This window comes from Bradyrhizobium sp. MI1.4 (assembly GCF_055811315.1).
The window spans coordinates 1005-52593 of record NZ_JBVVPP010000054.1 but is presented as its reverse complement, the minus strand read 5'-3'; the positions used below and the strand labels follow the sequence as shown (position 1 = coordinate 52593).

Genomic DNA, 51589 nt, shown 5'->3' with positions numbered 1-51589 from the left:
TAAGCTCGATCTCCTTCAGGCTAGGCTGATTGGCGCGCCATAAAAACAAACACGATCATCGAATATGCGTCAGAGCCAGCGTTCGACGCACGGGGTGAAGTTGCTCTCCGATTCTACAATGTGACGCTTGCCAACACGCTCGACTATCTGGGATCGCTGAGGTCGTAAGAGCGGCAATGTGTGGGTGAGAGATGGGTTATTGTTCGATCTGGCATCGTCAAGCCTCGAGCAGTCCACCGGTGACGACTACAGGCGCCTGGAATGCCGCGAGTGCGGCAGGTACCGGATTACGGGTTCGGTATTGCAGATGCTGGACTCGCGACTGAGTTGAGCCATGCGACGCGTGCGATGTCGAAGGCGGAGTTCGAATCGCCGAGATAAGCTCGTTCAACATGGACGACATGATCAAGGTTTTACAGACGCTGTGCGGTGATCTTCGCCGATCATGATTTGTGCATTCCAAAAAAACCGTAGCTTCGTAAGATTGGCAACAGCTCATGAAGGTTGTTAATCGTGTAGTCTGGATGCGCCGCTTGCAGGCGCGCCTCGGAAACAAATCCCCCGGTAATGGCTATACTTATCAGTCCGAGATTCCGTGCAATATCCGTTTCGATCGGCATATCGCCGATGATGAAAGTTGACGCTGGTTTCAAGTTGTTCTTCTGCATGTATAGACGAAGTCGCTCTCCTTTGCTTGTCGATTTGTATTGCGTGTCGCGGCTTTCGAACGCGAGCACATCGTCGATGCAGTCATTGATTCCAAGTCTTCTCAATTGGTAGCGCAGAGGGTCGACTATATGGTTGCTCACGATGATGGACGAAGCCCCTTCTCGGCGCGCCAACTCCAAGACTCTGCGCGCGCCCTCGCGTAGATCGGCTCTGCCCGCAAGAGCCTCATAGGCGTCGTGAAACATTGCACTCCCATCGCGATCCACCGTCGCAAGCTCGTCTCGCGATAGTCCGAGGCTGCGATAAAGAAGAGACAGCGGAACGTCGCAATGTTCCCGAAGCGTCTTCATGTCGATCGTTGTACGACCAAAGCGATCTAGAATTGCATTGGTGGTTTCGAGCAGTGCGTATGCATCATCGAGCAACGTTCCATTCCAATCGAAGACGAGAACCGGTTTCATGATCTGACCTTAAGCATAGATTCCGTGCGGGTGCCACCGTCGTTCGCCACGTATAGTAGCACCGAACTACTACGGCATGGGCATCGACACACTAGATGAGATGAAATGCTGGCGAGAATGGAGATGATTGACGCCCGCGATCAATCGAGCAAGTTTCATTTGGACTCCTGGGCCGGCGACTGCGAGGCCGTCATGATCGTACGGGCTCTTTTCGGTGTCCCAGCAATCCACGTGCCACCAAAGCCATTTGCGAGCCCCGCTTGAAGAGGGCAAAACCATGTTCTTCGGCTCAGGCGACGGAATACTCGCGCGTTAGTGTCTGGTCTCCGACATTAACGTCTTCAGCCGGATACGGCTGAACACGACAACGCGAAATGTTGAGTATGAAGGAGGCGCCATTCGCAAGTGTTCGCGGGCGGCGCTCCATGGAGACGGGGCCTTTGCGCTGAAGACGCTCCGGTTGGCATGGGGAAGTCGGGCTTCAGCAGGCGACTGCCTGAGCAACACGCGATTTGAGGACCGCGAAGCGATCTTTCGTGGCGAGCACTCGCGGTCCTTGGCAGACTCGAGCTTCGCTGAATGCGCCTCAGGTCCGCTCATCATCCGGCTTGGGGACGCGGCCCTTGGCATCGCACTTATGTCAACGGTTACATCCAACGCACGGGCAGGGCGAAGAGGCTAAAGCCCTCGCACAATTCCCGCCAGAATATCTGCCCGCTTAAGACATTTTCGACCGTAGCAGCGCAGAACCTGCATCGCGTGTCGCGCACGTTACGTCATCCAAAAGCGCACGTTCCTGCGACCTACGGTGATCGCGAATCGCTTCGCAAGACTAGGTGGCCGACAGTTGACGAAAGCAACAGGGGCTCAGACAGAAGAAGTTGAGCTGCTGCAAGAACACGCAAGGCTTAGAAATATGATCTAACCTGGGCATCTCCCTGCCGGGTTAACTTTGTAACTGGCCGCCCGGCAGCGCTCCTGGCAGCCTTATTGTGTTCCGGCTTGTGGACCGTGGAGGATGGTGCGCGTCAAGACTTCGACCCGTTCGGCAATTTGGCGAATTCGCCTCGCCACGTCCTCGACTGCGGTCATGTCCACCGGCTGCGTGCAGGAAATTGAGCTCATCTTCGCGTTAAGGTCCCTCAGCTCAGCCTTGCAGCGATCTAACTCCGCGTTGAGCATCGTAACTTCATTCATCGCCGTTGCCCGTATTGCCGTTGCTTCCGAGAAGATGTTTGTTCGGAGCATGCACCTGATTGCAATCTTTGTCGCGCTCGCGTGGTTCACATGGGTAGGGCATCTCGAAAGGCACAGAACGGCCAACCCAAACACCGACCGGGTCGTTCACGCGCACAGCTGCAAATGGAGTCCCCATAGCCAATTTATATAAAGGAATGAATTTCAATGGCACGCGCATGCGTTCCTCTCAGCAAAGCCCGGGCGACCGGCCGCACTCGCAAGAATCCAAAACGATTTTCGGGCCGCAAAGAGCCAAACGGCTTGGGTCCGTTAGGCGAACCGCCGAAATGCTTAGGCAAACCGCACGAGCGCGAGGCGCGGCGAACGCTGTCTGATGACCTTCGATGGTTCAACCCGGAGCCACCGGACGCTAGTGGCAATGGCAAGTGGGCTGGTTGCGCGGCAAATCGGAGGCGAAGACGTTTGCGAAAGCTCTGAATCTTCTCAGAATGATGCTGAATTCCATTGGCGGCTCGCTGTCCGATGCATCGAAAGTAATGATGCCGGAAGTGGAAGATGCTGAAGACCCGGCCGCGAAATACTTCTAGCTCATTCTCAAGTACTCTCGCCTGAATGGGCATCTCCAAACAAGAGTGTAGAAGCCCGGCTGAACCGGACTTCCGCTGTTGTCGGTCGCTCACTTCGGATTGTGATCTGCCCATACGATCAGACGCCATCGAATGGTGCTTGTGCTGACGTATGCGCATGATTGCTTTGCGGAGGCAATGTGTGGCCTGCTGCAATTCCGATTTCGCGATGACAGCCCGTGCATCGGTAGAGAGCGGCAAAGGGAGCCGCGACTCCCGGCCCCTGATCCTGATCGAAACAGTCGCTGTTAGATTGCGGTAGGTAGTTGGCGTTCTTATAGGTAGCCATTCGACTTCTGTCACTAGAGTAAAGCCGGACTTGACCTCTCGGGGCTTACCGAATGTAATGCTGTTGCTGCTAACATCAGCGTTTGGCCCGCAGTCCGCAGCGTTGCGCGGGCAATCGGGGCCGCCAGTCGCAAGCTGGCGGTTCTCCCCGATTCGTTACGAGCAGTGGAACACGTTTCCCGGCGTGCAACCGCAAATAGCGGAACCTTACGCCGGCTATTCACAGCTTCCTGTGGACAACCTCATTATTCGGAAGAGATTTCGCCGCGCACCGCACGCGCTCGGCGCATGGATTAATTATGACACCCCAACAGAAAGCCGCGCTGGCATCTAGCACTACGATGCCGGGATAAAGCAGGGAGGCGAAGTTGCCCTGTCCATCATAAGGGAGTTTCCAGACGGGTTCAGCGAAACGAAATGACGCAGAACTCGCCTCACAGGCTGGCGCTTCCCTTTCGACCGCCGTGACGGCGACTCATGAGCGCTTCCAGTTTGGAGTGGGCCTTCGCGCTGGTGTCTCGCGATATCGAGAAACCCTTTTAAAGTGCGGCTTCGGTCACTGCCGGCTTTTGCGTTGAGCGCGTCTTCATCGAGCGATCCGTCGGGGAGATGATCCGCCTCCACGGTGCGGACTGGCATTCGGCGGAGAACCGACAGCTCGAGTCATGAACGTCACCCGTCGCAAGCTCGTCGTTTCACCATCCGATCGTCTACCCGAGGTATGCTAAGTTCCATGACGGCGCCCTTGAACACATCATAACAACATCACGAGGACCGGCATGCTTCGAGCGAGGGCAGCTTGTGAAGCCAACCGGGTTGCTGGGGTGATCAGAACCAGGAATCCATCAGGTGAACAAGCTGGGAGCCCGCCGTATAAAACGCCTCCTGCGCTGCACGAAAGCGCTGGGCTTCAACGGCGGTGACCGGCAACGGCAGGTCGTTCTCCGCGATCTGCCCCAATACATACGAAGCCAAAACACTGCCAAACACAGTGCCTGGTGCGATTCCGCGGCCGTTATAGCCACTGAAACCGATGACTTGGCGGTCCAGCTTGTGAAGCCGGGGCAAGTTGTCGGAGGTCATTCCAATCATGCCAAACCAGCCGGTTTCAAACTGGACGCCCCGAAGTCCTGGAAAAAGCTTGTGCAACGATCTTTGGGCCCAAGCGCGGTGAATAGATCGCCCAATCCCCTCAAGCGCACCAACACTGCCAAACACGAGTCGCCCGGAGCGATCGAGACGAAACGAAGAGAGGACTTCTCGAGTGTCCCACACACCCTGCCGCTCAGGCAGGATCGACTTTCTCAGATCATCGGGCAGACATGGCGTGCCAAAGTTGAAATAGGGCAGTTGAATCTGTTCCTGCCGTACCTCAGACCAAAGTCCCTTGCTATAAGCGTCCGTCGCGACGACCACCCAGTCGGCCTCTACAGATCCGCTTTCGGTGCCGACTCTCCAGCGGAAACCATTCTGTTGCGCCATGACGGCCTCACTATGCGTAAATATCCTGGCTCCCATCGCAAGCGCGGCCCGCGCTAACCCTCGCACATAAGCCAATGGCTGTATGGTGCCGGCGCGCTTATCGAGCAGCGCGCCGGTGTAGTCGCCACCGCCTACTTTGCTGCGTGTTGCCTCCGCATTTAGCACCAGGACGGGCGCTCCACGCTTCTGCCACTGTTCGGCACGGGCCTCAACCTCCTCCAAGCCCTTACGTCCGACCGCACAATGCAAGGTGCCGGCACGTTCGACTTCACATTCGATGTGGTGCTTTTCGATGAGCTCGAATACCGTCTGCGGTCCGCGGCCGAGCTGTTCAAGTAACCGTTCTCCAAAAGGCGCGCGGAGCGCGGCCGGAAGCGACTCAGGCATGAGCCACATGCCCGCATTCACGAGTCCGACGTTCCGCCCGGACCCGCCGAATCCTATTTCAGACGCCTCCAAAAGCGCAACACGCGCTCCACCTTCAGCTAGATGAAGGGCCGCCGACAGCCCGGTATATCCACCGCCAATCACGACGATATCCGCTGCAATTTCATCAGTAAGTGGAGCAGTTTGTGGCGCTGGTGGCGCAGTCAGCACCCACAGTCCGTGTGATCGTCGATTGTTTCGCATCCGCCAATCCTCTTACAAGTAGCTTCTTGATCGACCCGAGCTCCAGCAGCCATCGTGAATACCGCTAAGTTCTGGCGGACCTCTCTAGTATCCAAGCGGACCTCCCTAGTATCCAACACTGACGTGCCAGCGCCACACCGGCAGGCAAATCGCAGGCCAAAAGGGCAGTTCGTCATCACCCCGAAGATCAGGCCGAGCTACTAAGTTGTTGATCTGTTGAGGGCACGCGCAGCACCCACGCGGCGGTGCGCCGGAGCTCCGACTGCGCGAACAAAGCCAAAGCCCCTCGGCGCTTGCTCTGGAACGCGCCTTTGTGCGAGACAATGGGTCCCAAAAGGGCAGCAAGGGGACCACACCGTGAGAGCCTCTCTTGATGGCGAAATTCGCGACGGCCGCCATCATATGCAGATCCGGGTCTATTTCGAAGATACCGACTCCGGCCAGATTGTTTATCACGCAAATTTCTTGCGCTTCATGGAACGCGGCAGAACGAACTACTTGCGCCTGCTCGGAACGAATCAGCAAGCATTACTCAAAGAAGCCAAGAACGATGCGCCCGGTGTTGCCTTCGTTGTGCGCTCGATGACGATCGATTTTCTAAAACCGGCGGTCTTGGATGACATTCTTGACGTCGTCACAGTCCCGCAAGAGGTGAGGGGCGCGTCGATTGCCTTGCTGCAGGAATGCAGGCGTGGCGACGATCTCCTGGTCACAGCACGTGTACGGGTAGCGTTTATCTCAGCTGGAAAGGCGCAGCGCATCCCGAAGTCGCTGCGGCTCGCTATGGAAGGGCATAGATAAATCTGCCGCCTCATTCACGCGTTTGCCTTGCAGCGCTCCACCGAAATCAAGTCATCATGGCGGCGTAAGTTAAAGCAAATGGGCTGCGGCAAACCCGGGGCGGCTCAATTGCACAGTCCAGCCGAATGAATCAGAAGCCGGCGAAGAACGAAAATAAATCGGACTTCGTCGGCCGCTTTGGTCACAGCGACCACAGCGAAACCCACGTCAAGGATGACGGGCCGATTGGCGACTGGCGCGGCTATCCCGGCGGCGCTGCCGTGGCGAACTTGCGCGATCGCATTTCGCGGCTCTTCTCAAATGGCGGCACCGTCTCCATTGCCCCATGCTCCATCTGGCTGACGGCAGCGAGGCGGATGGTTTCCGGGCTGCGCGCCAACGCTCGGTGCTCTTGCCACTCCGGATAAAAAATCATGGAAGAGGGCGGAACCGAGCGCGATCATTTTCGACGAGATGGTCAAGACGGTCCAGGAGCCGGCCCAATCGAAGGCGGCCGGCGGCCTCGTCCTTGGGTCTGAAAACATCAAAGGCACGTTTGTCGGATTCATTAGAAGGTACAATCTTTATGTTGTTTTCTGGAATGCGGATCAGCACGATCGAGCGATCGTCATTCACCGTCGCTCAAAGAGGATGGATATCGTCGCGGAAATGCCGCTTACGTTCGAGACCGCGCATCGGCTAGCGCTCTTCATGCCGCGTGCCGTGCCGACAACCACATTGCGCCGGATGCGCCGCCAATCGAATGAAGGGCCGCGCGGCCATTTTCGAAGTTGGTCCGGGCCTCCAATAGGCAAAACTGTTTCGTGGGGCGCCCACTTTATGTCAGCGAGTGCCATGATATCAGAATGGCAACCGGTGGCCTGTGGGCTGCCATACCTTACTTCACCGCTTGAACGCGCGAGGATAGTGCCGTGGCTAATGACGTAGAGCTTCTGATCTCGTATTTCGCGCTTTCGGGGCACGTTTACCCGCTGGGGGCCTGCTGAGGTCACTCCATTCCAATTCAAAGGCAGGGTCGAAGGGGCAGCGCGCGCGGGGTTCAACGGGTTCGGTCTTCACTACGAAGACACGATGGTCGCGCAAAGCAAGATTGGTTTTGCGGAAATGAGACGCATTCTTCAAGACAATGGCATCAAATATCTGAAGATTGAATTTCTGCTCGATTGGTACAGGACTGACGAGAAGCGAATGGAATCCGACAAATTCCGTCAGCAAACTGCTCGATGTCTCCGCCGAACTTGGAATGCGGGATATCAAGGTGGGCCCGGGATTCCAAGAAACGCATGCCGATGTGGCGCTCCGCCCATGGTGGCCTCCGTAAGGGGACACTTGGGAATGATCTGCAACGCAGAACCTAACGCAGCGTCCGGTTCACGCATTTCTTTCGGCACGAATGTTGTGACGCAGCTACAGCAATTCGCGCGCACGTTGTTAAGACGCATGAGGCTCGGGGCACTCAAGACATGAGAGTAGAAATGAAGAACTTCTTGCTTACGACTGTGAGCATTGTGGCGCTTGGCGCAATTGCGTCCGCATCCGGTGCAGACCTGGCTGCGCAGCCCGTCCAACCTCTCTACTCCAAAGCTCCGCCGCCTGTCGCGGCTGCAATTTACGACTGGAGCGGCCTCTACGTCGGTGTGAACGGCGGCTTGGGCTCAAGCTCGAATTGCTGGGACTACAATGGTCGCACCCCTGAGGGCTGTCATGATGCGACCGGCATTACCGTCGGCGGGCAGATCGGCTATCGATGGCAGATCGGCCAGATCGTGCTGGGCGTTGAAGGTCAGGGGAACTGGGCTGATCTGAGCGGATCCAACGTCAGCATTGCGTTCGGCGATGTCGACCAGAGCAAGATTGGTGCGTTCGGTACGATGACTGGGCAGATCGGTTATGCGCTCGACACCGTACTGTTTTACGCCAAGGGCGGCGTCGCAGTGGCGAGCAACACGTATCTAGTCAACTCCGCAGTCACGGGCGCGCAGTTCGCGGGCGCTGATAGCAGCCCTTGGGGTGCTACTGTGGGCGCCGGGATCGAAGTCGGTTTCGCGCCGAACTGGTCGGTAAGCGTCGAGTACGACCACTTGTTCATGCGGGATGCCGACGTGAACTTTGTCGTGGCTGCTGGTTCGCTGGGCGGCGACCGCATCCGCCAGGATTTCGATCTTGTGACTGCGCGGCTCAACTATAAGTTCGGCGGCCCGATTCTGCTCAAATATTGATCTGAAGTCGGACTGGTGAATCGAAGGCCCCGGCTAGACCGGGGCCTTTCAGGCATCGCGCGTGCGACGCGACTGGCGGGTGACCGGAAGTCAGGAACAGTTAGCGAAACCGCGGCGAGTTCATCTTCTGAGCTGAAGTTCTAAGTCGATAAAGGACGGCGAGCATGTTCGTTTCATTCTTCCTTCGACCAAAGTTGTTCTTTGCGTCGTCAATTCTTTGGACGGCGTTGGCGATGGCGTTTTGGTATGTATTTGCCGGCAATCTCTTTCCGGCCCCGGAGAAGCCGGTCGGGCTTGCGACGTTCTGGTCGGCCTCGGCGCTGTGGTTTGATCTCTATTTTGCGCTGACCGTTACGGCGTTCGCGGCGGCATGGATGTTATTTGCCCCGCATCCCTGGGCGACGTGGTCCATTCTTGGTTCGGCGTTGATCCTGTTCACCTCTTACTTTCAGGTCCAGGTCTCGGTCGCGATCAACAGCTGGTATGGACCGTTCTATGACATGATCCAGGCTGCGCTTTCGAAGTCGGCGCCGGTCACGGTCGAGCAGTTCTACAGCGAGTTGTCGACCTTTGCCGGCATAGCGCTCGTGGCCGTCGTGGTCGGCGTGATGACGCGATTCTTCGTCAGCCACTACATCTTCCGCTGGCGTACGGCGATGAACGATTTTTATGTCGCCAACTGGCCGCGGCTGCGCACGATCGAAGGCGCCTCCCAGCGGATTCAGGAAGACACCATGCGCTTTGCCAGCACCATGGAAGGTCTAGGCGTCAATCTCATCAGCGCGGTGCTGACACTGGTGGCCTTCCTGCCGGTTCTGGTGAGGTTGTCCAGTAACGTCACCGAGCTGCCTCTGTTCGGCTCGATTTCCTATCCGCTGGTGTTCGCCGCGGTCATCTGGTCGATCCTGGGCACCGGCGTTCTCGCGCTTATTGGCATCCGCCTGCCCGGAATTGAATTTTTCAACCAACGGGTCGAAGCGGCCTATCGCAAGGAGCTCGTGCTCGGCGAGGATGATACGGCGCGTGCCAATGCGCCGACATTGAGCGTACTGTTTAGAGACATTCGCAGGAATTACTTCCGGCTCTATCTGAACTTCATGTACTTCAATATCGGCCGGATCGTCTATCTGCAGACTGACGTCATCTTTCCTTATCTGCTGCTTGCGCCCACAATCATCGCGGGCAGGATCACCCTCGGCGCGATGAACCAGATCCTCAACGCGTTCAAGCAAGTGCGAACCTCGTTTCAGTATCTCGTCAACTCCTGGAGCACGATCGTCGAACTGATCTCGATTTATCAGCGCCTGCGGAGCTTTGAGGCAAAGATCCACGGTGGGCTACTGCCGTCGATCGAGATAAGGAAGCAAGCCACATGATTCCTATAGCTGTAGGGTGTTGACGGACACCTGACCTTCCGTTCCGCGTCAATCGGTCGCAACGCTGCTGAATTGCTTAAGTTGTGAGAAGGGGCACTCGAGAGAATGGCGCTCGGCGTGGAGGAACTTAGCAGCTGCATATCGGAACCCCCGTGACGTGTTGTTGTGGATGACGGCTAGCGCGCTGTTGCAGCGCGCGGACTGAGGCAAAGGGGCGGCGGATGGCTGTAGGGGCCATTACAGCCGCCGCGGGTAAGCTACAAAGCAGCCGCGTCGCGTTCGACCTCCGGTCGACCCAGCGGGTTCATGACACCGAAGACTTGCTCCGAGAAAACAGCCATGAATCTGATTTTCTCCTGGAAATGGGTTCTCAGAGTCCACACCGCCTAGTTCTACAAATAAGTACCACCGTGTCGTAAGTTCGACAGTGTGAGTCAGACACGCCTCAACGGTGTTGTCCCGCGAGCAATCATAATTGTGTCACACATGGCACCGGACAGTGACTGACTAGCCAGAACGACCATGCGGGATGCTTCAAACTTGATCCGCTCCATGGAATACGGTGCTAAACAGGGGGGTAGGCATTATGTGGGGCGGCGAGCCCTGGTGACCGCCGGATGTGTTGGTGTCCATTCTGGTTCTGGCGGAACGGTAATCGAGCCCAGTGGCACCCAAGCACGTTCTAGCGTCACTGGATCGCGCAGCTGGGCGAAAGTTTCGGTGCGAATATCGAGCCACTCGAACCAGCGATCCTGGACGGCGACAAGCTGGGCTGGCCGGAGCACGCCGAAATTATCTCGAAGAGAAATTCTTATCACCGTAAGCTCAACTGTGAACCGTGCCAGAAGAGTTCAAGATGATGTTGCGTCGTGTTTCAACTACCAGAACCGGGATTTGACAACTCTGAGCCTGCGGACCAATCCGTTTCCGCCGAGCCGGAGCTCTGGCCGTGAACATGACCGCCAGATTGAGCAGCGTGGATTCACAAGCGTGGCTCGCCGACTATAGCAACCGCGCCGCACATCCGGCTCAAAAGGCGCGACGAGCTCCTAAGCCGGAATTGGCGCGATCGGAACAAGCAATCCACTAAGGCTGCCCAATTCACGGCTCGGCGATCCTCACCAAATGCTTTACGAACTTTTGTTGATAGCGTCAGCAAGCGTCGACTTGAAAACCAAAGGACCTATCCGCAGGATGCTTTCTTAAGCCGTCATGCATCCAGAATGAGCGGAGCACGAACTGTCACATTACCGAAACCTAGCTCTTGTACTAAGGCTCGGCCGTCTCCCTTATTCCTCCCGCTCCCTGGAGCGAAGAAGGTTTATTCCGCACGGCTTTCCGGGGGCCACCGGCCAGGCGGGCCGGAGCCGAGGTCGGCCAGATCTCCGTTGTTTTTGGATTAGCGCCATGACACCGAAAACCAAACTATGCGCTTTGTTGCGAGGTGTTCTGGACGATGCGATCGGGATGGTGCCCGAAGCAAACCGGACGTCTTCGTTGAAGGCGTGCCTCGCCGAAAAGGTATTAGCTCTGGCCGCAAAAGGTCACTTGGATCCAACTGTCTTGACGCGTCTCGCGCTACGGAGTCTGCAGGAATCCTGTTGTGGTTGCTACGGGTGCGAACTGCAGAACCCCTTCGAGGTGTGAAGGACCGAGAATGAACTCCAAACCTATTCCCCGCGCTCTGGCGTGGCTGACCGCCTGGGTTTCGGCGGGTTGCAAGGCGACGCGAGATTAGAGGTCTGCCCGGCCATGGAGCTTGCGCCCGGCAGCGATGCCATCTGAGCGCGAGGGTTATGGCGTCCTGGCCGGAGAAACTCGGGTCAGTCCTGCTGTGGATGCCGCCTTGCTTCATCATGAGGTCGCCCGTGTCCGCGGCTTTCACTGACGTCATTGCGCCCCGCCCGCGGCACAGATGGATTTCTCCTCTGTCCGCATCGGCGCTTGGCGCGCGATATCGGCGATGTCGGAGGGCAGGCTGCTCGCCTGCTCGGTTGCCGCTAGTAGCCGAAGCGGGCGAGGCCGAGTGATCCGAAAGATCGGACGGGCCGGTGAGATGTTGGAAAGCCGAGCTGCCTATCGTCCGGGTTCGCGAAGACGCGGATGAGTCGATCTATTATGTCCTCAACGCTTGCAGGCGGACTCTTGCCGTGGCCGCCTCAGCGGAGGCAGCTGTGTTCGACGATCTCGTCTGCCTCGATTGCGACGGCGATGCGCCGCTTACCCTGGCAAGGCGGCAGCCGCAAGCCAAGCAGTATCATTCCCGCGGCATCGACGCAGGTTCCGAGCTCGTCGCCCTTGCGACTACCCCTCTCCACGATTACGGCTGACTTTCGGTGTCGAGTGTGCTCAGCGCTGAGCCGGCGGTTCCCCGCGAAGTGCTGAGCTTGCCGTCCGGAGAAGGAGGGGTCGCAGGCCAGCGAAAGGGGCCGGGATCGCGCAGGCGGCGCTTGAATCTCACGTCGGAATTGCCTGAATGGCCGGGCTCTGAGCGGGCCATGCTTCCCTTCAAATGGCCCCGGCTAGGCCGGGGCCATCGACAGAACTACGGATCAATATTTCAGGAGAATCGGACCGCCAAACTTATAGTTGACCCGTACCGTGATAAGGTCGAGATCCTCGCGGATGCGATCGGCCCCACCAATGTTCCCGCTGAATTTCACCGTGCGGGGCTGGAAGAACAGGTGGTCGTACTCGAAGCCCACCGTCCAGTTCGGTGCGATGCCGTGCTCGAATCCGACCCCCAACACACCGCCCCAAAGAACGTCACTTTTCCTAGCGGCTCCTGCCACGGTCGAGCTGATCTGATGGATGTTGCTCGTGACTGCGGCGCCGCCTTTGCCGTAAAGTACGTTATTCCCAAAGGCATAACCAATCTGCCCCGTCATGAGACCGAACGCGTCAATCTTAGTCTGGTTGGTAGTATCGGAAAACGCGATGCTTTGATTGGACCCGGTCAAATCAGCCCAGTTGCCCTGGCCCTCAACACCCAGCACGATCTGGCCCATCTGCCATCGATAGCCGATCTGGAGGCCCACGCTACCGCCTGTCGGATGATGACAGCCCTCGGGCGTGCTGCCAAGGTACTCCCAACAACTCTCGCCTGAGCTCAGACCACCGTTCACGCCGAAATAGTAAGCACTCCAATCGTAGATTGCAGCCGCGACAGGTCCTGGAGCGGTGGTGTAGAGAGGCCTGATGGGTTGCGCAGGCAGATCAGCACTGAATGCGGGGGCCACCGCAGCAAGCGCCACCGTACTGACTGTCATAAGCAACAAGTTCTTCATTTCTATTCCCATGTCTTGAGTGCCCCCGAGCCGGCTGCGTCTTAACAACGTGCACGCAAATTGCTGTAACTGCATCGCAACATTGGCGCTGGAAGAAATGCGTGAATCAAACGCCGCGTCAGGTTGCGGCGTTGCACATATCTCCAACTCCTTGACATGCCCCTTCGCTTGCGAGCGTAGATCAGCGCGGTGTCCTGCCTCTTGCGCACCCGACAGCTTGACGGCATCGCTCCACGTCGCGACGTAGTAGCGTGGTAGGTCGACGGGGCGCCCGGTAAGTGCGTGTTCCAGCCGTTCGTGATCACGGAGTCCAAGCCATCGTGATCGCCCATTCCAGAGCATCGTGATCACCGTTTCCAGCCGATCGTGATCGCTATTTCAGCGATTGCGATCGGGGGGAACCAGGAGGCGCGCACCGCTGACAGTCTGCAACCCAGCTACCTTGGTCTTTTGCCTAACTCCGACTGCTTCAGCTATGCGAACGCTACAAGCAATGGGCCGGCCCCCTCAAGCCCATCCTGTCCCCAGGTCCATGTCGCCGGCGAGAAGCTGTTCGTCGACTATTCCGGCCAGGCCATGGAGCTGGGTTGACGGAGTACGATACACGCCAGTCCTGCTCCGGCTCCGCGAACGAAACCGTCAAAGCAGGAGCGATCGGTTGGGCTTTCGGTCAGGGGCGGCGCCGACGGAGCAACGAACCCGGAAACTCTCACGCAAATAACCGCACACGTTCTTAATGTGGGTCAGTGGTGTGAGGTCCGCGATAGGATCTCCCGAAATCAGGCTCATAAGTGCCGCGGTTTCGCCCATGGCACAAGTACGGGTCTAATTAGGTTGTGGGCGCGGCCGCGCCGCGGACGGGGCTCTATGAGCCAGCTTGCCGAGCCATGCTGTCTCGGCCCTTCGGATCACGATGCCTCGCGCAAGCCATAAAGTGCTCCTCGCCGGGGGCACTCGGAAAACGGGCTCGCCTGTGGCGAGCGTTATCACGGCCCCGTTCCCGCGTACCGCTCAAACACCGGTGTTGTCGCTGCACTCGTCCCGCATGCCCCTTCGGGCCGCTATGCTCGCGGCCGGGCTGACATTTCTCTCGAGGCGAGCTAGGTGAACACTGAAGCTGATCCCGAAGGCGCTGCGGCTCGCCATGAAAGGGACGTAGAAAAATCTGCGCTTGTTCACGCTATCGCCCTCCAGCGCCCCAACGAAATCAAGAACTTGGCATTCTGTTGCGATATCGTCAAACCAGAGTTTTCCGGCATCGTCTATCACGCCAACTATCTGCGCTTCATGGAGCGCGGGCGGACCAATCATCTGCGGCTGATGGGCGCCGAGCAGCAGGCATTGTTCGAGCAGGCCGAGGCGGAAGACGCAAGCTTCGCCTTCGTGGTGCGCTCGATGCATCTCGATTTCCTCAAGCCTGCCCGGATGGATGACGTGCTCGATGTCGTGACCTGGCCGGTCGCCGTGAAGGGCGCCTCCATCATGCTGGCGCAGGAGGTGCGGCGCGGCGAAGTCGTGCTGGTCAAAGCCGAGGTGCGGGTCGCCTTCATCAGCGGCGGACGTGCCCAGCCGATCCCGAAATCGATCCGCGCCTTGATGAAGGCTGATCCGATTTCGTGATCGGGCGATAGCGGACGGCCCTCTCGACTCCCCCGCGCGCGGCGATAGATTGCACTCCCGCCAACCGATGAGGCCCTCATGTCGCGCCCGCCGCTCCCGCCCTTTACCCGTGAGACCGCAGCGCAAAAGGCCCGCATGGCCGAGGATGCCTGGAATTCGCGCGACCCGGTGCGCGTCTCGCTCGCCTATACCGAGGACAGCCGCTGGCGCAATCGCTCCGAGGTTTTTCAGGGGCGCGAGGCCATCGTCACGTTCCTCACCCGCAAATGGGAGAAGGAGCACGACTACCGCCTGATCAAGGACCTCTGGGCGTTCGACGAAAACCGCATCGCGGTTCGCTTCCAATACGAATGGCACGATGCGAGCGGCCAGTGGTATCGCTCCTACGGCAACGAGCAGTGGGAGTTCGACGAGCACGGCCTGATGCGGCGCCGCGAAGCCTCGATCAACGACATCGCGATTGCGGAGAAGGACCGGCGGTTTCACTGGCCGGCACCGGGGCCGAGGCCTGCGGATGTGGCGGGGCTGGGGACGGATCCGTTCTGAGGCTTGCAAACAACTCTCTCCCCTCATGGTGAGGAGCCGCGAAGCGGCGTCTCGAACCATGCAGGCCCGGTTGCTGCATTTGGGCCTCTATCCTTCGAGACGCGCGCGGGAGCGCGCTCGTCAGGATGAGGAGGTGGACCTGCGCGCTAGAAATCTCGTAATCGCGCCACCAAGCTTGGCGTGATCCATCGGCTGCGCCAGTGATTCCCTCGCGGTGGCAACGACATCCTCCGGCGCCTTGCCGATGCGCAGCTCGCAGCACACTTGCGCAAACTCCACGTCGAACTCCGGATGCGGCTGCAGGGTGAGCGTCGCGCCGTTGGCGTAGAGCAGGCCGGCATGCGGGGTGAAATCGGAGGAGAGGATCGTCAGCGCATCGTTGGGCGGCTCCATCACCTGGTCCTGATGCGAGCAGGCGATGGCGACCGCTTCGTCGTCGATGACGCCGTTGTCCGGCAGCACCTGATAGACGTGCCGGCCGATGCCCCAGCCCTTCTCCGACTTGCGCACAGTGCCGCCGAGCGCCTGCGCGATCAGCTGATGGCCGAAGCAGACGCCGACCATTGGTGTCCTGTTGGCGTAGGCGGTGCGCACGAAATCTTCCAGCGGCGCGATCCAGTCGAGCCCGTCATAGACGCCGGCGGCGGCGCCGGTGATCAGCACCGCCTCCAAATTGCGCGGGTCGGGAAGCGCATCGCCGTTCGGGATGCTGACGATGTCGACCGTAGCTGTCGGGTCCTCGGCGCGGACCATGCGCTCGAACATGTCGGGGAACGAACCGTGGCGCTCGCGATATTTTTGTGGGACCTGTCCGGTCTCGATGATGGTGATGCGTGCCATGTGCCCTCCGGTAAAGGTCAAGCTCAGTCGCTTCCTGCCCCATGTTGTTGGTGTGGCGCTGTGCGCTCCAGCAGCGCACTCTCTTTCCGGACCTCGTTGAGAAACGCCTTGGCCAGGCGCGACAGCGGCTCGGCTTCCGACCATAGCATATAGGCCACGGCGTGCGTCGTCGGCGCGAACGGCCGTACGGCGAGGCCGGTCCAGCCGTTCTGCCGTGGCGAGAAGGGATCGACCACCGCGGCGCCGACGCCAGCGGCGGCGAGCACGCAGGCCGTGTTGCAGTAGCGCACCTCGACGGTCGGCTGGAACGGCGCGCCGGCGCGTGCGAAACTGTCGCGCACGGCCTCGCCAAGCCGCGTGCCGCGCTCGAGCCCGATGAAGGGCAGGCCGGACAGGTCGGCTGCCGAGATCACCGGCCGGTCGGCGAGCGGGTGCTGCGGCGGCAGCACGCAGACCATCTCGCCGGTGTGCACCACCTCATGGGCGATGCCCGGATGATGTGTCAGCCCGAGCGCGAAGCCGAGCTCGGCGACGCGGTTGAGCACGCCTTCGATGATGCCCTCATAGCGCCGCACGTCGAAGAACACCCGCGTCTCCGGGCGGCGGCGCAGGAAGCCTGACAGCGCCGCGGGGATGATGCTGTAGGCGAGCGGCGGCGTCGCGACCAGCGCGAGATGCCCGGAGCGGTTCTCGCGCAGATCGCGCACGCGGTTCTCGAGCTTTGCGTGCAGCGCGAAGATCGCCTCGCTCTCCTTGTAGAGCGCCATCGCTTCCGTGGTCGGAAACAGCCGGTTGTTGACGCGCTCGAACAGCGCAAAACCCGCCTGCGCCTCCATCGTCTTCAGCGCATTGCTGACTGCAGGCTGCGACAGCGCTAGTTCGTCGGCGGCCGCAACCGTGGTGCGGTGGCGGATGACGGCGCGGAGAATCTCGAGCTGGCGCAGGTTCATATCACTGCCGATTATACTCTGGGCCAAAACATCATAGCAGAACGAATTGATTTTGCAGCCCCGCTTCCGCGTAATGGCCGCGGATTTGCACGTCGCATCAAAGGGTTCATCCGCCCATTGAGGCGCCACTGCGCACAGATTGGAGGCAATCTTGGTTCGTGTCCTTCGCGCTGCCGCCGCACAGATGGGGCCGACGCAAAAAGCCGATCCGCGCGAGCATACGCTGTCGCGGATGCTTGCGCTGCTGGAAGAGGCGGCCGGCCGCGGCGCCAGCCTCGTGGTGTTTCCCGAGCTTGCCTTCACCACATTCTTTCCGCGCTGGTTGCTCGAAGGCGACGCGCTCGACCATTATTTCGAACGCGGAATGCCGAACCCGAACGTCGCCGCCTTGTTTGACCGTGCGCGTGCGCTGCGCGTCGGCTTCTATGTTGGCTATGCCGAGCTGACGCCGGATGGACGCCGCTACAATTGCGCCATCCTGGTTGACCGCGACGGCGAGCTGCTCGGCCGCTATCGCAAGGTGCACCTGCCGGGCTCGGTCGAGCCGCGACAAGGTGCGCGCTACCAGCAGCTTGAGAAACGCTATTTCGACTATGGCGACCTCGGCTTTCCGGCCTTCCGCGCCGGCTCGGCCTGGGCCCACGCCATTATGGGCATGATGATCTGCAACGATCGCCGCTGGCCGGAATCCTGGCGCGTGCTTGGCCTGCAGGGCGTCGAGCTTGTCTGCATCGGCTACAATTCGGCGGCCTATGATCCCAATGGCGGTAGCACGGAAGATGCCTCCTTGCGCACCTTCCACTCCACGCTGGTGACGCAGGCCAACGCCTATATGAACGCGACCTGGGCGATCTCGGTGGCGAAGGCGGGCGAGGAGGACGGCTCCGGGCTGATCGGCGGCTCCTGCATCGTCGATCCCAATGGCCGCATCGTCGCGCAGGCCGCAACGCTGACCGACGAGGTGATCGTCGCCGATATCGATCTGGACCTCTGCCGCCAGGGCAAGGACAAGATGTTCAACTTCGCCGCGCACCGGCGGCCGGAGCAATACAGGGTGATCACCGAACGCGCCGGCGTCATCGAACCCGCGGTTCTCGACGCGGACTGACAGGACGTTCCAACAACGTTGGCAAAGGAGCCGATATGACGCGCCTCTCGTATTTCCTCGGCATCGCAGCGCTGACGGCCGCCACGTCCGCGCAGGCGGCGGAGCTTCCGGCCGAGATCAAGCAAGCGGGCGCGTTGAAGCTCACGGTCAACTCGACATACGCGCCGATGGAACATCGCGATCCCGCAACGAATGAGCTCGTCGGGCTCGACGTCGATCTGGCGAACGAGCTCGCCAAGCGCCTCGGCGTGAAGATCGTCTGGAGCGAGACGCCGTTCGCCGAATTGATCCCGTCGCTCCAGACCAGGCGCGCCGACTTCATCATCTCCGGCATCTCCGATCGCGCCTCGCGGCGCGAGACCGCAGATTTCGTCGATTATCTCGGGACCGGCCCGCAGTTCTTCGTGATGGCGGAGAACGAAGCCAAGGCTGCGACCGATCTCTGCGGCAAGAAGGTCGGGACCACCCGCAGCACCAGCTTCCCGGTCGAGATCGAGAAGTGGAGCAAGCAGAATTGCGAGGCGGCCGGCAAGCCGGCGATCCAGTACGTGCCGGGCGAGAACTCGATCGACGTCCGCAACCAGCTCAAGCAGGGCCGCATCGACGCCGCCGTACAGGGCAGCGAGACGCTGCCTTATGCGCAGACGCAGGAACCCGGCAAATACCGCGTGATCGGCGAGCCCTTTGCCAAAGGCTATCAGGGCATCATGTTCCGCAAGGACGATGCGGCGCTTCGTGAAGTGGTGACCGAGAAGCTCATCGCGATGATCGCCGACGGTTCCTACAAGGCTGTCCTCGACAAATGGAGCCTTGGCGGCAACGCGGTCGCCCAGCCCATGCTGAACGCGGCGCCGCAATGAAGCCGGCACCGGCACTCGCGGAGGGTTTTCCCGATCTGTCGGGAATGCGGGTCGCGCGCGAGCCGCACTGGTTTCGCTGGCTCAGCGCGGCGCTGATCGTCCTCGTGCTTGCATTGATCGGGCGCGCTTTTGCGGGCGGCCAGATCGAATGGTCTTATGTCGGCCGCTTCCTGACCGCAAAGGTGATCATAGAGGGCATCGTCAACACCATGGTGATGGCGGTGCTGGCGATGGCGCTCGGTATCTTCCTTGGCGTCATCGTCGCGATCATGCGGCTGTCGCCCAACCCGGTACTGAAGACCGTTGCCGCCGGCTACACTTGGTTGTTCCGCGGTACGCCGCTGATCCTGCAACTGCTGCTGTGGTTCAATCTCGCGCTGGTGTTTCCGACCATCGGCATTCCCGGCCTGTGGAGTGCGCGCGCCGTCGACGTCATGACGCCGTTCCTTGCCGCGCTGCTCGGGCTCGGCATCAACCAGGGTGCCTATACCTCGGAAGTGATGCGCGCCGGCATGCTGTCAGTCGATATCGGGCAATATGAGGCCGCGCAGGCGATTGGCATGGGACGCCTGCGTGCGCTGCGCCGGATCGTGCTGCCGCAGGCGATGCGGGTGGTGATCCCGCCGCTTGGCAACGAGTTCATCGGCATGGTGAAGGCGACCTCGCTCGCCAGCGTCATCCAGTATCCGGAACTGCTGCACAACGCCGAAAACATCTACTACGCCAATTCGCGCGTGATCGAGCTCCTGATCGTGGCCGGGCTCTGGTACCTGCTCGTCGTCTCAATCCTGACGCCGCTCCAGATGCTGCTCGAACGCCGTTTTGCGCGCGGCACATTGCGGCTCGCGCGATGACAAGACCCCTCGTCGCGATTCGCTCCGTCGCCAAGAATTTCGGCGAGTTCCAGGCTCTCAAGAGCGTCACGCTCGACGTCTGGCCCGGCGAGGTGATGTGTCTGATCGGCGCCTCCGGCTCGGGCAAGACCACACTGCTCCGCTGCATCAACCAGCTCGCGGCGATCGACAGCGGCGGCATCTGGCTCGACGGCGAGCTCCTGGGCGTGCGCGAGCAGGGCGGACGACTGCATCGGCTCAGCGAGCGCGAAATCGGGCGGCAACGGCTGAAAACCGGCATGGTGTTCCAGCGCTTCAACCTGTTTCCGCACAAGACCGCGCTCGAAAACATCACCGAGGGTCCGCTCCAGGTTCAAGGCCGAAAATCCGACGAGGTGCGCGCTGAGGCGATCGAGCTGCTGCGGCGCGTCGGATTGTCGGCCAAAGCGGACGCGTATCCCGCCCAGCTCTCCGGCGGCCAGCAGCAGCGGGTCGCGATTGCCCGCGCGCTTGCCATGAAGCCGATGCTGATGCTGTTCGACGAGCCGACCAGCGCGCTCGATCCCGAGCTCGTCGGCGAGGTCTTGGCGGTCATGAAGGAGCTGGCGCGGAGCGGCATGAGCATGATGGTCGTGACGCACGAACTCGGCTTCGCGCGCGAGGTCGCCGACCGCGTCGTCTACATGGACCAGGGCGCGATCATCGAGCACGGGCGCGCATCCGATGTCTTGGGCGCGCCGCGCGAGGAGCGTACCAAGGCATTTCTTTCGGCAGTGATCTGAATGGGGGCGTATCGATGAAGAGACTTCTGGTTACGGCGGCACTCGTTGGCGCCATGAGCGCTCCGGTCATGGCAGTCGAGCTGCCGGCGGAGATCGCCAAGCGCGGCAGCATCAAGGTCGCGCTGGTGCCGAACTATCCGCCGATGGAGTTCCGCGATCCCGCCACCAACGCGTTGTCCGGCTTCGACATCGATCTCGGCGGGGCCATCGGCCGCAAGCTCGGCGTCAAGATCGAGTGGCAGGAGACCAGCTTTGCCGAGTTCATGCCGTCGATCTCGACCGGGCGGGTGGACGCCATCCTGTCCGGCTTCACGGACTATGCCAGCCGGCACGAGATCGCGTCCTTCGTCGATTATTTGCGCAGCGGCCCGCAGTTCTTCGTGCAGCAGTCGCGCAAGGCGGAGTTCAAGGACGCAGCCGCGCTCTGTGGCAAGAAGGTCGGCGCCAGCCGCCGCACCATGTTCCCGGCGCAGATCGCGGCCTGGAGCGAGAAGAATTGCGGCACCAATCCGATCCAGTTCGTCGGCACCGACGGCTCGGCCGACGCCCGCACCCAGCTCAGGCAGGGCCGCATCGATGCCGCCGCCCAGGGCAACGAGACGCTGCCCTACATCATGGACCTCGAGCCCGGCACCTATGCGACCGTGGGCGAGCCCATCGCGCAGCAATTCACCGGCATCGCTCTGCCGGTCAAGGAAAAGGCGCTGCAGCAAGCCATGCTGGAGGCGGTCGATGCGCTGATCACGGACGGCACCTATCGCACGCTGCTTGCCAAGTGGAAACTGACCGACAACGCACTCGAAAAGGCGACCCTCAATGCTGGACAGTAAGGCACTCCAGAGCATTCCGCTCACCCCAGCCAACACCGCGGATCCTGCGCCGGAATACCCCTGGCCGAAGCCGTACAATTCGGCGATGTTCCTGTCGTTCGACGTGGACGCGGAGAGCGCCTGGACCAGCAAGGACGCGGTGCATGCGCAGCGGCTCATCACCATGAGCTATGGCGGCTATGAGGCACGCGTCGGCACGCCGAAGCTCCTGGAGCTGCTCGAACAGCTCGATCTCAAGGCGACCTTCTTCGTCACGGGATGGTCGGTCGACGCGCATCCGGCGATGGCCGAGGCCATTCTCAAGGCCGGTCACGAGATCGGCCACCACGGCTATCACCATCTGTTGCCCGATCCCGGCGATCCCTGGATCGAGGAGGAGCTCGAGCGCGGGTTCGAGGCGCTCAAGCGCCGGCTTGGCGTCAGGCCGACCGGCTACCGCGCGCCCTACGGCGAGTTCACCGAGGAGCTGCGGGTGGCCTTGGTGCGCCACGGCATCGTCTACACCTCCTCGTTCCGCGACGACGTGCGGCCCTATCGGCATCGTCTCGCCGACGGCAAGCCGGGCACGATCGAGCTGCCGGTGACCGCCAGCTATGACGACTGGATGCACGGCCTGTCCGCGCGCTTCAGCCCCCGCTCGATCTTCCCCAAGGAGCATGTGCTCTCGATCTGGAAGGACGAGCTCGACGAAACCAGAGACTGGGGCGCGATGGTGACGACCGTGCTGCATCCACAATGCAGCGGTCGACCGATGCGGCTGCGCCTGCTGCGCGAATTCCTGACCTACGCAAAGTCGTGCCCGGATGTCTGGATCACGACCGGTGAGAAGATCGCGGCCAACTTCCTGCGCCACGAGGCCGGAAAAAGTTGAGCCACGCCATGACCCGTATCCTCGTCATCAACCCCAACTCCTCCGCATCGGTGACGGCGGCGATCGACGACGCCGTCGCGCCGCTACGCATCGCCGGCGGACCCGCAATCGAGGTCGTCGGCCTTGCCGGGGGGCCGCCGGGCATCAGCTCGCAACGCGACGCCGACAGCATGGTGATGCCGCTGGTCAACCGTGTGTCGCGCGCCGATGCGGATGCCTTCGTGCTCGCCTGCTTCAGTGATCCCGGCCTGCATGCGGTGCGCGAGGCGGCCGGCGGGCGCCCGGTGATGGGCATCGCCGAGTGCGGCATCTTTCGCGCAATGATGCTGGGCGAGCGATTTGGCGTCATCGCGCTGTCGCCGTCGAGCATTCGCCGCCAGCAGCGGATGGTGCGGCTGATGGGCATCGACAGCCGCTATGCCGGAAGCTGGTCGGTCGGCGCGAGCGCGGCGGAGACGGCAGGCGCGGACATCCGGGGACGGTTGATTGAAGCCGGCCGCGCGCTGGTCTCGCAATGCCTTGCCGATGTCGTGGTGATGGGCTGCGCCGGCATGGCCTCGCACCGCGCGGCGATTGCGGATGCCATCGGTGTGCCCGTGGTCGAGCCGGCGCAGCAGGCGGTGGCCGCTGCGATCGGCGCGGTCTTGTTGAACACGTAAGATCCTTCAGGAGCCTCTTGCAATGCCCGTCTCCCGCCGTTCGCTCCTCAAGGCCGTAGCCGCGGTGCCGGCGCTGTCATTTCCGGGCATCCTGCGCGCCGAATCCCAGACCACGCTACGCTTCATTCCGGTGATCGACCTCGCCTTCGTCGATCCCATCTATTCGACGGCACAAGTGTCGCGAAACCACGGCTTCATGGTCTACGACACGCTCTACGGCATGAGCTCTTCGCTCCAGGTCTCGCCTCAGATGCTGTCGGGCCATGTCGTCTCCGGCGACCGGCTGCAATGGGACCTCAGCTTGCGTGACGGTCTGTTCTGGCACGATGGCGAGCGCGTGCTCGCCCGCGACTGCGTCGCGAGCATCCGCCGCTGGGCCGCGCGCGACGGCTTTGGCGGCGAGCTGATGGAGGCGACTGACAAGCTGTCGGCCACTGACGACCGCACCATCCGCTTCCGCCTCAAACGTCCATTCCCGCTGTTGCCGCAAGCGCTGGGCAAGGCCGCGATCAACGCGTGCTTCATGATGCCGGAGCGGCTGGCGGGCCAGGATCCGTTCAAGCCGCTCACCGAAGTGATCGGCAGCGGCCCGTTCCGCTATCTCGCCGACGAGCGCGTGCAGGGTGCGCGCAACGCGTATGCCAGGTTCGAGCGCTATCAGCCGCGCACGGACGGCAAGCCGGATTGGACAGCGGGCCCGAAGATCGTGCACTACGATCGGGTGGTCTGGACCACCACGCCCGATGCCGGCACCGGCGTCGCCGCGCTGCAGACCGGGGAGCAGGACTGGCAAGAGACCACGCCACACGACCTGCTGCCGATCATCAAGGCGGCCGGCGACATCGAGACGCGGATCCTCGATCCCCGCGGTTACGCCTGCATGCTGCGCCTCAATCATCTTCAGTCACCGTTCGACAATCCTGCCGTTCGCCGCGCGCTCCTGGGGGCCATCGATCAATCCGCCTTCATGACCGCGGTGGCCGGTACCGATCCGAACTTCCAGGTCTCACCGATCGGCTATTTCGCGCCGAATACGCCGATGGCCAGCGATGTCGGCCTCGATGTCTTCCGCGGCCCGCGTGACTACGCCAAAGTGAAGGCCGATCTCAAGGCCGCGGGGTATAATGGCGAGAAGGTCGTGGTGCTCGTGCCCACCAACTCACTGGCGCAGAAGCCGCTTGGCGAGATCGCCGTCGACTCCTTGCGCAAGGCCGGCATGAACGTCGAATATGCCGGGCTCGATTTCGCCGTGGTGCTGCAACGCCAACTCAAGAAGGACCCGATCGGGCAGGGCGGCTGGAGCGCGGCGGTCGGCAACTGGCAGGGCATCGACTGGCTCAATCCGGCCGGCAACACCAATATCCGTGGTGAGGGCAAGGTCGCCGGCTGGTATGCGAGCGAGAAGATGGCCGGCCTGCGCAGCCAGTGGCTGGCGGCCTCCGAGCTCGCGGAGCAGCAGCGCATCTGCCGTGAGATCCAGGCGGTGGCTTTCCAGGAAATCCCCTATATTCCGATTGGCCTGTACAAGCAGCCGACTGCCTATCGCAAAGCCATCACCGGCATTCTCGACGGCACCGCCGTTTTCTGGAACGTACGCCCCGCATGAGCACGATCGCAATCTTCGGCAGCTATGTGCTGTCACGCAAGGACGGCGCGCAGGACGTGTTGCGCGACCATTGGGTTCTGGTCGAAGGCAAGAAGATTGCCGCGGTCACGCGCGACAAGCCGCGGGCGGACGAGGTGCATGACCGTCCCGGCCGCTTCGTTCTGCCGGGCCTGTTGAACCTGCACAATCACTGCTTCTCCGAAGCGGTGGCGCGCAGCCACACCGAGGACGGCAACGGCCGCCGCAACAACCAGAGCATCGTTTACACGGTGCTTTTGCCGCTGACCAAGCGCGGTGCAGATATCTTATCGGCGGAAGAGCGCATGGCGGTCGCGCGGCTCGGCATCCTCCAACTCCTGAAGGGCGGCGCCACCACGGTGATGGAGCCGTTCCGCAACTCGATCCCGGAGATGTTCGATGCCGCCGAGGAGATGGGCATCCGCTTCTACGGCGCGCCCTATCTGTTCTCGACGTCGGACGCCAAGGCCGGCCCCGACGGCGTGGTGCACTATTCCGGCGATGACGGCACAGCCGACATGGCGACCTGGGATGCACTCTACCAGCGCTGGAATAATCGCGGCGACGGCCGCATCGGCCTTGCGATGAGTCCGCATGCCACCGACACCTGCGGGCCTGATCTGTTGAGGGCCTGTGCCGCGCGGGCACGCGAGCTCGGCGTGCCCGTCACGACGCATATGGCGCAGAGCCGCGCCGAGGTCGAAACCATCGGCAAGCGCTATGGCGGCCGCACGCCGGCGCAATATCTCGACTGGCTCGGCCTGCTGGCGCCCGACCTGATGGCGGCGCACTGCATGTTCAGCACCGATGACGATCTCAAGCTGATGGCCGCGCGCGGTATGACGGTTCTCAACTGCCCGCGCGTGTTCGCGCGCGCCGGCGTCACCGCGGCCTTCAGCCAGTTCGCGGAGCACGGCGTGCGCACGGTGGTCGGCACCGACGGCTACAACATGGACCTGCTCGGCGAGCTCAATGCGGCGTCGCTGATCTCCAAGATCACCTCGGCGCGTGCCGATGTCGCGAACGCGCCCGAGTTGATCGAGGCGAACACGGCAATCGCGGCCGATGTCATCAAGCGGCCCGATCTCGGCCGTATCGAGCCGGGCGCGACCGCCGACCTCACGATCGTCGATCTCACCCATCCGCATCTTCAGCCGCTGTTCGACCCGCGCCGCGCGCTGATCGCGCTCGCCAATCGCGCCAATATCGATCAGGTCATGGTCGACGGCCGCATGCTGGTCGATGCCGGCCGCTATCTCGGCGCCGACGAGGCCGCGATCACGGCTGCCGGCACCGCTGCGATTGGCAAGATCTGGGACCTGCCGGAGGCACAGGCGGCGTTCAACGGCTGAGGGGTGGCTCGTCGAATTCGGCGAGCGCCTTGCGTATGGTCTCGACCAGATCGAGCGCTACCGGCGAGGGGCTGCGCTGTGCCGGAAAGACCGCCGAGAATTCGAAGTCGATGCGCGGCAGGAAGCGGCGCACGACGACGCCGCGGGTAGAAAATTCCTGGGCGGTGAAGGGATCGCAGATGGCGACGCCAAGTCCTGACGACACCATGCCGCACATGATCTCCGACAGCGTGGTCTCGACCCTGAGCACGCGGCGGACATCGTGGCGATGGAAGACCTGGTCGACGAGGTGGCGGCTCGACGAGCCCGCCGACAGCGAGATGAAAGTCTCGCCCTCGAAGTCGCGGGGCTCCAGCACTTCCTTTTCCGCGAGGCGGTGACCGGTGGGCAGTACAGCCACACGCGCGGGCGCCGGCAGCTTCTGGCTCGGCAAGCCCGAATGCGCGATGGGCACCTCGGCAAAGCCGACGTCGCACTGATTGTTCAGTACCCAGTCGACCACGATCGGCGAGATCACGCCGAAGAAAGCGAGGTTGAGGTTCGGCCGCTCCTTCAGGAAGTGCCCGGTGAGCCGCGGCAAATAGCCATTGGACAATGCTGGAAGTGCCGCGATCCGCAGTGAGCCGGTGCGGCGGCCGCGGATTTCCTCGGCTGCCGCCGTGATCCGTTCAAGGCCGACGAAGGAGCGCTCGACTTCGGTGTAGAGCGCCATTGCCGCAGCGGTCGGCACGAGGCCGGTGCCGCGCCGCTCGAACAGCTCCATCTTCAGCAGCGCCTGGAGGTCGCGCAGCAAGCGGCTGACCGCCGGCTGCGTCACTTTCATCAGCGCCGCCGCCTCAGTCACGCTGCCGGTCAGCATCGTAGCCCGGAAGGCTTCCACCTGCCGCGAATTGATGCGCGCCATCCTGAATTCCATTCATAACATTTAGGCATACAGAGGGTGCCATTATTCATTGGACGACGGAAGCCGGAGTTTGCGATCTTTTTCATCAGAGCTGGAGACGGCCCGCTTTTTCGGCAGATTGGAGGGGTTCGAACCTCCGGATCGCGCCAAACCTGTCGAGCAGGGGCCGGAGCCCTGGTCGGAGAGGGGTTTTGCGCGGAAGGAAATGCGGAAGGTCCAGCCAACGAGACTCGTCGGCACGTCACCTCATCCCGGTATGGAGATCGGACCACATGAAGACTTTTCGCCTTCTGACAGCGGTCAGCATCGCGGCCCTCATCGCCGCCCCGTCGGTTGCCACGGCTCAGCAAAAGACGCTCTATGTCGCCGGCTATGGCGGCTCGTTCGAGAAGACCATCCGCGACGAGGTGATCCCGACTTTCGAGAAGGAGAACGGCGTCAAGGTCGAGTACGTCGCCGGCAACTCCACCGACACGCTGGCCAAGCTGCAGGCGCAGAAGGGCAACCAGCAGATCGACGTCGCCATCGTGGACGACGGCCCGATGTACCAGGCGATCCAACTCGGCTTCTGCGGCAAGCTCGATGGCCTGCCGACCGATCTCTACGACACCGCGCGCTTCAAGGACGATCGTGCGGTCGCGATCGGCATCGTCGCGACCGGCCTGATGTACAACACCAAGGTGTTTGCGGAGAAGGGCTGGGCGCCGCCGACCTCCTGGAACGATCTCAAGGACACGAAATACGCCAAGCAGCTCGTGATCCCGCCGATCAACAACACCTATGGCCTCGAAGCGCTGGTGATGCTGTCGAAGATGAATGGCGGCGGCGAGTCCAATGTCGATTCCGGCTTCAAGATCTTCAAGGAGCAGATCAATCCGAACGTGCTCGCCTATGAGCCGTCGCCGGGCAAGATGACCGAGCTGTTCCAGTCCGGGCAGGCTGTGATCGCGGTGTGGGGCACCGGCCGCGTGCAGAGCTTTGCCAATACCGGCTTCCCCGTCGATTTCGTCTATCCGAAGGAGGGCGCCGCGACGTTGCTGACGACCGCCTGTCCGATCACCAAGCCGAACGCCTCGCCGCTTGCGTCTAGCTTCGTCAAGATGCTGCTCGAACCCAAGATCCAGCTCGTGATGCTGAAGGATTACGGCTACGGCCCGGTGCTGAAATCGCTGGTGATCCCGCCCGAGCTCGGCAAGATGGCGCCGATCGGCGAGCGCGCGGCAAAGCTCTATAATCCGGACTGGACCGTCATCAACGAGAAGCGCGAGGAATGGACCAAGCGCTGGAATCGCGAGGTCGAGCGCTGATCGGTCATCCCGGAGACAGTGCGATGGCCTATCTCGAGCTCGAAGGGGTCGCCAAGCAATTCGGAGCGCAGACTGTCGTCGACGACTTCAGTCTCGCGGTCGGGAAGGGGGAGTTCGTCTCCTTTCTCGGCCCCTCCGGCTGCGGCAAGACCACGACCCTGCAGATGATCGCGGGCTTCCTCGATCCCACCCGCGGCGCGATCCGGCTGCAAGGCAAGGATCTGACCGCGATCCATCCGGCCAAACGCGGGCTCGGGATCGTGTTCCAGAGCTACGCGCTGTTTCCGCACATGACCGCGGCCGAGAATGTCGCCTTCGGGCTCGAGATGCGCAATGTGCCGCGCGGCGAACGGACCGAGCGCGTTCGCGCAGCGCTCGCGATGGTCGGGCTTGCCGGCTACGAGGATCGCCATCCGCGTCGCATGTCCGGCGGCCAGCAGCAGCGCGTGGCGCTGGCGCGCGCGCTGGTGATCAAGCCGAGCGTGCTGTTGCTCGACGAGCCGCTATCGAATCTCGACGCCAAGCTGCGCGAGGAGATGCAGATCGAGCTGCGCCAGATCCAGCGTACCATCGGCACCACCACGATCCTCGTCACCCACGACCAGAACGAGGCGATGTCGTTGTCCGACCGCATCGTGGTGATGAGCCAGGGCCGGATCGAGCAGATCGGCACGCCGCAAGAGGCTTATGAGAAGCCGGCCTCGGCCTTCGTCTCGCAGTTTTTGGGAAAGACCAACGACTTTGCCGCGACGATCGATCGGACCAGTGCGCCTGGGCGATTGATCGCCGGCTCGTGGAGCGCGCCTGCGCCTGCCGGGCGTAGCGGTCCCGTCACCGTCAGCATTCGCCCCGAGCGGATCGACTTTGGCGACGCAGGCCTCAGCGCAAAGATCGTCACCCGCATCTTCCAGGGCAATCACTGGCTGTTCCAGTGCGAGAGCGAATGTGGCCCGGCGACCGTGATCCGCCAGAATGACGGCCGGTCGCAACCGGTCGAAGGCGAGGCAGTTCACCTCACCTGGCGACCGGAAGACATGGGCGTGAGAGGCGTCGCATGAGCGCTTCCGCCGAGGAACGAAACGTACGCACGCCGTGGGCGCTGACCGCGCCCGCTTTGATGCTGTTCGTCGGCGTGCTCCTGATTCCGCTGGCAATGACCGTGATGCTGTCGTTCCACGATTGGGGCCAGTACAAGGGCATCGAGCCGGTCTTCATCCTCAAGAACTGGCACGAGATCGTCACCGATCCCTATTACGCCGAGATGTTCGGGCGGACGTTTCGCATCGCAATCCTGACCACGCTGCTCACCGCGCTGCTCGGTGCGCCCGAAGCCTACATCCTCAACCGCATGGGCGGACGCTGGAAGAGCGTTTTCCTGCTGGTCATCCTGGGGCCGCTGTTGATTTCCGTGGTGGCGCGGACGCTCGGCTGGGCGCTGCTGTTCGGCGGCAATAACGGCCTCGTCAACAAGCTCTTGATGTCGGTCGGGTTGATCCGCGCGCCTATCCCCTTCATGTTCACCGAGACCGGAATGGTTATCGCGCTCGCGCACGTGATGATGCCCTTCATGGTGCTGTCGGTGTGGGCGGCGCTGCAGCGGCTCGATCCGCAGATCGAGAATGCCGCGATGTCGCTCGGCGCCGGCCCTGTGACCATCATCCGCCGCATCATCATGCCGCAGATCATGCCGGGCGTGCTGTCGGGGGCGATCATCGTGTTCTCGCTCTCGGCCAGTGCGTTTGCGACGCCCGCGATCATCGGCGGCCGCCGACTCAAGGTCGCGGCGACGCTGGCCTATGACGAGTTCCTCAACACGCTGAACTGGCCGCTGGGTGCGGCGGTCGCCACGCTGCTGCTGGCCGCGCTGGTCTTGATCGTCGTCGGCAGCAACGCGCTGATCGAGCGTCGTTACGCGGAGGTGTTCCGATGAGCCGGAATGGCCCGCTGGCGTTGATCTTCCACACCATCTTCGTCATCGTCATGGTGGCGCCGATCCTCGTCGTCTGCCTCGTCGCGTTCACGCCTGAAGGCTTCTTGTCGCTGCCGACAAACGGCTTTTCGCTGCGCTGGTTCAGGGCGATCGCCAACTATCCCGAATTCGTCCACGCTTTCTGGGTCAGTCTTGGCCTTGGCGCACTGTCCTCTCTCGTGGCGCTGCTATTCGCGGTGCCTGCGGCGCTGGCGATCGCGCGCTATCGGTTCCGCGGTCGAGACGCACTGGCGGCGCTGTTTCTGTCGCCGCTGATGATCCCGCATGTCGTGCTCGGCATCGCGTTCCTGCGCTTCTTCACTTCGGCTGGCCTCGGCGGCAGCTTCGCCGCGCTGATCATCGCGCATGTCATCATCGTGTTTCCGTTCGCACTGCGGCTGACGCTGGCGGCAGCGACCGGCATGGACCTCTCGGTCGAGATGGCCGCGGTCTCGCTCGGCGCCGGCGGCTGGACGCTGTTCCGCCGCGTCACGCTGCCGTTGATCCTGCCCGGCGTCATCAGCGGCTGGGCGCTCGCCTTCATCCAGTCCTTCGACGATCTCACCATGACCGTCTTCCTCGCGGCACCCGGCACCGAAACATTGCCGGTGCGCATGTTTCTGTACATCCAGGACAACATCGATCCGCTGGTGATTTCAGTCTCGGCCTGCGTGATCGCGATCACCATGACCGCCCTCATTCTGCTCGACCGCTTCTACGGGCTCGACCGCGTGCTCGCCGGCAAGGGCGATACAGGGCGATAGGAGAGTCCATGCGAACAGATTACGACGTCGCCGTCGTCGGTGGCGGATTGCTCGGCTCCGCCATTGCCTGGGGCCTCGGCCGACTCGGCAAGAGCGTCGCCGTGCTCGATGAAGGCGACATCACCAAGCGTGCCTCGCGTGCCAACTTTGCGCTGGTCTGGGTGCAGAGCAAGGGGCTCGGCATGCCGGCCTATACGGTGTGGACCGTGCAAGCGTCACAGGCATGGAGCCGGCTCGCGTCCGAGCTGAAGCAGCAGACCGGCCTCGATGTCTCGCTTCAGCAGAACGGCGGTTTTCATCTGACGCTTGGCGAGGACGAGTTCGGTCAGCGCGCCGAGCTGGTCAAGCGCATGCACAACCAGACGGGTGCCGCCGATTACAAGATGGAGATGCTGCCGGCATCCGAGGTGAAGAAGGCGCTGCCGCTGATCGGGCCCGAGGTCTCCGGCGGCAGTTATTGTCCACTCGACGGTCACGTCAATTCGCTGCGCACGTTTCGTGCGTTCCACACCGGCTTCAAGGCATTCGGCATCGATTATCTTCCGGAGCGCCCGGTCTCGGCGATCAGCAGGAGCAGCGGCGAATTCTGCCTGACCACGCCGCAGGGCGAGCTCCGTGCCGCCAAGATCGTGCTCGCCGCCGGCAATGCTAACCAGACCCTGGCGCCGATGGTCGGTCTCCACGCCCCGATGGGCCCGACCCGCGGCCAGATCGTGGTGACCGAGCGCACCATGCCCTTTCTGCCGCATCCGCTGACCACGATCCGCCAGACCGACGAGGGCACGGTGATGATCGGCGACAGCAAGGAAGACGAGCTCGACGATCGCGCGCTGAAGCACTCGATCAGCGCCGTGATGACGGATCGCGCCCAGCGCATGTTTCCGCATCTCGCGCGGCTCAACGTGGTCCGGAGCTGGGCCGGCATCCGCGTCATGCCGCAGGACGGCTTTCCGATCTACGACCAGTCGGAGACGCATCCCGGTGCCTTCGTCGCCTGCTGCCACTCCGGGGTGACACTCGCCTCCAACCACGCCTTCGAGATCGCGCGGATGGTTGCGCAAGGCGCGCTCGAGCCCGAGCTGGTCGGCGCGTTCTCGGCCAGCCGTTTTGGCGCCGCCGGTGCCGCGAACAACAGCGGCTACTAGGGACATTGAAGGAGCCAGGATGTTCAAACGATCCGAGCAGGACAAGCGGCCAGCGGTGCAAATCTTCGTCGATGGCGTTGCCGTCGCGGCGCGGCAGGGCGACACCGTCTCCGCCGCGCTGCTGGCCTCGAGCTGCGATGCACGCCGTTCGACCGCAGTCAGCGGGGCGCTGCGTTTGCCCTATTGCATGATGGGCGTGTGCTTCGATTGCCTCGTCACCATCGATGGCGTCGGCAACCGACAGGGCTGCCTGGTGCCGGTCACCGACGGCATGCAGATCGAGATTCAGAAGGGCAAGCGGGAGATCGGGAAATGACTGTGGCTCCCAAGCGCGAAGAATATGACGTCGTGGTGATCGGGGCCGGGCCTGCCGGCCTTGCCGCCGCCGCGACGGCCGCCGAAGCCGGCCTGTCCACGCTGCTGCTCGACGAGAATATCGGCCCCGGAGGCCAGGTGTTTCGTGCCATCGCCTCGACGCCGGTGACCGACCGCAGCCAGCTCGGTGAGGACTATTGGGTCGGTACCGATCTCGTGCAGGCGCTACGCGCAGGCAACGCGGAGGTCATTCAGCGCGCGACGGTCTGGAGCCTCGATCGCAATCTCGATATCGCCGTCTCGGTCGGCGGCGCGTCCGCCTTCGTCAAGGCCAGGCGCGTGATCCTCGCGACCGGCGCGCTGGAGCGGCCGTTTCCGATTCCCGGGTGGACGCTTCCGGGCGTGATGACCGCGGGCGCCGCGCAGACCATGTTGAAATCATCGGCCCTGGTGCCGGATGGCCGCACGGTGATCGCGGGGCAGGGGCCGCTGCTCTGGCTGCTCGCCGCGCAGATCTTGCGTCTCGGCGGTCGCATCGATCGCATTCTCGACACCACCGAGCGCGGAAACTATTTCGCCGCACTCCCCCACGCTTTCGCTTTCCTGACCTCGCCGTATTTCGCCAAGGGCTTGTCGATGATGCGCGAGGTGAAGGCGAAGGTGCAGGTCGTCTCAGGTGTCAGCGAGCTTGCTGCCTCTGGTGACGGCCAACTCGCGAACGTCAGCTATGTCGCCGGCGGCAAACGCGAGACCGTCCTTGCGGATCTCTTGCTGCTGCACCAGGGCGTCGTGCCCAACGTCAATCTGGCGATGGCGGCCGGAATCGAGCATCGCTGGGATGATTTGCAATTGTGCTGGTCTCCGGTGCTGGATGCCAGCGGCAATTCGTCGGTCGCCGGCATTGCGATTGCTGGCGACGGCGCCGGCATCGGCGGGGCGAACGCAGCCGTAGTGCGCGGCCGCATCGCGGCACGCGCGGCAGTGGAGGCGTTGGCGCCTGCGGCTGCAAAAAAATTTGCGCCGATGGCGAGCCTCCGCGCCGATCTCGCCAAGGCCGAACGTGGTCGCGTTTTTCTCGACACGCTGTTCCGGCCGGCGCCGCAGTTTCGCATTCCCGCAGGCGACACCATCGTCTGTCGCTGTGAGGAGGTCACCGCAAAGGATATTCTCGACGCCGTCGCGATCGGCGCGACCGGGCCGAACCAGCTCAAGGCCTACCGCCGCACCGGCATGGGGCCGTGCCAGGGCCGGCTCTGCGGCCTCACCGTCACCGAGCTGATGGCGCAGGCGCGGGGCAAGAGCCCGCAGGAGATTGGCTATTACCGGCTGCGCGCGCCGGTCAAGCCGATCACGCTCGCCGAGCTCGCCGCCGTTCCGAAGAGCGCAGACGACATCAAGGCGGTGGTGCGCGGATGACGAAAAACGTGGATGCGATCGTCGTCGGCGGCGGCATCCACGGGTGCTCGACCGCGCTATATCTGTGTCTCGCCGGCCTCAAGCCGGTGCTGATCGAGAAGGACTATGCCGGCCGGCACGCTTCCGGTGTCAACGCCGGCGGCGTGCGCCAGCTTGCGCGGCACATCCCCGAAATCCCGCTTTCGATCCGCTCGATGGGTATCTGGGAGAAGATCACCGATCTCCTCGACGACGATTGCAGCTTTGAGAGCTATGGCCAGGTCCTCGTCGCCGAGAACGAAGAGGAACTCGCGGTCTGCCGCGCACGTGTGGCCGAGCTCAACGCGCTCGGCTTCACCCACGAAGAGCTGATCGATGCCGCAGAGCTGCGGCGCCTCGTGCCGGCGGTGGCCGAGACCTGTCCCGGCGGCGTGGTCTCGCGCCGCGACGGTGCGGCCAATCCCGCGCAGGCGACGACGGCGTTCCGTCGCAAGGCGGAGCAACTAGGTGCGACCGTGCGCGAGGGCATTGCCGCCACGAATATCCGGCACACCGATGGTCTCTGGCATGTCGATGTCGGCGCCGAGAGCTTTGCCGCGCCGGTGCTCGTCAATGCCGCCGGCGCCTGGGCCGGGACCATCGCAGCCGCGCTCGGTGAGCCCGTTCCGGTCGAGACGGTGGCGCCGATGTTGATGATCACCTCGCGCGTGCCGCATTTCATCGATCCGGTCGTGATCCTGCGCGGCCGCAAGCTGTCCTTCAAGCAATTCAAGAACGGCACGGTGCTGATCGGCGGCGGCCATTTGGCTACGCCCCATCAGGATCGCAACGAGACGGTGTTGGACTGGAAAAGCCTCGCGACCAGCGCCCGCACCGTGTTCGAGCTGTTCCCGGTCATGCGCGACGCGACGATCATGCGGGCCTGGGCCGGCATCGAGGCCAAGACCAAGGACGATCTGCCCGTGTTTGGACCGAGCAGCCGGCACAAGGGCCTCTATCACCAATTCGGTTTTTCGCTGCACGGTTTCCAGCTCGGCCCCGGCGCGGGCGCCGTCATGGCGGAGCTGATCGTCAACGGCGGCACCCAGACCCGCATCGGCGATCTCGGCATCGACCGTTTCCACCCCTCCACGCTCTAGCAAAAGAGGACATCATGAGCATTACCCGCAGCATCCGCACGTCCATCATGCACCGCGCCGTCGAAGCCAACGGCTTCGTCTTCATTGGCGGCACCATCGCCGACGACACCTCTGTGTCGATGGGCGAGCAGACCCGCAACATCCTCGGCAAGATCGCCGGCTATCTGAAGGAAGCGGGCACCGACAAGTCGCGCGTCGTGAGCACCTCGATCTTCGTCACGGACCTTTCCAAGAAGAAGGAGATGGACGCGGTCTGGACCGAGTTCTTCGGCGACAATCTGCCGACCCGCGCCACCGTCGGCGTCGCCGATCTCGGCGGCAGCGCGCTGATCGAGGTCGTGGTCACCGCGCTCAAGGGTTGATCGCGCGGGCCTGCGGCGGACGTCGGCGCTCCGCGCGCCGTCGCTCCTCAGAGCCTCGCCTTGATCTCGCCCTTCGATGGGATTAGTTAGAGAGCCCTCAAACAGGATATTCGAGATCCATGGATTTGACCCCGACCGCAAAGCCGACCTGCCTTGCTCACGGGGAATTCCATGCCTGCTTCCATCATCCTGTCCAACCTGTCGCTGTCCTCGCCTGACGGCCGCTCTCTTTTTTCCAATATCGATCTGACGTTCGGCGCCGAGCGGACCGGCCTCGTCGGCCGCAACGGCGTCGGGAAGACGACGCTGCTTGCGTCGATTTCGCGAGAGCACATTCCTCAATCGGGGCGCGTTGCTATCAACGGAACCGTTGGTCTGTTGCGCCAGGACGTCCAGCCCCTTGCGGGCGCGAAGGTGATCGACCTGTTCGGTGCGCGAGCCGCGCTCGATCTGCTTCGCCGTGCCGAGCGCGGGGATGCCTTGGCCGAGGAGGTTTCCGAGGTCGATTGGACCCTCGAAACACGGCTTACGTCCGCCCTTGCGCGTGTCGGGTTCGACGTCGCTCCGGAGATCGAGCTCGACCGCCTGTCGGGCGGGCAGGTCACGCGGGTTCGTCTGGCCGCGCTGATCTTTGCGGAGCCAGACTTCCTGCTGCTCGACGAGCCCACCAACAATCTCGATCGGGAGGGGCGCAAGGCGGTGATCGATTTCCTTGCGTCTTGGCGCGGTGGGGCGATCGTCGTCAGCCACGATCGGAGCCTGCTCGAAACCATGGATGCGATCGTCGAGCTGACGTCGCTCGGAGCTACGCGATACGGCGGCAATTGGAGCAGTTATTGCGAGCAGAAAGCCGTTGCGCTCGCGGCTGTCAGGCACGACCTCGCGCATGCCCAGAGGCGCCTGTCCGAGATCGACGGGAAAGCGCAGGAGGCCGCGGAGAGGAAAGCGCGCAAGGACGGCGGGGGCAAGAAGAAGCGCGCCAAGGGCGACATGCCGCGCATCCTGGCCGGCGCACGCAAGGACCGTAGCGAAGACACCGGCGGCAAGACCGCGCAGATCGCCGAGCGGCGGCGTGCGGATGCGCTTGAGGCCCTTGATACGGCGCGCCGGCGCATCGAGATTCTTCAGCCGCTGTCGGTGAAGCTGCCCTCGACCCGGCTGCCAGCGGGCAGGGAGGTGGTTTGGCTCGATTGCGTCAGCGCCGGCTATCGGCCGGACCGGGAAGTCTTGCGCGATCTATCGCTCGCGATCGTTGGTCCGGAGCGCCTGGCAATTGTCGGACCCAACGGTTCCGGCAAGACGACGCTGCTGAAACTCGTCGCCGGCGAACTACGTCCGCTCTCCGGCACCATGCGGGTCAGGCCGGATCTTGCGCTGTTCGATCAGAAGGCCAGCCTGCTCGATCCCGCGGTCTCCATCCTGGATAACTTCAGGCGCTTCCATCCGAAGGCGGGTGCAAATGAATGCCATGCGGCGCTGGCCCGGTTCATGTTTCGAGCCGATGCCGCCCTGCAGATCGTGGGACATTTGAGCGGCGGGCAGATGTTTCGTGCAGGCCTTGCCTGCGTGCTGGGCGGAGCGATGCCGCCGTCGCTGCTGATCCTCGACGAGCCGACCAATCATCTGGACATCGAATCCATCGAAGCCGTCGAAGCGGGCTTGAGGGCCTATGACGGCGCGCTGCTCGTCGTCAGTCATGATGAGGCGTTTTTGCAGGCGATCGGGATTACCCGACGGCTCGATCTTGCTGCCCCGAGGCAGCGCGCCGGTTGCAGGATCATTTGATCCCGCTTTGCGGTTCGGCACGACGACAATTTTCAAAAACCCGACGCCCTGCCCCCAGCGCGTCGGGTGGAAAAAGATGAGTATCAATCCGTGATCCCAACGCAGCAGTTGTGACTCGCGTCGCTCCAATTTACCACTCCGGGAAACTACCGCGTTGGAACCGGACGCCGCCCAACCTGCGCGCGGCCTAGGAGGCGGCGCTGCCGCCCGGTTCGAGCGCCTCACCCATCTCCAGCGGATGGGCCATGGTCTCGTGCAGCGCATCGCGGTCGAGCTCGCCTTCGGAGATGCTGATGACGACACAGGCGACGCCGTTGCCGATCAGATTGGTCAGCGCGCGGCACTCGCTCATGAACTTGTCGATGCCGACAAGGATCGCAATCGACTGGATCGGGATGTCGGGCACGATCGAGAGCGTCGCCGCCAGCGTGATGAAGCCCGCTCCCGTCACGCCAGAGGCGCCCTTCGAGGTGATCATGGCGATGCCGAGAATGCCGAGCTCCTGCCAGATGGTCAGATGGGTATTGGTCGCCTGCGCCAGGAACAGCGTTGCCAGCGTCATGTAGATGTTGGTGCCGTCGAGGTTGAAGCTGTAACCGGTCGGAATGACGAGGCCGACCACCGAACGCGAGGCGCCGAGATGCTCCATCTTCTGGATCATCTGCGGCAGCACCGTTTCTGATGACGAGGTGCCGAGCACGATCAGCAGCTCGTCCTTGATGTAGGCGATGAAACGCAAGATCGAGAAGCCGGCGAGCCGCGCGATTGCGCCGAGCACGACCACAACGAACAGGATGCTGGTGAGATAGAACGTGCCGATCAGGGCCGCGAGGTTGAGCAGCGAACCGAGGCCGTAGGCACCGACGGTGAACGCCATCGCGCCGAACGCTCCGATCGGGGCGACGCGCACGATGATGCGGATGATGCCGAAGAACATCTTTGCGGCCTTGTCGATCGCCTCCGCAATGGGCTCGCCGGCCTTGCCGAGGAACGCGATGGCGAAGCCCGACAGGATCGAGATCAGTAGCACCTGCAACAGATCGCCGCGTGCGATGGCGCCCAGATAGCTGTCGGGGATGATCGCCATCAGATGGGCGACGATGCCTTCTTCCTTGGCCTTGGTGACGTAGGTCGCCACCGATTTCGGGTCAATCGTGGCGGGATCGATGTTGAAGCCGTGCCCGGGCTGGAGCACCTCGCCGACCAGCAGGCCGACCGCGAGCGCCACGGTCGAGACCGTCTCGAAATAGATCAGCGACTTCAGCCCGACCCGACCGACGCGCTTGAGGTCGCCCATCGAGGAGATGCCGTGCACCACGGTGCAGAAGATCACCGGCGCGATCATCATCTTGATCAGCGCGATGAAACCGTCACCGAGCGGCTTCAGGGCCTTGCCGAGATCGGGATAGAAATAGCCGACGAGCACCCCGAGTGCGATCGCGATCAGCACCTGAATGTAGAGGATCTTGTACCAGGGCTGGTGCCGGCGGTGGACGGCTGGCTGGATCGCAATCTGTGTCATAGAATAGGACCCGGACGTATTGATCTTGTTTGATTTGCATCATGTGATGGCCGCTGCAGAAGCGACAATCACATTTTTGTCTGTTCGCACGAAGATCGGTCGCTGCACCGCAACTGGGGGGAACATGCCGATTGCAACGGGCTCCGATGAGCGAGCGCAAGGCTATTTTCCGCGTTGGATTCTGAAGTCCTCCGGCGTGATCATGCCCGAGCAGCGGCTGCCGCTTGGCCAGACCGTCGTCTCCGGTCTCCAGCATTGCGTCGCAATGTCGGGCTCGACGATCATCGCGCCGCTGCTGATGGGGTTCGATCCCAATGTTGCGGTGCTGTTTTCCGGCATCGGCACGCTGATCTTCTTCGTCATCGTCGCGGGGCGCGTGCCGAGCTATCTCGGCTCGAGCTTCGCGTTCATCGCGGTCGTGATCGCCGCCACAGGCTATGCCGGGCACGGGCCGAACCCGAACCTGTCGGTTGCGCTTGGCGGCATCGTAGGAGCCGGCGTCCTCTATGGCCTGATCGCGCTGGTCGTGATGTGGTCGGGGGTTGGCTGGATCGAGAAGCTGTTGCCGCCGGTCGTCACCGGCGCTGTGGTCGCCGCGATCGGCCTCAACCTCGCGCCGGTGGCGGTCAAGGCAGTGAGCGCCAATGCGTTCGACACAGGAATCGGGCTCGCGACCGTTCTGATCATCGGCGTGGTTGCCGTTGGCGCGCCTGGCCTGTGGCGCCGCCTGCCGATCATTCTCGGCGCGATCGGCGGATATCTTTTGTACCTGCTGTTCGCGAACGGCCTCGGCTTCGGCAGGCCGATCGACTTCACGCAAGTTTCGGCTGCGTCGCGGATCGGCCTGCCGAGTTTTACCACGCCGACCTTCCAGGCCGATGCAATCGTCCTGATCGCGCCGGTCGCGATCATTCTCGTCGCCGAGAACCTCGGTCACATCAAGGCCGTCGGCGCCATGACGGGCCGGAGCCTCGATGACTATCTCGGCCGCGCCTTGCTTGCCGACAGCCTCGCGACCATGGTGGCCGCCTGCGGCGGCGGCACCGGCGTCACCACCTATGCCGAAAACATCGGCGTCATGGCGGCGACGAAGGTCTATTCGACCTTGCTGTTTGCCTTCGCGGCGATGGTGTCGATCGTGCTCGGCTTCTCGCCGAAATTCGGCGCGCTGGTCCTGTCGATCCCGGGTCCCGTCATCGGTGGGCTCTCGATCGTGCTGTTCGGGTTGATCGCCGCAATGGCCGGCCGGATCTGGGTCGAGAACAAGGTCGACTTCTCAAGTCCGGCAAACCTGATCACCGTCGCGGTCGCGCTCACCGCAGGCGCCGGCGACCTCACGCTCAAATTCGGCGCCTTCACGATCGGCGGGATCGGCACCGCAACCTTTGGCGCCATCATCCTGTACCAGATCCTGACTTCGCGACTGGCTCGCCGCTAGGAGTGAATCCCAGCGGTGCGCCGACGGATGGAACAAAACGCCGGTTCCCTCCATGTTGATGTGTCCCCGGAGAAGAACGATGCCACATACCGACCGCTCGACCACCTTTTCTTCGCGCCTCGTCGGCCAATACGCGCTGGTGACGGGCGCCTCGCAAGGCATCGGCCGCGCCGTCGCCATTCGGCTTGCCCAGGAAGGCGCGACCGTTGCCATCAACTATGTCGATCATCCGGAAAAGGCAGAGGAGGTGCTCGCGTACGCGCGTACGGCATCGAGCGATCGCGGCCACGGCAAGCTCGACCATGTCGTCGTCAGGGCCGACGTCAGCAACGAGCAGGACGTAGCCGCGATGTTCGAGACGATCCTGGCGCGCTGGAAGCGTCTCGACTGCCTGGTCAACAATGCGGGCTTCCAGCGGGAATCGCCGAGCGAGGCGCTCGACATCGACACCTATCGCCGCATCATCGACGTCAATCTCAACGGCGCCGTGCTCTGCGCCCAGAAGGCGCTCGCGCATTTCGTTGCGCGCGGCGCAGGCGGCAGCATCATCAATTGCTCCAGCGTCCACCAGATCATCCCGAAACCCGGCTACCTCGCCTATTCCATCAGCAAGGGCGGCATGGCCAATCTGACACGCACGCTGGCACTCGAATTCGCCGGCCGCGGCATTCGCGTCAATGCGGTCGGTCCAGGCGCGATCGACACCCCAATCAACGCGGCCTGGACCGGCGATCCGGAAAAGCGCGGTGTGGTCACCAGCCACATTCCGCTCGGCCGTGTCGGCACGCCGGAGGAGATCGCCGGCGTGTTCGCCTTCCTCGCCTCGGATGAGGCCAGCTACATCACGGGGCAGACCATCTATGCGTGCGGAGGTCTGACGCTGTTTCCCGAATTCCGCGAGAACTGGGCAAGCTAGCGGGCTTCCTCGCCATCTGGCAAAACCGGCCTGCGCAGACTACATCTGCGTCATGGCAAATCATCCGCTCCGCGATTTCGTCGGACGGCACGAAAATCTGTTCGTGCTGACCGGCGCTGGCTGCAGCACCAATTCGGGCATCCCCGATTATCGCGACAGTCACGGCAACTGGAAGCGGACCCAGCCGGTGAACTTCCAGGCTTTCATGTCGGAAGAGCATACGCGTCGGCGCTATTGGGCGCGCAGCCTGATCGGCTGGCGGCGGTTCGGCCAGGCGAGGCCGAACGATGCGCATCACGCGCTCGCCCGGCTCGAGGCGAGCGGGCGTTGCGGAATGCTGCTGACCCAGAACGTCGACCGGCTGCATCAATCCGCCGGCCACCGCCAGGTGATCGACCTGCACGGCCGGCTCGATCTGGTCCGCTGCATGGGCTGCGGTCAAAAGACCCCGCGGAGCGAATTCCAGGAGACGCTCGGCCACGCCAATGCGGAATGGTTGACGCTCGACGCGGCCGATGCGCCCGACGGCGATGCGGACCTGGAGCATGCGGATTTTTCGTCGTTCAAGGTGCCGGCCTGCGAATCCTGCGGCGGCATCCTCAAGCCCGACGTCGTGTTCTTCGGCGAGACCGTCCCGCGCGACGTGGTCGTGACCGCGCAGGATCATCTGGCGCAGGCGGACGCCATGCTCATCGTCGGCTCGTCACTGATGGTCTATTCCGGTTTCCGCTTCGTGCAGGCGGCCGCGCAACGGCAAATCCCGATCGCTGCGGTCAATCTCGGACGCACCCGCGCCGATGATCTCCTCACGCTGAAGGTCGAGGAGCGCTGCGAAGCGGCGCTTGCATTCCTGCTCTGATCGCGCGGCCTGCGAACACGCCTTGCCTATTGCATGGGTGCCAAGCAGAATAGCTGGACGGCAGCATGTTCCTGTCATCCATGGCATGGAAATTGCTCCGCTTTTGTCCTCGGTCTTGACGATCAGCACGGAGAGTTTGGAATGCTTGAGGGAGCCGAGGTGCGGCTTGCCGTCGATATCGGTGGCACGTTCACCGACATCGTGCTGGACGTGGGCGAGGTGCGCAAGACGCGCAAATTGCTGACGACGCCGCAGCGGCCGGAAGAGGCGGTGCTGGACGGCATGCGGCTCATTCTCGCTGATGCGCGCGCCTATATCAGCGACATCGACGTCTTCATTCACGGCACGACGCTCGCGACCAACGCCATCATCGAGCGTCGCGGCGCCAAGACGGCGTTGATCGCGACCGAGGGCTTTCGCGACGTGCTCGATATCGGCACCGAGAGCCGCTACGACCAGTATGACCTCTCCATCGATAAGCCGAAGCCGCTGGCGCCGCGATCCCTGCGCTTCACCGTGCCCGAGCGCATCGACGCGCATGGCGCCGTCCGCCTCCCGTTGGACGAAGCGGCGGTGCGCGCGCTCGCGCCAAGATTGCGCGCGCTGAACGTCGAGAGCGTCGCAATCGCGTTCCTGCACTCCTACGCCAATCCCGAGCACGAGCGCCGCACGGCCGCGATCATCAGTGAGGAGATGCCCGGCATTTCCGTGACCGTATCGTCCGCGGTGTGCCCGGAGATCCGCGAATATGAGCGCACATCGACTGCAGTGGCCAACGCCTATGTGCAGCCGCTAATCGATGGTTATCTCGCTCGCATGTCCGACGCCTTGCAGGTCGAGCAGTACCGCGGCGCGATCTATCTCGTCACCTCCGGCGGCAGTGTCACCTCGATCGAGACGGCGCGGCGCTTTCCGGTGCGCCTCGTCGAATCCGGTCCTGCCGGCGGCGCCATTTTCGCGGCGCAGATCGCGGCGCGTCTCGGCGAGAGCAAGGTGCTGTCCTTCGATATGGGCGGTACCACGGCAAAGATCTGTCTGATCGAAAAATACCAGCCCGAGACCTCGCGCGTGTTCGAGGTCGATCGCGCAGCGCGCTTCCTGAAAGGTTCGGGTCTGCCGGTGCGGATTCCCGTGATCGAGATGGTCGAGATCGGCGCCGGCGGCGGCTCGATCGCCCATGTCGATGCGATGAAGCGCGTCACGGTCGGTCCTGAGAGTGCCTCGTCGGAGCCCGGGCCCGCCTGCTACGGCCGCGGCGGCCTGCGCCCGGCCGTGACGGATGCCGACGTCGCGCTCGGCATGATCGATCCGGACGACTTCGCGGGTGGCACGATCAAGCTCGACCCTGAACTCTCGAAGCAGGCGCTGCTGCGCAGCGTCGGCGAGCCGCTGGGTCTGTCGGCAGAGACTGCGGCCTATGCCGTGCACGAGGTCGTCTGCGAGAACATGGCGAGCGCGGCGCGCGTGCATACGGTCGAGCGCGGTGAGATTGTCGGTCAGCACACGCTGATCGCCTTCGGCGGCGCGGCGCCTCTGCATGCGGCGCGCGTCGCCGAGAAGATCGGTGTCTCCCGCGTGATCGTTCCTTCCAATGCCGGCGTCGGCTCGGCCGTTGGCTTCCTCGCGGCTCCGATCGCCTACGAGCTGGTGCGCAGCCGTCATGTGCGGCTCGACGATTTCGACACCGAAGGGGTCTCCGATCTGCTCCAGGAGATGGTGACCGAAGCGCGTGCGCTGGTCGAGACGGGTGCGGCAGGCGCGCCGGTCCGCGAGCGCCGCGCGGCCTTCATGCGCTATGTCGGTCAAGGCCATGAGATCTCGATCGAACTGCCGAACCGGCGGCTGGCGACGGCCGATCTGGCCGGCCTGCGTCAGAAGTTCGAGGCGGATTATGCGGTGATGTTCGAGCGGCCGATCCCGGGTGCGGCGATCGAGGTCTTGAGCTGGTCGGTGCTTGCGACGACCGAGGCGCGCAATCCGCCTATTGTCGCAACCGTTACGCGCAAGCCCGCCGGGAAGGCGACCGGCAGCCGCAAGTTCTTCGATGGCCGGGTCGGGGAGGTGATCGAGATCCCGCTCTATCGCCGCGAGGACATGGCGCCAGGCGCGACGATTGCAGGTCCCGCCGTGATCGCGGAGGACGAGACCTCGACGTTCGTCTCCAACAGTTTTGATGCCCATATCGACGGTGCCGGCAGCATCGTCATGGAACGGAAGGCGGCCTGATCATGAGCAAGGCAAGCGGCGCGAGCCTGATCGACCTTCAGATCATGTGGCACCGGCTGATCGCCGTGGTCGAGGAGCAGGCGCAGGTGCTGCTCCGCACGGCCTTCAGCCCGATCGTGCGCGAATGCGGCGACCTCTCGGCCGGCGTGTTCGACCTCAAGGGACGGATGCTGGCGCAGGCGGTGACCGGCACGCCCGGCCACGTCAACTCGATGGCGGAATCGGTCAAGCACTTCATCGCCCACTTTCCGATCGAGACGATGAAGGAGGGCGACGCCTACATCACCAACGATCCCTGGATGGGCACCGGCCATCTCAACGATTTCGTCGTCACCACGCCCTGCTTCAAGGACGGCAAGCCGGTCGCGCTGTTTTCCTGCACCAGCCATCTCATGGACATCGGCGGCATCGGCTTCGGACCCGACGCCACCGACGTGTTCATGGAGGGGCTCTACATCCCCATGCTGAAGCTGATCGACCAGGGCGTCGTCAACGAGACGCTGATGGCGATGATCCGCACCAACACGCGGCTGCCGATCGACACCGAGGGCGATACCTATTCGCTCGCCGGCTGCAACGACGTCGGCTGCGAGCGCCTGGTCGAGATGATGACCGAGTTCGGCATCGACTCGCTCGATGCGCTCGGCGACTACATCTGCGACCGCTCGCGCGAGGCCGTGCTGGCCGAGATCGCCAAACTGCCGAAAGGCAGCTGGCGCAACACCATGGTGGTCGACGGCTATGATGAGCCGGTCACGCTGGCCGCCGTGCTGACGATCTCGGACGAAGGCATCCACGTCGACTTCGACGGCACCTCGGCCGCGTCCAGGTTCGGCATCAACGTGCCTCTGTCCTACACCATCGCTTACACCGTGTTCGGTCTCGGCTGCGTCGTCGCCTCCCAGATTCCGAACAATGCCGGTTCGCTCTCGCCACTGACGGTGTCGGCTCCCAAAGGCGCGATCCTCAATGCGCCAAAGCCGGCGCCGGTCGCCTCGCGCCACATCATCGGCCAGATGCTGCCCGATGTCGTGTTCGGCTGCCTGCGCCAGATCATTCCCGAGCGCGTGCCCGCGGAAGGCACCTCGTGCCTGTGGAATCTCAACGTGCGCGGCCAGACCCGCTCGGGCGCCGGCGGCAATTACGGATTTTCGATGGCGGTGACCTCCAATGGCGGGACCGGCGCGCGCTTCGCGAAGGACGGGCTGTCGGCGACCGCCTATCCCAGCGGCGTGCGCGGCACGCCGGTTGAGATCGCCGAGACGCAGACGCCGCTGATCTTCTGGCGCAAGGAACTGCGTCCGGATTCCGGCGGGGCAGGGCGAACCCGCGGGGGCCTCGGCCAGATCATCGAGGTCGGCAGCGGTGTCGATGCGCCGTTCGACATCCTGGCGGCATTCGATCGCATCGATCATCCGCCACGCGGACGTGATGGCGGCAAGAACGGCGAGGCCGGCTATGTCGGCCTGAAGTCCGGCAAGAAGCTGCGTGGAAAAGGCTTTCAGCAGGTGCCGCCGGACGACCGGCTGGTGGTGCTGACACCAGGCGGCGCCGGCATCGGCGATCCCCGGGAGCGCGCGCCGACAGCCGTCAACGACGACATCGAAAGCGGCCTCGTGTCTGCCGACAATGCGGTTGAAATTTATGGGCACACGCGATGACGCTTCAGGCGCCGTGCGCGTAGCAAACGGAGGGGCTCAATGATCACGCGACGGACTTTTACCGCGGGCGCAGCGACGCTGCTCGCAGCCGGCCACATCTCGACCCGCGCGCGAGCGGCGACGGTAAGCTGGGACATGTCGACGGTATGGCCCGACGGCAATTTCCACACCCAGAACGCGTTTGCCTTCGCGGAAGAGGTGAAGAAGCAGACGGCTGGCTCGGTCGCGATCACCGTGAAGGCCGGTGGACAGCTCGGCTTCAAGGGCCCCGAGCATCTGCGCGCCGTCCGCGACGGTCTGGTGCCGCTCGCCGATGTCCTCAATATTCAGCAGGTCGGCGACGAACCCTTCATGGGCGTCGAAAGCATTCCCTTTCTCTGCGGCTCCATGGACGAATTGAAGGTGCTGCACAAATACGTGCGGCCCGAATACGAGAAGGTCGCCGCGCGCAACAACCAGAAGATCCTCTACATCGTGCCCTGGCCGACGCAATATCTGCATCTCAAGGTCAAGGTCGCCGATGTCGACGGCTTGAAGAACATCAAGATCCGCGTGCCCGACAAGAACGCCGTCGACATGCTGGCCGTGGTCGGCATGGCGCCGGTGATGATTCCGTGGGGCGAGACCATCCCGGCGCTGGCGTCGGGCGCGGTCTCCGGCGTATCCACCTCGTCGGTGTCGGGCGTCGACGGAAAATTCTGGGAATTCCTGAAATACATCTACCCGACCAACCACGTCTGGTCGTCGCAGATGCTCACCGTCAACCTCGATTCCTGGAAGGCGCTGAGTGCCGATCAGCAGCAGCTCGTCGCCGGCATTGCCGCGAAGATGGAGCCGGGCTTCTGGGCGAACTCGCTCAAGGCGGACGTCGACAGCCTCAACCGGCTCAAGGAAGGCGGCATGGAGGTGGTGCCGGTCTCGGATGCCATGATCACGGACATTCGCGCCAAGACGGCGCCGCAGCTCGACGCTTTCGTCAAGCGCGTGCCGGCGGCCGACAAGCCGGTGCGGGCCTATCTCGCCGAAATGAAGCGCTGAGGACTTGCAGTGGCGGATGTTTTGCCTGCGTCGTCCCATAGTCTCAACGCGGCGGCGCCGGCGCCGCTGCGCATCCTGCTCGACGGCATCGACCGTCTTGGCCGGCTGGACGGCTGGATCGGTGGCGGCTGCCTCTTGATGCTGACGCTGCTGATGCTGTGCGAGGTCGCAACGCGCTTCCTCTCGAACTTCCTGCCGTTCTTTCCGCCCACAATCTCGATCGCGTGGGAGTATTCCTCCTATCTGATGGCGGCGTCCTTCACCTTCGGCGCCGCCATGACCCTGCGCGTCGGCGGCCATATCCGTGTCGTGCTGCTGCTGAAGAACGTCCCCGCTCCGTTTCAGCGCGCGATCGAAATCCTGTCGGCCGCCGCCGGCTTCGCCTTCATGGCCTTCCTGACATCATCGATGGCGAAGTTCGCCTTCGGCGCCTATGTGCGCGGCCAGGTCTCGACCTCGAGCGACACCCCGCTGTGGTTTCCACAGGCCGTCGTCACCTTCGGCATGCTGCTGCTGACGCTGCAGTTCCTGGCGCGCGTGATCCAGGCCGTGCTCGGCCTGCCGCTGGAGGACCACCGCATGAAGGCCTCGCCCGTCGAATGATCGCCCACGCGCCAGCCAGCAGACACCGGATACCATGACCATCGAAGTCGTTGCTCTCTTCGGGATCCTGTTTGCGCTTCTGGCATGCGGCGTATGGATCGGCCTGACGCTTGCGCTCACCGCAACGCTGCTGCTGGCGATGTTCCGCTCAATCCCGCTCGACAAGCTGCTGCCGCAATACGCCTGGAACATCTTGACGACGCAGGAACTGCTGGCGCTGCCGCTGTTCATCCTGATGGGCGAGTTGCTGTTTCGCACCCGTCTGTCACGTTCTCTGTTCCAGGGGCTCGCGCCCTGGGCGGGGCTTTTGCCGGGTCGTCTTCTGCATGTGAACGTGATCGGCTGCACCATCTTCGCCGCAATCTCCGGCTCGTCGGCGGCGACGACGCAGGTGATCGGCCGCATGTCCCTGAACGAACTGCTGCGCCGCGGCTATTCCCGCGACATCGCGATCGGCTCGCTCGCCGGCGCCGGCACGCTCGGCTTTTTGATCCCGCCATCCAACATCATGATCATCTACGGCGTGCTCGGCGACGTCTCGATCCTGAAACTGTTCACGGCCGGGGTGCTGCCCGGACTGCTGCTGGCCGCCACCTTCATGGGGTGGGTGATGCTGCACACGACCCTTAACCCCGGCATGGTGCCGGAGGCGGAAGCCAAGCTCTCGCAAGTGCCATGGCGCGAACGGTTTGCGGCGCTCAAGGACCTCGCGCCGGCGCTGTTCCTGATCGCCTGCGTGCTCGGCTCGATGTATGGCGGGCTGGCGACGCCGTCGGAGGCCGCCGCGGTCGGCGTGTTCGGCGCGGCGCTGGTCGCCTGGGCGCAGGGCTCGATGTCGCAGCAGGTGATGCGTGACGTGCTGATCGGCTCGGTCGTGACCTGTTCGATGATCGCGCTGATCGTGCTCGGCGCCTCGATCCTCGGCAACGCCGCGGCCTTCCTCGGCATCCCGCAGGCAGTCGCCGCCTTCGTGAAGGGCTTGGGGCTATCGCCGTTCATGCTGATCGTGGTGCTGATTATCTTTTATCTGATCCTCGGCTGTTTCCTCGATGGCTTCTCGATGATCGTGATGACGCTGCCGATCGTGCTGCCGATCGTGAAGGGCGCGGGCTTCGACGAGATCTGGTTCGGCATCTTCCTCGTGCTCGCGGTCGAGATGGCCCAGATCACGCCGCCGGTCGGCTTCAACCTGTTCGTGATCCAAGGCCTGACCGACGACGGCCTCGGCTACATCGCGCGCGTCACGATGCCCTATCTCCTCATCATGGTCGGATTCGTGCTGCTGCTGACGCTCTGGCCCGGCATCGTCACGATCCTGCCGAGGGTGTTGTACGGATAGATTGCGCCGTCCCGGCCGCTCAGCCGGGACGGCGCGCCTCAATCGTCAAAGCTTACGCCGCGGCCTTCTTCCGCGCCTGCTCGGCCTTGTACAGCTCGAACTCTTCCGCGATCGCCTTGGCGATCGAGGGCCGTTGACGCAGGCGTTCGTAATAGGCCTTCACGTTCGGCCATTTGGCGAGCTCGATCAGCGGCGTCGCCATGGTCCAGTTGATGACCGTGACGAGATAGGCGTCGGCGACGCTGAATTGGTCGAGCAGGAAGTCGCGCCCCTTCAGGTAATTGTCGAGATAGTCCAGCCGCGACAGGTTCTTCTCCAGCGCGTAGGCTTTCGTCTCCTGCGGCGCCTTGCGGTCGAGCACCGGGATGAACAGGCCCTTGTGCAGCTCGGTGCCGATGAAGCAGAGCCATTGATGCAGTCGCGTGCGCTCGATGCCCGCTGCGGCTCCGAGACCCGATTGCGGGAAGCGGTCGGCGATATATTGCAGGATCGCGGCGTTCTCGGTCAGCACCACGCCGTCGTCCGTCCGCAGTGTCGGCACCAGGCCGATCGGGTTCACGGTTCGAAAGTCGGTGCCGTCGCTCAGCACCGTCTTGGTCGGCGGATCGACTTCGAGATAATTGGCTTCGGCGCCGGCTTCATACAGCGCGACGCGGCTCGCCATCGAACAGGCGAGCGGCGAGAAATAAAGATCCATCTTGAGCCTCCTTGGGCAATTCTTCGATGTGACTTTTGGAGTGGCGCTCAACCTGGCCAGATTGATTTTTGTACTGTCCTGCATATTATGGCATTGGTCAAGGATTAAATTGCGAAATGGTACAAAAATCGAAGCCGCCAGCTGCTGCCACTGAGCCCAAGCGCCGCGGCCGTCCGCGCGCCTACGAACCCGAGGTCGCGCTCGGCAAGGCGCTCGACCTGTTCCGCACGCAGGGTTTCGCCGCGACCTCGCTCGACGATCTCAGCGAAGCCACCGGCATGAATCGCCCGAGCCTCTATGGCGCCTTCGGCGACAAGCGCGAGCTCTACATCAAGAGCTATCAGCGCTACCGTGAGGACGCGCGCGCATCCATGGTGGAGATCTTTCGCCAGGAGATGCCCGTGCGCCAGCGGCTGGAGCGTATCTTCGCGTCCGCGCTGAACATCTATCTGTCCGGCGCAACCGGCCCGCGCGGCTGCTTCACCGTGGTCACGGCGGCCTCCGAAGCGGTCGGCGATCCCGACATCCGCGCCATGGTGCTCGATGGCCTTAACGAACTCGACAAGGCGTTTGCGAGTTGCTTCCGCCGCGCCAAGGAGAAAGGCGAATTGCCCGAAAGCGCCGATCCCGCCGTGCTGGCGCAGCTAGCATCTGCGACGGTGCACTCAATTGCCATTCGGTCGCGCGCCCGCGTATCGCGGAAGGAGCTCGAGGCGATCGTGAAGGGAGCGATCGACGTGATGGTGGGACGAAAGAGCTAGGCGGTTGCGTGGCGCGAGCTAACGTCGTCCTGGCGAAAGCCAGGACCCCTAGCCACCGAATCTGGTTTGGCGAAGATTCGGAGTTGCCGCCGTCGCGCCGCAGCTCCTCCCTGTAGCCCGCCTACGCCGCGCGAATATGCGCGAGGAAGCGGTCCACCTCGTCCCGCAGCCGCTGCGATTGCTTTGACAGCTCGATCGCGGAGCCCAGCACCTCCTCCGCTGCTGTTCCCGTCGCGGCGATGCCGGCGGTGACGCCTGCGATGTTTTGCGAGACCTCGCCGGTGCGGGCGGCTGCCTGCTGCACGTTCTGGGCGATCTCCTGCGTTGCGGTGCCCTGCTGGCCGACGGCGGCGGCGATCGCGGCGGAGATCTCGTCGACCTCCTGGATCGTTGCGCAGATCGACTGGATGCCGTCCACTGCTCCGGTGGTCTCGCCTTGTACCGCCGTGACCTGGGCGCCGATCTCCTCGGTCGCTTTGGCGGTCTGGGTTGCCAACGCCTTCACCTCGGAGGCAACCACCGCAAAGCCGCGGCCGGCTTCGCCCGCGCGCGCCGCCTCGATCGTCGCGTTGAGGGCCAGCAGATTGGTTTGCTCGGCGATGCCGCTGATGAAGGAGACGACGTCGCCGATTTTTTGCGCGGCGTCGGCCAGACTTTGCACGCGCTCGTTCGACCGTCGTCCGTCGCTCGCGGCTTTGCCGACCACCGCGGTCGCGTGCGCAAGGCGCCGGCTGATCTCGGTCATGGACGACGACAGCTCTTCCGCGGCGGCAGCGACCGTCTGCACATTTTCCGAGGCGAGCGCCGAGGCCGACGACACCGTGCCGGTCTGCTGCCGCGACCGCTCGACGATATCAGACATCGAGCGCGCCGTGTTCTCCATCTCGACCGCGGCCGAGGAGACCGTGGTGACGACCTCGCGGATGCTGGCTTCGAAATTGTCGGCGAGCGCGGCGAACGCGCGTCGCTTCTCCGCTTCGGATTGCGCCTTAGTGTCGGCCTGTTCGGCCTGGAGCCGGTTGAAGTTGACGGCGTTGTCGCGGAACACCGCGACAGCCTTGACCATCGCGCCGACCTCGTCATTCGCCTTGCTGACGGGGATGGTGACATCGAGGTGTCCGTCGGCCAGCTCGCGCATCACGCTGGTGATGGAAATGATCGGGCGCGAGATGCTGCGGGCGATGAGATAGCCGACGATGGCGGCGAGCACGAGCCCGAGCGCGGCGATGCCGAATGCCAGCAGCCAGGCACGGTCGGCGGAGGCCACATAGTCGGCATTGTCCATCACCAGTTCGACGGCGCCGAGCGGCTTGCCGGAAAAATCCCTGATCGGTCCGAGCAGCGCCGCTACCGGCGTCGTGTCGAGCTTGGCCTGCCGTACCGTGAAGTCGCCGCCGGCGGCGGGGGGGGGGGGGGGGGGGGGGGGGGGGGGGGAGGGGGGGAGGCGGGCGCGGGGGGGGGGGGGGGGGGCCCCCCGCCCCCCCGCGGGGGGGGGGGGGGGGGGGGGGGGGGGGGGGGGGTTTGGGGGGG

47 protein-coding genes are annotated in these 51589 nt (G+C 63.1%); 35 read left to right on the top strand and 12 right to left on the bottom strand.

Features of this window, described 5'->3' with window-relative positions; all coding sequences use genetic code 11:
• Nucleotides 1-443: 443 nt before the first annotated feature.
• Both AC0L23_RS33710 and AC0L23_RS33705 read right to left on the bottom strand, forming a co-directional pair.
• Complete coding sequence (locus AC0L23_RS33710; protein WP_007596419.1) at nucleotides 444-1130, bottom strand: HAD family hydrolase; 687 nt, start codon at nucleotides 1128-1130, stop codon at nucleotides 444-446.
• Between the two features lie 1189 nt (nucleotides 1131-2319).
• On the bottom strand, nucleotides 2320-2547 hold the full coding sequence (locus AC0L23_RS33705) for a hypothetical protein (RefSeq protein ID WP_473357965.1): 228 nt from the start codon (nucleotides 2545-2547) through the stop codon (nucleotides 2320-2322).
• A gap of 208 nt (nucleotides 2548-2755) precedes the next feature.
• Between AC0L23_RS33705 and AC0L23_RS33700 the strand changes: the two genes are divergently transcribed.
• Nucleotides 2756-2917 carry a hypothetical protein gene (locus AC0L23_RS33700; protein ID WP_157158605.1) on the top strand — a complete coding sequence of 54 codons (162 nt, stop codon included), beginning with the start codon at nucleotides 2756-2758 and terminating at the stop codon, nucleotides 2915-2917.
• A gap of 1155 nt (nucleotides 2918-4072) precedes the next feature.
• On the opposite strand, the gene AC0L23_RS33695 is transcribed toward AC0L23_RS33700, so the two are convergent.
• The gene (locus tag AC0L23_RS33695; protein WP_007596417.1) at nucleotides 4073-5356 is read right to left on the bottom strand and encodes an NAD(P)/FAD-dependent oxidoreductase; all 1284 of its coding nucleotides are present in this window, start codon (nucleotides 5354-5356) and stop codon (nucleotides 4073-4075) included.
• A gap of 357 nt (nucleotides 5357-5713) precedes the next feature.
• Between AC0L23_RS33695 and ybgC the strand changes: the two genes are divergently transcribed.
• Nucleotides 5714-6157, top strand: coding sequence for a tol-pal system-associated acyl-CoA thioesterase (gene ybgC / locus AC0L23_RS33690; protein ID WP_007596415.1), 444 nt, complete (start codon nucleotides 5714-5716; stop codon nucleotides 6155-6157).
• A gap of 125 nt (nucleotides 6158-6282) precedes the next feature.
• Nucleotides 6283-6564, top strand: coding sequence for a hypothetical protein (locus tag AC0L23_RS33685; protein WP_007596414.1), 282 nt, complete (start codon nucleotides 6283-6285; stop codon nucleotides 6562-6564).
• 4 nt (nucleotides 6565-6568) lie between these two features.
• Here the strand turns inward: AC0L23_RS33685 and AC0L23_RS33680 are convergent, their stop codons facing one another.
• Nucleotides 6569-6772, bottom strand: a complete 204-nt coding sequence (locus AC0L23_RS33680) for a hypothetical protein (protein WP_219683517.1) — start codon at nucleotides 6770-6772, stop codon at nucleotides 6569-6571.
• Between the two features lie 860 nt (nucleotides 6773-7632).
• Here AC0L23_RS33680 and AC0L23_RS33675 point away from each other — a divergent pair.
• Together AC0L23_RS33675 and sbmA are read left to right on the top strand one after the other, a co-directional pair.
• Nucleotides 7633-8376, top strand: a complete 744-nt coding sequence (locus tag AC0L23_RS33675) for an outer membrane protein (RefSeq protein WP_035993548.1) — start codon at nucleotides 7633-7635, stop codon at nucleotides 8374-8376.
• A gap of 164 nt (nucleotides 8377-8540) precedes the next feature.
• A complete protein-coding gene (gene sbmA / locus AC0L23_RS33670) occupies nucleotides 8541-9752 on the top strand; it encodes a peptide antibiotic transporter SbmA (protein ID WP_473357964.1) in 1212 nt (403 codons plus the stop codon).
• 2159 nt (nucleotides 9753-11911) lie between these two features.
• On the opposite strand, the gene AC0L23_RS33665 is transcribed toward sbmA, so the two are convergent.
• Both AC0L23_RS33665 and AC0L23_RS33660 read right to left on the bottom strand, forming a co-directional pair.
• The gene (locus tag AC0L23_RS33665) at nucleotides 11912-12013 is read right to left on the bottom strand and encodes a hypothetical protein (protein WP_369126693.1); all 102 of its coding nucleotides are present in this window, start codon (nucleotides 12011-12013) and stop codon (nucleotides 11912-11914) included.
• 291 nt (nucleotides 12014-12304) lie between these two features.
• Nucleotides 12305-13039: an outer membrane protein gene (locus AC0L23_RS33660; protein WP_007596410.1), complete on the bottom strand. Its 735-nt coding sequence runs from the start codon at nucleotides 13037-13039 to the stop codon at nucleotides 12305-12307.
• A 1215-nt stretch (nucleotides 13040-14254) separates the two neighbouring features.
• Between AC0L23_RS33660 and AC0L23_RS33655 the strand changes: the two genes are divergently transcribed.
• Nucleotides 14255-14659, top strand: coding sequence for a YbgC/FadM family acyl-CoA thioesterase (locus tag AC0L23_RS33655; protein WP_456653426.1), 405 nt, complete (start codon nucleotides 14255-14257; stop codon nucleotides 14657-14659).
• Between the two features lie 78 nt (nucleotides 14660-14737).
• Nucleotides 14738-15205, top strand: coding sequence for a nuclear transport factor 2 family protein (locus AC0L23_RS33650; protein ID WP_085359507.1), 468 nt, complete (start codon nucleotides 14738-14740; stop codon nucleotides 15203-15205).
• A gap of 120 nt (nucleotides 15206-15325) precedes the next feature.
• Here the strand turns inward: AC0L23_RS33650 and AC0L23_RS33645 are convergent, their stop codons facing one another.
• Both AC0L23_RS33645 and AC0L23_RS33640 read right to left on the bottom strand, forming a co-directional pair.
• On the bottom strand, nucleotides 15326-16045 hold the full coding sequence (locus AC0L23_RS33645; protein WP_085359505.1) for a type 1 glutamine amidotransferase: 720 nt from the start codon (nucleotides 16043-16045) through the stop codon (nucleotides 15326-15328).
• Nucleotides 16046-16068: 23 nt separating this feature from the next.
• On the bottom strand, nucleotides 16069-16995 hold the full coding sequence (locus tag AC0L23_RS33640; protein WP_085359503.1) for a LysR family transcriptional regulator: 927 nt from the start codon (nucleotides 16993-16995) through the stop codon (nucleotides 16069-16071).
• Between the two features lie 151 nt (nucleotides 16996-17146).
• On the opposite strand from AC0L23_RS33640, the gene AC0L23_RS33635 reads away from it, so the two are divergent.
• The 9 genes from AC0L23_RS33635 to AC0L23_RS33595 are packed head-to-tail and all read left to right on the top strand — an operon-like array spanning nucleotide 17147 to nucleotide 25914.
• Entirely contained in the window at nucleotides 17147-18103 is a 957-nt protein-coding gene (locus AC0L23_RS33635) for an N-carbamoyl-D-amino-acid hydrolase (RefSeq protein WP_083926347.1), read from the top strand.
• 35 nt (nucleotides 18104-18138) lie between these two features.
• The gene (locus AC0L23_RS33630; protein ID WP_085359501.1) at nucleotides 18139-18963 is read left to right on the top strand and encodes an ABC transporter substrate-binding protein; all 825 of its coding nucleotides are present in this window, start codon (nucleotides 18139-18141) and stop codon (nucleotides 18961-18963) included.
• Entirely contained in the window at nucleotides 18960-19817 is an 858-nt protein-coding gene (locus tag AC0L23_RS33625; RefSeq protein ID WP_473357963.1) for an amino acid ABC transporter permease, read from the top strand. The genes AC0L23_RS33630 and AC0L23_RS33625 overlap by 4 nt, the downstream gene beginning before the upstream one ends.
• On the top strand, nucleotides 19814-20578 hold the full coding sequence (locus AC0L23_RS33620) for an amino acid ABC transporter ATP-binding protein (RefSeq protein ID WP_085348937.1): 765 nt from the start codon (nucleotides 19814-19816) through the stop codon (nucleotides 20576-20578). Before AC0L23_RS33625 ends, AC0L23_RS33620 begins: the two co-directional genes overlap by 4 nt.
• Before the next feature lie 14 nt (nucleotides 20579-20592).
• Nucleotides 20593-21408, top strand: coding sequence for an ABC transporter substrate-binding protein (locus AC0L23_RS33615; RefSeq protein ID WP_085359499.1), 816 nt, complete (start codon nucleotides 20593-20595; stop codon nucleotides 21406-21408).
• Nucleotides 21395-22279: a polysaccharide deacetylase family protein gene (locus AC0L23_RS33610; protein WP_085348935.1), complete on the top strand. Its 885-nt coding sequence runs from the start codon at nucleotides 21395-21397 to the stop codon at nucleotides 22277-22279. The genes AC0L23_RS33615 and AC0L23_RS33610 overlap by 14 nt, the downstream gene beginning before the upstream one ends.
• Before the next feature lie 8 nt (nucleotides 22280-22287).
• Nucleotides 22288-22938 (top strand): aspartate/glutamate racemase family protein, encoded by a 651-nt coding sequence (locus AC0L23_RS33605; RefSeq protein WP_085359497.1) that lies wholly within the window; start codon nucleotides 22288-22290, stop codon nucleotides 22936-22938.
• Nucleotides 22939-22960: 22 nt separating this feature from the next.
• Nucleotides 22961-24544 (top strand): ABC transporter substrate-binding protein, encoded by a 1584-nt coding sequence (locus tag AC0L23_RS33600; protein WP_473357962.1) that lies wholly within the window; start codon nucleotides 22961-22963, stop codon nucleotides 24542-24544.
• Entirely contained in the window at nucleotides 24541-25914 is a 1374-nt protein-coding gene (locus AC0L23_RS33595; protein WP_085348932.1) for an amidohydrolase family protein, read from the top strand. The genes AC0L23_RS33600 and AC0L23_RS33595 overlap by 4 nt, the downstream gene beginning before the upstream one ends.
• Here AC0L23_RS33595 and AC0L23_RS33590 read toward each other — a convergent pair.
• Entirely contained in the window at nucleotides 25904-26818 is a 915-nt protein-coding gene (locus AC0L23_RS33590) for a LysR substrate-binding domain-containing protein (protein WP_085359495.1), read from the bottom strand. The genes AC0L23_RS33595 and AC0L23_RS33590 overlap by 11 nt on opposite strands.
• Before the next feature lie 272 nt (nucleotides 26819-27090).
• On the opposite strand from AC0L23_RS33590, the gene AC0L23_RS33585 reads away from it, so the two are divergent.
• From AC0L23_RS33585 to AC0L23_RS33540, 10 genes are all read left to right on the top strand, one after another.
• Entirely contained in the window at nucleotides 27091-28125 is a 1035-nt protein-coding gene (locus AC0L23_RS33585; RefSeq protein WP_018453751.1) for an ABC transporter substrate-binding protein, read from the top strand.
• A gap of 23 nt (nucleotides 28126-28148) precedes the next feature.
• On the top strand, nucleotides 28149-29183 hold the full coding sequence (locus AC0L23_RS33580) for an ABC transporter ATP-binding protein (protein WP_085384902.1): 1035 nt from the start codon (nucleotides 28149-28151) through the stop codon (nucleotides 29181-29183).
• Complete coding sequence (locus AC0L23_RS33575) at nucleotides 29180-30055, top strand: ABC transporter permease (protein WP_085348928.1); 876 nt, start codon at nucleotides 29180-29182, stop codon at nucleotides 30053-30055. The genes AC0L23_RS33580 and AC0L23_RS33575 overlap by 4 nt, the downstream gene beginning before the upstream one ends.
• The gene (locus tag AC0L23_RS33570; RefSeq protein ID WP_473357961.1) at nucleotides 30052-30858 is read left to right on the top strand and encodes an ABC transporter permease; all 807 of its coding nucleotides are present in this window, start codon (nucleotides 30052-30054) and stop codon (nucleotides 30856-30858) included. The genes AC0L23_RS33575 and AC0L23_RS33570 overlap by 4 nt, the downstream gene beginning before the upstream one ends.
• An 8-nt stretch (nucleotides 30859-30866) precedes the next feature.
• Nucleotides 30867-32003, top strand: coding sequence for an NAD(P)/FAD-dependent oxidoreductase (locus AC0L23_RS33565; protein ID WP_085359493.1), 1137 nt, complete (start codon nucleotides 30867-30869; stop codon nucleotides 32001-32003).
• A gap of 19 nt (nucleotides 32004-32022) precedes the next feature.
• Nucleotides 32023-32319 (top strand): (2Fe-2S)-binding protein, encoded by a 297-nt coding sequence (locus AC0L23_RS33560; RefSeq protein ID WP_018453756.1) that lies wholly within the window; start codon nucleotides 32023-32025, stop codon nucleotides 32317-32319.
• On the top strand, nucleotides 32316-33734 hold the full coding sequence (locus AC0L23_RS33555) for an FAD/NAD(P)-dependent oxidoreductase (RefSeq protein ID WP_085359491.1): 1419 nt from the start codon (nucleotides 32316-32318) through the stop codon (nucleotides 33732-33734). Before AC0L23_RS33560 ends, AC0L23_RS33555 begins: the two co-directional genes overlap by 4 nt.
• On the top strand, nucleotides 33731-34852 hold the full coding sequence (locus AC0L23_RS33550) for an NAD(P)/FAD-dependent oxidoreductase (protein ID WP_018453758.1): 1122 nt from the start codon (nucleotides 33731-33733) through the stop codon (nucleotides 34850-34852). The genes AC0L23_RS33555 and AC0L23_RS33550 overlap by 4 nt, the downstream gene beginning before the upstream one ends.
• Nucleotides 34853-34866: 14 nt before the next feature.
• The gene (locus tag AC0L23_RS33545; protein ID WP_085359489.1) at nucleotides 34867-35214 is read left to right on the top strand and encodes a RidA family protein; all 348 of its coding nucleotides are present in this window, start codon (nucleotides 34867-34869) and stop codon (nucleotides 35212-35214) included.
• A gap of 171 nt (nucleotides 35215-35385) precedes the next feature.
• Nucleotides 35386-36999: an ABC-F family ATP-binding cassette domain-containing protein gene (locus AC0L23_RS33540; RefSeq protein WP_085359488.1), complete on the top strand. Its 1614-nt coding sequence runs from the start codon at nucleotides 35386-35388 to the stop codon at nucleotides 36997-36999.
• Nucleotides 37000-37186: 187 nt separating this feature from the next.
• Here the strand turns inward: AC0L23_RS33540 and AC0L23_RS33535 are convergent, their stop codons facing one another.
• The gene (locus tag AC0L23_RS33535) at nucleotides 37187-38521 is read right to left on the bottom strand and encodes a dicarboxylate/amino acid:cation symporter (RefSeq protein ID WP_085359486.1); all 1335 of its coding nucleotides are present in this window, start codon (nucleotides 38519-38521) and stop codon (nucleotides 37187-37189) included.
• 124 nt (nucleotides 38522-38645) lie between these two features.
• Here AC0L23_RS33535 and AC0L23_RS33530 point away from each other — a divergent pair, with 124 nt between their 5' ends.
• The 8 genes from AC0L23_RS33530 to AC0L23_RS33495 all read left to right on the top strand — a co-directional run bounded on the left by AC0L23_RS33530 (nucleotide 38646) and on the right by AC0L23_RS33495 (nucleotide 48601).
• Nucleotides 38646-39959, top strand: coding sequence for a solute carrier family 23 protein (locus tag AC0L23_RS33530; protein WP_085359484.1), 1314 nt, complete (start codon nucleotides 38646-38648; stop codon nucleotides 39957-39959).
• A gap of 79 nt (nucleotides 39960-40038) precedes the next feature.
• Complete coding sequence (locus tag AC0L23_RS33525) at nucleotides 40039-40875, top strand: SDR family oxidoreductase (protein WP_085359482.1); 837 nt, start codon at nucleotides 40039-40041, stop codon at nucleotides 40873-40875.
• 52 nt (nucleotides 40876-40927) lie between these two features.
• Nucleotides 40928-41734 carry an NAD-dependent protein deacetylase gene (locus AC0L23_RS33520; protein WP_085348919.1) on the top strand — a complete coding sequence of 269 codons (807 nt, stop codon included), beginning with the start codon at nucleotides 40928-40930 and terminating at the stop codon, nucleotides 41732-41734.
• Nucleotides 41735-41875: 141 nt separating this feature from the next.
• On the top strand, nucleotides 41876-43960 hold the full coding sequence (locus tag AC0L23_RS33515; RefSeq protein WP_085359480.1) for a hydantoinase/oxoprolinase family protein: 2085 nt from the start codon (nucleotides 41876-41878) through the stop codon (nucleotides 43958-43960).
• A gap of 2 nt (nucleotides 43961-43962) precedes the next feature.
• Nucleotides 43963-45621: a hydantoinase B/oxoprolinase family protein gene (locus AC0L23_RS33510; RefSeq protein ID WP_085359478.1), complete on the top strand. Its 1659-nt coding sequence runs from the start codon at nucleotides 43963-43965 to the stop codon at nucleotides 45619-45621.
• Between the two features lie 39 nt (nucleotides 45622-45660).
• Nucleotides 45661-46659 carry a TRAP transporter substrate-binding protein gene (locus AC0L23_RS33505; protein WP_018453766.1) on the top strand — a complete coding sequence of 333 codons (999 nt, stop codon included), beginning with the start codon at nucleotides 45661-45663 and terminating at the stop codon, nucleotides 46657-46659.
• 9 nt (nucleotides 46660-46668) lie between these two features.
• Nucleotides 46669-47262 carry a TRAP transporter small permease subunit gene (locus tag AC0L23_RS33500; protein ID WP_085348916.1) on the top strand — a complete coding sequence of 198 codons (594 nt, stop codon included), beginning with the start codon at nucleotides 46669-46671 and terminating at the stop codon, nucleotides 47260-47262.
• A gap of 34 nt (nucleotides 47263-47296) precedes the next feature.
• A complete protein-coding gene (locus AC0L23_RS33495) occupies nucleotides 47297-48601 on the top strand; it encodes a TRAP transporter large permease (RefSeq protein ID WP_085348915.1) in 1305 nt (434 codons plus the stop codon).
• A gap of 52 nt (nucleotides 48602-48653) precedes the next feature.
• On the opposite strand, the gene AC0L23_RS33490 is transcribed toward AC0L23_RS33495, so the two are convergent.
• Nucleotides 48654-49298, bottom strand: a complete 645-nt coding sequence (locus AC0L23_RS33490) for a glutathione binding-like protein (protein WP_085348914.1) — start codon at nucleotides 49296-49298, stop codon at nucleotides 48654-48656.
• A gap of 116 nt (nucleotides 49299-49414) precedes the next feature.
• On the opposite strand from AC0L23_RS33490, the gene AC0L23_RS33485 reads away from it, so the two are divergent.
• A complete protein-coding gene (locus AC0L23_RS33485; protein WP_085348913.1) occupies nucleotides 49415-50059 on the top strand; it encodes a TetR/AcrR family transcriptional regulator in 645 nt (214 codons plus the stop codon).
• Nucleotides 50060-50180: 121 nt separating this feature from the next.
• Here AC0L23_RS33485 and AC0L23_RS33480 read toward each other — a convergent pair.
• On the bottom strand, nucleotides 50181-51589 hold a 1409-nt coding region (locus tag AC0L23_RS33480; protein WP_473357960.1), incomplete at its 5' end, for a methyl-accepting chemotaxis protein.

Bases quoted from the DNA above. Each gene is read 5' to 3' on its own strand.
- AC0L23_RS33630 (WP_085359501.1), top strand. From the start codon at position 18,139: ATGACGCGCCTCTCGTATTTCCTCGGCATCGCAGCGCTGACGGCCGCC.
- AC0L23_RS33510 (WP_085359478.1), top strand. From the start codon at position 43,963: ATGAGCAAGGCAAGCGGCGCGAGCCTGATCGACCTTCAGATCATGTGG.
- AC0L23_RS33665 (WP_369126693.1), bottom strand. From the start codon at position 12,013: ATGATACTGCTTGGCTTGCGGCTGCCGCCTTGCCAGGGTAAGCGGCGC.
- AC0L23_RS33710 (WP_007596419.1), bottom strand. From the start codon at position 1,130: ATGAAACCGGTTCTCGTCTTCGATTGGAATGGAACGTTGCTCGATGAT.
- AC0L23_RS33580 (WP_085384902.1), top strand. From the start codon at position 28,149: ATGGCCTATCTCGAGCTCGAAGGGGTCGCCAAGCAATTCGGAGCGCAG.
- AC0L23_RS33525 (WP_085359482.1), top strand. From the start codon at position 40,039: ATGCCACATACCGACCGCTCGACCACCTTTTCTTCGCGCCTCGTCGGC.
- AC0L23_RS33490 (WP_085348914.1), bottom strand. From the start codon at position 49,298: ATGGATCTTTATTTCTCGCCGCTCGCCTGTTCGATGGCGAGCCGCGTC.
- AC0L23_RS33660 (WP_007596410.1), bottom strand. From the start codon at position 13,039: ATGAAGAACTTGTTGCTTATGACAGTCAGTACGGTGGCGCTTGCTGCG.
- AC0L23_RS33585 (WP_018453751.1), top strand. From the start codon at position 27,091: ATGAAGACTTTTCGCCTTCTGACAGCGGTCAGCATCGCGGCCCTCATC.
- AC0L23_RS33705 (WP_473357965.1), bottom strand. From the start codon at position 2,547: ATGCGCGTGCCATTGAAATTCATTCCTTTATATAAATTGGCTATGGGG.
- AC0L23_RS33685 (WP_007596414.1), top strand. From the start codon at position 6,283: ATGAATCAGAAGCCGGCGAAGAACGAAAATAAATCGGACTTCGTCGGC.
- AC0L23_RS33570 (WP_473357961.1), top strand. From the start codon at position 30,052: ATGAGCCGGAATGGCCCGCTGGCGTTGATCTTCCACACCATCTTCGTC.
- sbmA (WP_473357964.1), top strand. From the start codon at position 8,541: ATGTTCGTTTCATTCTTCCTTCGACCAAAGTTGTTCTTTGCGTCGTCA.
- AC0L23_RS33535 (WP_085359486.1), bottom strand. From the start codon at position 38,521: ATGACACAGATTGCGATCCAGCCAGCCGTCCACCGCCGGCACCAGCCC.
- AC0L23_RS33695 (WP_007596417.1), bottom strand. From the start codon at position 5,356: ATGCGAAACAATCGACGATCACACGGACTGTGGGTGCTGACTGCGCCA.
- AC0L23_RS33530 (WP_085359484.1), top strand. From the start codon at position 38,646: ATGCCGATTGCAACGGGCTCCGATGAGCGAGCGCAAGGCTATTTTCCG.
- AC0L23_RS33560 (WP_018453756.1), top strand. From the start codon at position 32,023: ATGTTCAAACGATCCGAGCAGGACAAGCGGCCAGCGGTGCAAATCTTC.
- AC0L23_RS33575 (WP_085348928.1), top strand. From the start codon at position 29,180: ATGAGCGCTTCCGCCGAGGAACGAAACGTACGCACGCCGTGGGCGCTG.
- AC0L23_RS33675 (WP_035993548.1), top strand. From the start codon at position 7,633: ATGAAGAACTTCTTGCTTACGACTGTGAGCATTGTGGCGCTTGGCGCA.
- AC0L23_RS33545 (WP_085359489.1), top strand. From the start codon at position 34,867: ATGAGCATTACCCGCAGCATCCGCACGTCCATCATGCACCGCGCCGTC.
- AC0L23_RS33565 (WP_085359493.1), top strand. From the start codon at position 30,867: ATGCGAACAGATTACGACGTCGCCGTCGTCGGTGGCGGATTGCTCGGC.
- AC0L23_RS33640 (WP_085359503.1), bottom strand. From the start codon at position 16,995: ATGAACCTGCGCCAGCTCGAGATTCTCCGCGCCGTCATCCGCCACCGC.
- AC0L23_RS33620 (WP_085348937.1), top strand. From the start codon at position 19,814: ATGACAAGACCCCTCGTCGCGATTCGCTCCGTCGCCAAGAATTTCGGC.
- AC0L23_RS33520 (WP_085348919.1), top strand. From the start codon at position 40,928: ATGGCAAATCATCCGCTCCGCGATTTCGTCGGACGGCACGAAAATCTG.
- AC0L23_RS33600 (WP_473357962.1), top strand. From the start codon at position 22,961: ATGCCCGTCTCCCGCCGTTCGCTCCTCAAGGCCGTAGCCGCGGTGCCG.
- AC0L23_RS33590 (WP_085359495.1), bottom strand. From the start codon at position 26,818: ATGGCGCGCATCAATTCGCGGCAGGTGGAAGCCTTCCGGGCTACGATG.
- AC0L23_RS33615 (WP_085359499.1), top strand. From the start codon at position 20,593: ATGAAGAGACTTCTGGTTACGGCGGCACTCGTTGGCGCCATGAGCGCT.
- AC0L23_RS33505 (WP_018453766.1), top strand. From the start codon at position 45,661: ATGATCACGCGACGGACTTTTACCGCGGGCGCAGCGACGCTGCTCGCA.
- AC0L23_RS33495 (WP_085348915.1), top strand. From the start codon at position 47,297: ATGACCATCGAAGTCGTTGCTCTCTTCGGGATCCTGTTTGCGCTTCTG.
- AC0L23_RS33645 (WP_085359505.1), bottom strand. From the start codon at position 16,045: ATGGCACGCATCACCATCATCGAGACCGGACAGGTCCCACAAAAATAT.
- AC0L23_RS33485 (WP_085348913.1), top strand. From the start codon at position 49,415: ATGGTACAAAAATCGAAGCCGCCAGCTGCTGCCACTGAGCCCAAGCGC.
- AC0L23_RS33515 (WP_085359480.1), top strand. From the start codon at position 41,876: ATGCTTGAGGGAGCCGAGGTGCGGCTTGCCGTCGATATCGGTGGCACG.
- AC0L23_RS33605 (WP_085359497.1), top strand. From the start codon at position 22,288: ATGACCCGTATCCTCGTCATCAACCCCAACTCCTCCGCATCGGTGACG.
- AC0L23_RS33650 (WP_085359507.1), top strand. From the start codon at position 14,738: ATGTCGCGCCCGCCGCTCCCGCCCTTTACCCGTGAGACCGCAGCGCAA.
- AC0L23_RS33610 (WP_085348935.1), top strand. From the start codon at position 21,395: ATGCTGGACAGTAAGGCACTCCAGAGCATTCCGCTCACCCCAGCCAAC.
- AC0L23_RS33540 (WP_085359488.1), top strand. From the start codon at position 35,386: ATGCCTGCTTCCATCATCCTGTCCAACCTGTCGCTGTCCTCGCCTGAC.
- AC0L23_RS33555 (WP_085359491.1), top strand. From the start codon at position 32,316: ATGACTGTGGCTCCCAAGCGCGAAGAATATGACGTCGTGGTGATCGGG.
- AC0L23_RS33595 (WP_085348932.1), top strand. From the start codon at position 24,541: ATGAGCACGATCGCAATCTTCGGCAGCTATGTGCTGTCACGCAAGGAC.
- AC0L23_RS33550 (WP_018453758.1), top strand. From the start codon at position 33,731: ATGACGAAAAACGTGGATGCGATCGTCGTCGGCGGCGGCATCCACGGG.
- AC0L23_RS33625 (WP_473357963.1), top strand. From the start codon at position 18,960: ATGAAGCCGGCACCGGCACTCGCGGAGGGTTTTCCCGATCTGTCGGGA.